The following is a 54755-nucleotide window of genomic DNA, read 5'->3' on the forward strand; positions in this document are numbered from 1 at the left end:
CGAGGAGGTGGTGGAACTGGTGCGCGACCGTCTGCGCGCCGCCGGCTTCTCGGCCCAGGCCGGGCGCCGGGTGGTGCTGACGGGGGGCGCGAGCCAGCTCGTCGGCCTGCCGGAGGTCGCCCGCCGGGTGATGGAGGGCCAGGTCCGCATCGGCCGGCCCCTCGGCATCCGCGGCCTGCCGGAGGCCGCCAAGGGACCCGCCTTCTCCGCCGCGGTGGGCCTCCTGGTCTACCCGCAGGTGGCGCATGCGGAGCATTTCGAGCCGCGGGGCCACGGGGCCTTCGCCGGTACGGGAACGGACGGCTACCTCTCGCGCGTCGGTCGCTGGATCCGCGAGAGCTTCTGAGACGACCGCCGGCACGCCCGAAACCCCGCGGGGTGGGCGTGCATGGCCAGACCCAAATCGGCGCCCTGACTTCAAGGCGGGCGTCAAACGAAACGTGAAAGGCACGAGAGGCTCGACACCATGGCCATCAGTCTGCAGGCGCCGGATATCCGGGAACTCAAGCCCCGCATCACCGTCTTCGGTGTCGGCGGAGCCGGCGGCAACGCCGTCAACAACATGATCGAATCCGGCCTGCTGGGCTGCGAATTCGTGGTCGCCAACACCGACGCCCAGGCGCTGACCTCCTCGAAGGCCGAGCGCGTGATCCAGATGGGTCTCGGCGTGACGCAGGGCCTCGGCGCCGGCTCGCACCCCGAGGTCGGCTCTGCCGCCGCCGACGAGGTCATCGACGAGATCCGTGACCAGCTCTCCGGCGCCCACATGTGCTTCATCACCGCCGGCATGGGCGGCGGCACCGGCACCGGCGCGGCGCCCGTCATCGCCCGCGCCGCCCGCGACATGGGGATCCTCACCGTCGGTGTGGTCACGAAGCCGTTCCAGTTCGAGGGCGTGCGCCGGATGCGCACGGCCGAGGCCGGCATCCAGGAGCTCCAGGCCGCAGTCGACACCCTGATCGTGATCCCGAACCAGAACCTGTTCCGGGTCGCCAACGAGAAGACCACCTTCGCCGACGCCTTCGCGATGGCCGACCAGGTGCTCTACTCGGGCGTCGCCTGCATCACCGACCTGATGGTCAAGGAAGGCCTGATCAACCTCGACTTCGCCGACGTCCGCGCGATCATGCGCGGCATGGGCAAGGCCATGATGGGGACCGGCGAGGCCTCGGGCGAGAACCGCGCCAACCGCGCCGCGGAAGCCGCCATCGCCAATCCGCTCCTCGACGACGTCTCGATGAAGGGCGCCCGCGGCCTGCTGATCTCGATCACCGGCGGCAACGACCTTACCCTCTACGAGCTCGACGAGGCTGCCACCCGCATCCGCGAGGAGGTCGACTCGGACGCCAACATCATCCTGGGCGCCACCTTCGACGAGAGCCTCGACGGCATCATCCGGGTTTCCGTGGTCGCCACCGGCATCGAGCCGGCGCTGATCGCCGCCAACTCCCAGAACAACCCCGACATCGTCCAGACCGAGCAGCGCATCGCCGAGGTCGCCGAGCGTCTCCGTGCGGAAGCGAGGGCGCGGGCCGCACAGCCCGCGTCGACCTTTCGCCCCCTCGGACAGGACGGAGCCGTAGCGACCCCGGCCGCGCAGCCCGCTGCTCCGGCGTCGCTGCAGGCCGCCCCGATCCAGGCCGCTCCGGTCCAGGCTCCGGTGCAGCAGATCCTGCGCGCCCCCGAGCCGGTGGCCCTCGCCCCCGAGCCCATGCGGGTCGAGCTGCCCCAGTCCCCGGTGATGCGCGACGAGGTGATGCTGACGCAGACCCAGCCGCGCGCCGCCATGTCCTACGAGCCCGCGCCGATGCCGGCGCCCGAGCCTGCGCCCCAGCATGCCGCCGGCCCCTTCGTGCCGCCCCGGCCGGCCGTGGCCGTGGCCCGCGCCCCCCGCATGCCGCAGATCCAGGACCTGCCGCTTCCCGCCCAGGCCCAGCTCCGGGCCCGCGAGGAGCAGCCGGCCGAGCCGGCGGGCGATTCCAAGCGCATGACGCTGCTGCGCCGTCTCGCGACGGTGGGCTTCGGCGGACGCCGTGAGGACGTCGAGGCTGCGTCGCCTGCGCCGATGCGGGCGCCCGCCGCACCGATCTCGCAGGCCGCCGCGCCCGCGGACTACGCCAAGCGCGCTCCCGTGCAGGCTCCCCCGGCCTACCGTCCGGCCCAGGGCAACCTCGATCCCCAGGGTCGCGTCGCCCCCCAGGCCCGCATGATGGACGACGACCAGCTCGAGATCCCGGCCTTCCTGCGCCGCCAGGCGAACTGAACCCGGGGTCCGGCGGACCCTCAACGCCCAGGCTGAGATATTTCAGCCACAGGCCCGGAGCCTCGCGGCTCCGGGCTATGCCTATTGTTAAACCGTTGTTCCAAAACGAGATTCAGATTCGCTGGTGGAAACCGCGGCTGTAACACAGCGTAAGAATCCGTGATTTGGCCTGCCTTTGAGGCGCGGCTATACGAATTTTGGAACGACAAGGCGCGGTGGTTTCGACCATCAGACGCCGGCAGGGGCTTCAAGCAGCGGACGGATCGCAAGGGGCGCAGGGCCCATCCCGACGGGATGGGCGCGCCCGATCACGGCCGAGGGCTATGGAATGCGAACGAACCAACAGACGACACTCAAAGCCCCCGCCACCCTGAGCGGCATCGGCGTCCACTCCGGGAACCCGGTCGCGATCACGCTGCATCCGGCGCCCGCCAATCACGGCATCGCCTTCCTCCGCACCGGAATGCCCACCGGCAACGACCGGCTCATCAAGGCCCATCACGCCTGCGTCTCCGCCACCGAGCTCTGCACCGTCATCGGTGACGTTGAGAGCGGCGCGGTCGCCACCATCGAGCACCTGATGTCGGCGCTCTACGGTCTCGGGATCGACAACGTCCTCGTCGAAATCGACGGCCCCGAGATGCCCATCCTCGACGGCAGCGCGCTCCCCTACGTACAGGCCATCGACGCCGTCGGTACCGCGAGCTGCGGCGCCGCCAAGCGCTGGATCAAGGTCCTTCGCTCCGTCCGCATCGAGGTCGGCCGGGCCTTCGCCGAACTCCGCCCCATCGACCGGGGCTTCCGCCTCGACGTCGAGATCGATTTCGAAAACCCGGTGATCGGCCGCAGCCGCAAGGCGATGGACCTCACCCCCTCCGCCTACCGCCGCGAGATCGCCGGAGCCCGCACCTTCGGCATGATGCGGGACGTGGAGCGCTACTGGAAGGCGGGCTTCGCCCTGGGCGCCTCCCTCGAGAACACCGTCGCGGTCGGCGAGACCGCCGTCGTGAACCCCGAAGGCCTGCGCTACGCCGACGAGTTCGTCCGGCACAAGTTTCTCGACGCCGTGGGCGACCTCGCCCTCGCAGGTCTCCCGATTCAGGGCGGCTACCGCTCCTACTGCGGCGGACACCGCATGAATGTCGGCGTCCTCACCGCACTGTTCTCCGATCGCGCCAACTACGCCATCGTCGAGGGGCCCAGCGCCCGCCGCGAGACCAGCCTGACCGAGTTCGGCGCCAGCCTCGGCATCGCCGCCTTCGTGGGCGATCTGTAGCGCCACCGACACACAGCCTTCGTTTCTGTCCAGGGCGTGGCCCGCCCGCCGCTTTCGCGCCCAAATCGCGCTCCACGGTGAATCGAGCGTGAAACGGGACGTCCGTCCGGTGTGCAGCGCACCCGGATCGTGGCATGAGGCCGTCAGCCACGCGACCGACCTTTGTGATGGCTTGACGACGCGAGTCCGGGAACGGACCCGTCTGTTGGGGGAACACCGGAATGCGCCTTACTCATCCCAACCGCGGTGCGATGGCGGCCGTGCTGGTGTCCGTTATCGGCTTCGGCCTCGGCGGATGCGACGCCCTCGACTCGATCAATCCCTTCGCCGAGAAGTACAAGCCGGAAGTCGTTCCGGATGTTCCCGCCGACAAGCTCTACAGCGAGGGCTTGGCGCGCATGGAGGACAAGGACTACGAGGGCGCCTCGAAGAAGTTCGGCGAGCTCGACAAGGCCTACAGCTATTCCGACTGGTCGCGCAAAGCGCTGCTGATGACGGCCTACGCGAATTACGAGGGTGCGAAGTACGACGACGCGATCAACGCCTCGAAGCGCTACCTGCAGCGCCATCCGGCGAGCAAGGATGCGGCCTACGCCCAGTACCTGATGGCGATGTCGCACTATAAGCAGATCCCGGACGTGACCCGCGACCAGGACCGCTCTGAGAAGGCGCTCGCCGGCCTGCAGGAGCTTGTCCAGAAGTATCCGACCTCCGAATACGCGGCCGACGCCAAGGCCAAGATCCAGATCACCCGCGACCAGCTCGCCGGTAAGGAGATGGAGGTCGGGCGCTTCTACCTCGAGCGCCGGAACTTTCCGGCCGCGATCAACCGGTTCCGTGACGTGGTCAGCAAGTACCAGACGACCCGTCACGCCGAGGAGGCCCTGGAGCGCCTGACCGAGGCCTACATGGCTCTCGGCCTGACCCAGGAAGCCCAGACCTCCGCCGCCGTGCTCGGCCACAACTTCCCCGACAGCCCCTGGTACAAGGATGCGCACGCGCTCCTGCAGAACGGGGGCCTCGAGCCGCGCGAGGAGAAGACCTCCTGGCTCAGCAAGGTCTATCGCGGCGTCATCGGACGCACCGCCGAGGCCCAGTAGGCCCCGGGCCCGCCCCCGCATCGAGGGCCGCTTTGCCGCTCCCCCAGGGGGGCGGCATCTTTTTGCGTGAAGCCGGCGGCACTTCGCCGTAAACACAGCGCCAGCATCCACAACGGGACCCCAGACGCGGCATGCTGAGCCAGCTCGCGATCCGCGACATCGTTCTCATCGACAAGCTCGTCCTGACCTTTCGCGAGGGCCTCAGCGTCCTCACCGGCGAGACGGGCGCGGGCAAGTCGATCCTGCTCGATGCCTTTGCCCTGGCGCTCGGCGGCCGCGGCGACGGCCGGCTCGTGCGCCACGGGGAAGGGCAGGGCGCCGTCACGGCCGTCTTCGACGTGCCCCTCGATCATCCGGCCCGGGCGCTCGCCGCCGAGGCGGAGATCGACACCGAGGGCGATCTCATCCTCCGTCGCGTGCAGATGGCGGACGGACGCACGCGCGCCTTCGTCAACGACCAGGCCGTGGGCGTCCAGGTCCTGCGTGCCATCGGCGCGGCGCTTGTGGAGATCCACGGGCAGCACGACGACCGGGCGCTGGCCGATCCCACTACCCACCGCGCCATCCTGGACGCCTTCGGGGGCCTGCAGGGCCCGCTGGTCCAGGTCGCCGAGGCCGCCAAGCGCGTGAAGGGCGCCCGCTCCGCCCTGTCCGAGCACCGGGCCCGGGTGGAGGCCGCCGCCAAGGAATCCGACTTCCTGCGCCATGCCGTGGCGGAGCTCGAAACTCTCGCGCCGGAACCGGGCGAGGAGACCACCCTGGCCGAGCGCCGCACGGTGATGCAGCAGAGCGAGAAGGTCGCGCGCGAGCTGAACGAGGCGATCGAGGCCTCGGGCGGCCCCATCGTGTCCCATCTCTCCTCCGCCCTGCGCAAACTGGAGCGCCGGGCGGCGCAGCTGCCGGCCCTGGTCGAACCCTGCGTCGCCGCCCTCGACACGGCCCTGACCGCTCTCGACGAGGCCCACAGCATCCTCGACGTGGCCCTGCGCGAGGCGGAGTTCGATCCGCGCGAGCTGGAGCGGGTGGAGGAGCGACTGTTCGCCCTTCGGGCCGCCGCGCGGAAATACCAGGTGCCGGTCGACGATCTTGCCGCCCTGCGCGTACGCTATGCCGCGGACGTCGCGGCGATCGACGCCGGCGAGGAAGCCCTCGGCGGTCTGGAGGCAACGCTGGCTGCGGCGGAGGCCGCCTACGCGAAGGCCGCCGCCAAGCTCACCGACGGGCGCAAGCGTGCGGCCAAGGCCCTCGACGCGGCGGTGAAGGCCGAGCTGCCGCCACTCAAGCTGGAGCGCGCCCGCTTCATCACCGAGATCGCCACCGATCCGGACTCCCGCGATCCGTCCGGCTACGACCGCGTGGAGTTCTGGGCCCAGACCAATCCGGGTACGCGCCCGGGGCCGATGATGAAGGTGGCCTCGGGCGGCGAGCTCTCGCGCTTCATGCTGGCCCTGAAGGTGGTGCTCGCCGACAAGGGCTCCGCGCCGACCCTGATCTTCGACGAGATCGACACCGGCGTCGGCGGGGCGGTGGCCGATGCCATCGGCGCCCGGCTCGGGCGCCTGGCCACGCGGGTCCAGGTGGTGGCCGTGACCCACGCGCCCCAGGTGGCGGCGCGGGCGGAGACGCATTTCCTGATCGCCAAGGACCCCGTGAAGGGCAGCGACCGGGTCGCCACGCGGGTCGCCTCCCTGGAAGCGCCGGCGCGCCGGGAGGAAATCGCCCGGATGCTGGCCGGTGCCACGGTGACCGACGAGGCCCGGGCCGCGGCGGCACGCCTGCTTCAGGCGGCCGACGCCTGAGCGCTGTGGGACGGCTCGGCCTTTAACGCTTTCTTAACCATGTTGGACGACACTCGTTAAACGGCGAGTGCGCTCCATTTCGGCGCCGGCGTTGGATCGCTCGAACGAGGGACTGAGACGTTGGACCAGAGAGTTTGCGACGGCGAGATGCGGGAGGACGCGACGCATGCGTGTCAGCCCAACCTGCCCGACGACACGCGGTACCGTCTCGGAACCGCGCTGCGTTCGATCTACGAAGAGACCTGCGACACCCTGCCGATCCCGGACAGCCAGATCGATCTCCTGCTGCGCCTGCGGCACAAGGAGCGGGATCTACGGCGGCTCGACTAGGACCCGCTACCAGCGCCGCGCATTCGGCTGTCGCTTGTACTCGGCGGCGCGGATCTGGGTCATGACCCGGTCGAGGCTGAGAAGCAGCGCCTTCTCGTCGTCGGCGGCCTGGTCCACGGCCTCCTGGCCGGGGCCGAACTGCCGGCGCAACTGCACCAGCGACAATTGACGTTCCAGATCCTCGCGCTGCGCATGCAGGTCGAGGAACGCGGCCTCGTCGCCGTCGATCGTGGTCGTTCGCTCCGTCACGGCTCGTCACCTTTTCTCGCCGGTCCGAAACCGGCGACGGTGATCAACGCGCGAAGTCTCCAAACCGTGCCGCGCCCGTGCGCGGCGGATCAGCGAAAGCCGCCGACGCGTCGGTCCCGCTTGCGCTCGGCCGCCGGCTGGTAGGCAATCTGCGCGTGGGCGGTGCAGTAGGGCAGGCCCGTGATCGACCGGTCGCCGCAATAGTGGAAGTCGGGCGAAGTCGGATCGCCGATGGGCCAGCGGCACATCGATTCCCGGAGGTCCATGATCGTCACGCGGCGCGAGAGCGTCAGAGCGACCGGGGCCACCACGACCGGTGCGGCTGCGGGAGCCTCGAAAGCAACCGCGGCGTCGTCGAGGTCAGGGGCCACGATCACGGGCGCCACGACCTCGAGTTCCGGCTCGCGCACGACCTTGCGCGGCGACACGCCGGGCGTCTCGGCCGACTTGACGCGGCCCGAGAGGCCGAGCCGATGGACCTTGCCGATGACTGCGTTGCGCGTCACGCCGCCGAGCTGCGTCGCGATCTGGCTGGCGCTCAGGCCATCCTCCCACAGCCGGCGCAGGAGATCGACCCGCTCGTCCGACCAACCCGGGACCGTTTCCGCCATAGCCCCCTCCGAAATCGCCCGCTTCCGTCCGTTCGACTCACGTGACGCCCCTGCACCGGGCCTGCGGCGCTGAGATCAAGACCGTCATCGGGTGAAGGACAGCGGCCCCCCGGCCGTCGATGTGCGAACCGTACAGGACGCCGAGACGCCGAGGCAAGTGCGGCCGGGATGATGCCGCGGCACCCCTGTCACCTGTCCACCGGCAAAGGCCGGGCGGCCCCGTGTCCAACGATCTCGCCCGTGCGGCCCGGATGGGCTAGAGCGGCGGCTCCGTGCCCTCCCGTCCGCCCCCGATCCTGCGAGTGTCCATGACCGCCCTGCCGCCCATCGCCGTCTTCGATCTCGACGGGACCCTGGCCGAGACCGCCGGCGACCTGATCGGCACCCTGAACGTGATCCTGCGTCGCGAGGGCCTCCAGGCCCTGCCCCTCGAGCAGGCCCGCGACATGATCGGCGCGGGGGCCAAGGCGCTGATCCAGCGCGGCTTCACGACGGCCGGCGAGCCGTTGTCGACCGAACGGCTGGAGGCGCTGTTCTCTGACTTCATCGCCCATTACAGCGATCATCTCTGCGAGCAGTCGCACCTGTTCCCCGGCGTCGTCGAGGCCCTGGACGCCCTGCGGGGCCGCGGCTTCCTCCTCGCCGTCTGCACCAACAAGTACGAGGGCCAGGCCGTGCGCCTGCTCGAACTCCTGGGCGTGGCCGACCGCTTCGCGACGATCTGCGGCCGCGAGACCTTCCCGTACTTCAAGCCGGATCCGCGCCACATCACCCTGACCATCGAGCGCGCCGGTGGCGACCCGGCCCGCGCCGTGATGGTGGGGGATTCCCGCGCCGACATCGATGCCGCCAAGGCCGCCGGCATTCCAGTCGTGGCGGTGCCCTTCGGCTACACCGACCTGCCCGTGACCGCGCTCGGACCGGACCGGGTCATCGCCCATTTCGACGAGCTCGGCGCTGCCGTGGCGGCGCTCGTCCCGAACGCGTGAAACGGGCGACGGGACTGGGCCACGAAAAAAGGGCCGCCCCGCGGGACGACCCTTTCGCATTTCAATCGAGGACGACCGCTCAGTTGATGCGGTCGGCGAGGTTGGCCGAGTGGGCGTGCTCGCCGGCGATGTAGGGCAGCGCCTGGTTGGCGAACTCACGACCCTGCACGCTGTCGCCGTTGCGGGCGTAGGAGGCGTAGAGGCCGAGGGTGCGGGCGTCCGAGTTGGCCTGCTGGTCGACGTAGGTGCGGTCGAAGTCACGGCCTGCGCGGGCGGACTTCAGGCGATCGAGCCGGCCCTGGCCCTCGGCCCCGATGGCGACGCGGCGGCCCGGCTCGGCGGGGCTGTTGTCTACGAGGCCGACACCGCCGAGGACGCCACCGACGACGCGCTGGGCGATGGTGGCCGAGATCGTCACCGGGGCGAGGACGACGCCGACCGGGTTGTCGAGGCGGGTTTCGAAGGGCTGAGTGTCGGAAACCACGGTGCCGCCAGCGGTCAGCGAGGTGCCCTCGGGCAGCAGGGCCTGGGTGGTGGCCTTACGCTCGACCAGGACGTTGTGGGCGTACTGACGGACGCGCGGGTTGCGCGAGCGCTCCAGGGCGATGCGGCTCGACTCGATGCTAACGGCGTCCGAGCGAAGGGCAGCGGCGCGGAAGTCAGAGGTGTCGGTCACGGTCGGCTGGTTGCCGTCGAACTGCGGGGCGACGCGGAAGGACAGCGGCTCCTGGGCCAGGGCCGGGGTGGCGAGGGTCGCGACCGACAGGCCGAGGGCGGCGAGGAGGGACTTGGTCATGGCGAGTTCTCTTTCCAGGGCGCCTGAACGGCGCCGTTCTTGATGATCGTTTGCGGTGCGGCAACACGTGGCCCGACCGGGCGTTCCACCCTGCGTCGCATTGGAGCATTGCGTTCGGGGGGGTGTTATTCGGCGCCTTCGACTCCAGAGCGGGTCGGTTCCCGGGAGGGGATTCCGGCGTCAGGATCGGATGTCGGATCAGCAAGCGCGCGGGTCCCTGCGCGAAGTGCGGCCGCTCCTCGACAGCCTGACCCGCTTGCCCGCGCACGCCCGAAGTCGGACGCCGTACCTCATCTCTCAGGGCCGGTGAGGCCGGCGCGGTACAACGCGTCGCCCTCCGCAATCGTGAGCGGAATCCCGGCCGCACGGCTTCGCCACCGGTGCGGGGAGCCGACCGTTGCACCGCTGTTCCGGCGGGACGGGTGGGCCGGCCCGGCGCGCGAGGCGCTTCTCAGTGCGCCTCTTCCCAGTTCAGGGCGGCGCGGGCCTCGACCACCAGCGGGACCTTCAAGGTCAGTGCGGGGGCGGGGGCGTCGACCATGATGCGGGTGATCACCGGCAGGGCCTTCTCGACCTCGTCCTCGGGCGCCTCGAACACGAGTTCGTCGTGCACCTGCAGGAGCATGCGCACGTTCAGGCGCTCGGCCCGCAGCGCTTCCTCCATGCGGATCATCGCCCGGCGGATGATGTCGGCGGCCGAGCCCTGGATCGGTGCGTTGATGGCCTGACGCTCGACGGAGGCGCGCTCGTTGGGATTGTTCGAGCGGATCTGCGGATAATGGCAGACCCGGCCGAACAGGGTGGTGACGTAGCCGAGATCCCGGCAGCGCCGCTTGGTGTCGTCGATATAGGCGCGGATGCCGGGAAAGCGCTCGAAATACTGCTTGATGAAGGCGCCCGCCTCCTCGCGGCCGATGCCGAGGCGGTCGGCGAGGCCGAAAGCCGAGATGCCGTAGATGATGCCGAAGTTGATGGTCTTGGCCCGCCGGCGCAGGTCCGGCGTCATCTCGGCGAGCGGCACGCCGAACATCGCGCTGGCGGTGGCCGCGTGGATGTCGATGCCGTCCGCGAAAGCCTGGCGCAGCTGCGGGATGTCGGCGATGTGGGCGAGGAGGCGCAGTTCGATCTGGCTGTAATCGGCCGAGATCAGGCGGTTGCCCTCCGCCGCCACGAAGGCCCGGCGGATGCGGCGGCCTTCCTCGGTGCGGATCGGGATGTTCTGCAGGTTCGGCTCGGAGGAGGAGAGCCGGCCGGTGGTGGTGGCGGCCAGCGAGAACGAGGTGTGGACCCGGTCGGTCTCCCGGTCCGCGTGCTGCTGCAGCGAATCCGTGTAGGTGGATTTCAGCTTGGCGAGCTGGCGCCATTCGAGGATCTTCTTCGGCAGCGGATGCCCGGCCTGGGCGAGCTCCTCCAGCAGGGTCGCGGGCGTCGCCCACTGGCCCGAGGGCGTCTTTTTGGCGCCGGGCAGGCCCATCTTGCCGAACAGGATGTCGCCGATCTGCTTCGGCGAGGAGACCTGGAATTTCTCGCCCGCATCCTCCTGGATCTCCTCTTCCAGGCGCACCAGGATCTGCGAGAAGTCGCCGGACAGCCGGCTGAGCATGTTGCGGTCGACGCGGATGCCCTCCGCCTCCATCCGGGCGATCACCGGCACCAGCGGACGCTCCAGGGTCTCGTAGACGGCGACGCGCTTCTCGGCCACGAGCCGAGGCTTCATCATCCGCCACAGGCGCAGGGTGACGTCGGCATCCTCGGCCGCGTAGGCGGTGGCCTTGTCCAGCGCGACCCGGTCGAAGGTGACCTTGGCCCGGCCCGTGCCGGCCACGTCCGAGAAGGTGATGGGCTGGTGCCCGAGATGGCGGCGGGCGAGCTCGTCCATGCCGTGCCCGCCCTTGCCGGCATCGAGCACGTAGGAGATCAGCATGGTGTCGTCGAAGGGCGCCACCCGGATGCCGTAGCGCGACAGGACGGCAAAATCGTATTTCAGGTTCTGGCCGACCTTCAGGACGCCCGGGTTCTCAAGAAGCGGCTTCAGCCGCGCGATCGCCGCCGCGAGGGGAATCTGGCCGGGCAGCAGGCCATCGCCGAACAGGTCGTCGCCCCCGCTATGCGTGAGGGGGATGTAGGCCGCCCGGCCCGGCGCCACGCAGAGGGAGACGCCCACGAGATTGGCGTGGTTGGAATCCAGCGAATCCGTCTCGGTGTCGACGGCGATGACACCGGCCTCCTCGGCCTCGGCGATCCAGGCGTCGAGCTGCTCGACGGACCCGATCGTCTCGTAGGCGGCCGTGTCGAAGGGCTTCACCGACTCCGCCGCCCGCGCCGCCACGAGGCCGGCGGGCGTCGGCTCGGAGGGGCCGCGGGGCTTGGGCGCGACATCGGGCAGGCCGAGGTCGGCGAAGGGATCGACCTCGCCGCTCGGGGCGCCGGACGCGGTCTCGGGATCGACGGGCACCGGGTCGCCGTGGGCGTCCGGGAAGAATGGGGCGTCGGGCGCGGGTTCGCGGTTCGGCAGCAGTGACGGGTCGGGCTGCACCGCCTCCGGGTCGACGTGGAGCATCTGGGCGATGCGCCGGGTCAGGGTGTTGAACTCCATCGCCTTGAGGAAGCCGACGAGTTTCTGCGGATCGGGCTTGGGCAGGCGCAGGTCGTCCAGCGGCACCGGAAGGGGCACGTTCTCCTCAAGCGCCACCAGCCTTCGCGAGAGGCGGGCCTGGTCGATGCTGGCGAGCAGGGTCTCGCGGCGCTTGGGCTGCTTGATCTCGGCGGCGCGCTCCAGAAGCGCGTCGAGGCTGCCGTATTCCTTGATCAGGGCCGCGGCGGTCTTCAGGCCGATGCCGGGCACGCCCGGCACGTTGTCCGAGGTGTCGCCGATCAGCGCCAGGGCGTCTCCGATCTGCTCAGGCTGCAGGCCTTCCCACTTGGCGATGATCGCTTCGCGGTCGAGGTTGCGCTCGGGCCGGTAGCCGGGCTTGCCCTTGGCGCCGGACTCGAAGTCGTAGAACCGCACCAGGGGGCCGACGAGCTGCATCAGGTCCTTGTCGGACGAGACGATGATGACGCCGGCCCCGCGCGCCTCGGCCTGGCGCGAATAGGTGGCGATGAGGTCGTCGGCCTCGTAGCGGATCAACTCGATCGGCTGCAGCCCGAAGGCCCGCACGGCGTCGCGCATCAGCGGCATCTGCCGCTTGAGGTCGTCCGGCGCGTCCGGACGGTGGCCCTTGTAGTCGGGGAAGAGCTCCTTGCGGAACGAGCCCTCCGACTTGTCGAACACGATGGCGAGGTGCGTCGGCATCACCCCGGCCGCACCCTCCTGCACGAACTGGGCGATCTTGGTGCAGAACAGCCGCACCGCGCCGGTGGGCAGGCCATCCGACGGCCGCGTGTTGTACTTCTGGTCCTGGTTGATCGACTGGAAATACGCGCGAAAGATGAACGACGACCCGTCGACCAGGATGATCTGATCGCCGGGGCCGACGGGAGCGGAAGCGGGAGACGTCATCGGGCGCGGGATCTCGTGAAGGGGATCGGGACGGCCGCGCTCAGGGAGCCGGCGGTCGGCTTAGTTCGGCACGGCAGACCGCGATGATCGAGGTCAGAGGGTCGTGGACGGTCTTCCAAACGATGTCCAGCACCACCCGCTGATCGGCGTGACGGTCGAAATTTCCGACATCCGCGATGTCGCGCCAGGGAATCTCGGGGTGGCGCGCCTGCCTGTCGGGCCCGAGATGCCGGCTCGCTTCCGGGATGATCTCGAGGCCGCGCACGACGGCACCATCGGTGCGCTGGTCGGACTCGAAGGTCGCGGAGGTCATGCCGGCGACGACTTGCAGGGCCGCCTCAGCGTTGACGATGATGTTCTTACAGGCATTGGGCTCGCGTTCAGACGGCAGGAACGGCATCACGCTCGATCCGTGTCCTGATCCGCTCCTTCAAGCTCTGCCGATCGGCCACATCGACCGCCACGGGGAACAAATCCCCGATGACGTGGCAGGGACCGACGGAGCCGTCGACGTCGCGCTTCAGGTCCTTGCCCAGGTCGATCAGGGTATCGACGTCACGTCGGGCCTGCACTTCCCCGAGCGCCGTCGAGTCGAACCGCGTGGCATGCCGGATGCCACGCTGCTGCAAGGCGCGCTCATGCGTTCGCAGGATCTCGATGGTGGCGTCGCGTTCCATGGAGGGAGCCTACCGCAACGCGGGCGGTGGCCGGAAGACCCCTCACGTCGCAGCCCCCACCGTATCGGCCATCCGGGCGTCGCGGGTTCCGAGCGGCTGCTCCGGGCCGCGCGTGGTGTCGGCCTCGGTCTGATGCTCCATCTCGGCGTTGACCTCGGCGCCGATGAGCACGATTGTGGTGGAGATCCAGATCCAGGTCATGAAGCCGATCACGGCGCCCAGCGAGCCGTAAGTCTCGTTGTACTTGCCGAAATTGGAGACGTACCAGGAGAAGCCCAGCGAGGTGACGAGCCAGGCCACGGCGGCCAGGGCGCTGCCCCAGGTCACCCAGCGCCAGCGTGGGGCGTCGCGGCTCGGACCGTAGCGGTAGAGCAGGGCAAGACCGCCGAGCACGGCGGCGAGGAGCACCGGCCAGCGCAGCAGGGCGATGTACCAGGCCTCCGAACTCAGCCCGACGATGTTGATCGCCGCCGGAACCACCACGATCCCGACCAGTGCCAGAATGATGAACAGCAGCGCGCCGGCGGTGAACGCCAGCGAGCGCAGGTTGAGCCAGATGAAGCTCCGCGTCTCGCGCTCCTCGTAGACGATGTTCAGGGCGGAAAAGACCGCCTTCATGCCGCCGTTCGCGCTCCACAGCGACAGGACGATGCCGGTGAAGAAGGTCAGGCCGAGGGTGGTGTCCCCCTTGGCGGCGATGCGCTTGACCTGCTCGCCGATGATGTCGAGGGCCCCGGAGGGGATGACGCCCTGCAGGCTCTGCAGGTGCTCGTTGATGGTGGCCACGTCCGCCACGAGCCCGTAGCACGAGACCAGGGCGGCGATGGCGGGGAAGATCGCCAGGAGCACGTAGAAGGTCACGCCGGCGGCGACCGAGACGATGTTGTTCTCCGAAACGTCGTGGAACACCCGCATCCCGATATCCTTCTAGCCCTTCGCCGGAATCTCGGAGGGCGTGCGCGCCCCGCGGCCGCGCTCGGGCTCGGCGCTGGCCACCCGACGGGCGTCGGCGCCGGCATGCGAGGGGGAGGGCCGGCGGGTCGGATCCTTCGGCATCGCCCGGGCTGGTGCCGTTCCGCCGGTCCTACGCGGAAGGGCGACGAAGCCGAGAAGCGCGGTGGCAAGGGCGACGGTCCAGAGGGTCGAGTTTTGGGTTTCGACTGCATTGGGCGCAGTCGAATGCTCGTTCGGTGAGGTCATCGATCGTCCGTTCCGCCGAAGGGATCGTCATTGCAAGGTGATGCTGGCGTTGCTCGACGCAACAAACGTTGCTTCGACAACGGGATGCGACGGCCAAGAGTTTCCTTGCGGCTCACGGAAAAGCGAGCAGGGGCGATGCGGCGGCCCGTCCGGATTTATTCCGCGAAACACCGGTCCGAGGGCCGACATTGTGCGTCGGGGCACGTGAAGGGACGCGGCGCGCGGAATTTCGGGCGCAGCCTGCACGTGGGGGCCGTTCGCGGCTTGCTCTCGCGGGCGCCACGCGGCACGGCCCCAGGAGCCCCAGACCTCGACCCGGAGACGTCCGCCCCGTGCCGCACGCGACAGAGCTGATCGCCATCATCGCCCTCGGCCTCGTCCTGGCCTTCGTGTGCGGAATGCTGGCGCAGCGCCTGCGCCTGCCGCCCCTCGTGGGCTACCTCCTCGCGGGCGTCCTCGTCGGCCCCTATACGCCGGGCTTCGTGGGCAACAGCCAGCTCGCCGGGCAGCTGGCCGAGATCGGCGTGATCCTGCTGATGTTCGGCGTCGGCCTGCACTTCTCGATCAAGGACCTGATGGCGGTGCGTGCCATCGCCCTGCCGGGCGCCATCGTGCAGATCCTGGCGGCCACCGCGATGGGCGGCGCCCTGGCGCTGGCCTGGGGCTGGGGCTTCGGCGCGGGTCTCGTCTTCGGTCTCGCCCTGTCGGTGGCGAGTACGGTGGTGCTGCTGCGGGCGCTGGAGGAGCGCCGGCTGCTCGACAGCGACAAGGGCCGCATCGCGGTGGGCTGGCTCATCGTCGAGGACCTGGCGATGGTGCTGGCCCTCGTGCTGCTTCCGGCGCTGGCCCCCTCCCTCGGGGGCGACGGAGCGGGCGCCGCGCACCATGCCGGGGACGGCAACCTCTGGCTGACCCTCGGACTGACGCTGGCCAAGGTCGCGGTCTTCGCCGCCGTGATGCTGGTCGGCGGCCGGCGCTTCGTGCCCTGGCTCCTCGACCAGGCGGCCCGCACGGGCTCGCGCGAACTCTTCACCCTGGCGGTGCTGGCCCTGGCGCTCGGCATCGCCTTCGGCTCCGCGGAGCTCTTCGGCGTCTCGTTCGCCCTGGGGGCGTTCTTCGCCGGCATGGTGCTTGCCGAATCCGACCTCAGCCATCAGGCCGCGGCCGATTCCCTGCCGCTGCAGGACGCCTTCGCGGTGCTGTTCTTCGTCTCGGTCGGCATGCTGTTCGACCCCGGCATCCTGGTCCGCGAGCCGCTCTCGGTGCTGGCGGTGCTCGGCGTCATCCTCATCGGCAAGTCCCTGGCGGCGGTGGCGATCGTGCTGGCCTTCCGGCATCCCCTCGGCACCGCGCTCACCATCGCGGCGAGCCTTGCCCAGATCGGCGAGTTCTCGTTCATCCTCGTCAGCCTCGGCCTGTCCCTGAAGCTCCTGCCGGAGGAGGGGCGCGACCTCATCCTCGGGGGCGCCATCCTTTCCATCACCCTGAACCCGCTGTTCTTCGCGCTCACCGACTGGATCGGACGCAAGGTCGCCGAGCGCCCGACCCTCGCCGCCCGCTTCGAGCGCAAGGGCGCCGCAGCCCTGGCGGTCACCGGCGAGAGCCCGCCGCATCGGGGCCACGCGATCATCATCGGCTATGGTCGGGTCGGCAGCACCATCGGCAAGGCGCTGAAGGCCTGGGACCTGCCCTACATCGTCCTCGACCGCGACCGCCGCCGGGTGCTGGAGCTGCGGCAGGAGGGCATCGAGGCGGTCTTCGGCGACGCCACGGCGCCCGGCATCCTGCAGGCCGCCGACATCGCCCAGGCCCGCCTGATCGTGGTCGCGACACCGGAGGCCCACACGACGCGGCGCATCGTCGAGCTTGCCCGCGAGATCCATCCGGGCATCGACACCCTGGTGCGCACCCACAACGACGGCGAGCGCCGCCACTTCGAGGAGCAGGGCGTCGGCCTCGTGCTGATGGCCGAGCGCGAACTGGCCTTCGGCATGACCCTGTATGCCCTGCGCAGCCTCGGCCTGAAGGAGGGCGAGGCCCGGATCTTCGTCGACAGCACCCGGGTCGAGAGCCGCTCGGCGCCCATCGAGACCGCGGTCGATCAGGTCACGCCGGAGCTGCGTCCCCACAAGGAGGAGGGGACATAGCCCTCAGGCCGCCAGCGACTGTCCGAGCGCGTGGACCCGGCGCAGGTCGGAGACGAAAGCCGCGTAGGCTTCCGCCTTCGCCTCGTCCGGCAGGCGCAGCAGGTAGGATGGGTGCACGGTGATGAAGCCCGCATAGGGCTTCTCGAACTGCGCCGGCCCCCGGGCCCGGGTGATCGGGATGGCCTTGCCCGTCAGGGCCAGGACGGCGGTGGCGCCGAGCGCCACCACGAGCTTCGGCGCGACGAAATCGAGCTCCCGGTCGAGCCACCAACGGTAGTGGCTGACCTCGCCGGCGGTGGGTTTCTGGTGGATGCGGCGCTTGCCCCGCTCCTCGAACTTGAAGTGCTTGACCGCATTGGTGAGGTAGGCCTCGCCCCGGTCGATTCCGGCCTCGGCCATCGCCCGCGAGAGCAGTTGCCCGGCGGGGCCGATGAAGGGGCGCCCCTGGCGGTCCTCCTGGTCACCCGGCTGCTCGCCCACGAAGGCGATGGCGGCGCCCACCGGCCCCTCGCCGAGGACCGCCTGGGTCGCGCCGGGGACCAGCGGCTCCAAGCGCCGGATGATGGCGTTGAGCGCCTCCAGCGAATCCGGGGCCTGATCCGCCATGGCCGCGACGGCCCGGGCGGGATTGCGCTTGACCGGCATCTGCGGCTCCCTCTCGATCATGGCGCCGGTCCGCGCCGCCGCCTGCCGGACGAGGCCCGGAATGGCGGCGGTCTCGGGCATGTTGCGCCAGTACTTCTTCGGCATCTCCGCCCGCATCGCGGCGAGGTTCGTCCGGGCGGGGTTGAACGTGCTCTCGTAGTAATCGCGCCAGCCGGACTCGAAGCCATCCTGGGCCGGTGCGTCCTCGCGTCGCCCCGGCGGCCCGAACGCCAGGGTCTCGCGGTCCCAGCGGGCGGAACCCTCCGGCGTCAGGATCGTCCAGTCGAGCCCGCGGAAGCGATCGACGAAGAACGGAGCGGCCGCACCGAGGATGTGGTGGTCCGGCTCGAACCAGGCGACGAAGCGCTCGGGCCCATCCCCCGCGACGCGGCGGAAACGCAGGAAGGCGTGCATCTTGTGCAGGTCGCGGGCGATGGCCTTGCGCATCCGCTCCAGGCGGTGGACCAGCGGGTCGCTGGAGATCTCCAGCAAGCGGCGCTCGCCCTGCAGGATGCGCCAGATCAGGTCGTACAGCAGGGCGTAGCGCTCGGGATCGCGGTGGGGCACCACCCGGGCGACCATCTCACCCACCCCCCGCGGCAGGCTCAAGGGAGCCTCGCTGGAGGGCGCAGGCGCCGGCGCCCCAAACAGCCCGGACGCCTCGCCGATGGACCACAGCACCCGCTCCGGGGGGATGCCCCGGCCGGCGAGGCGACGGGCCGCAGCCCGGAATCCGTCGAGGTCCGCGCCGGGCGAGAGGGCGACGGCTTCGAGCGCGCCGCGCCCGAACCCTTCCCCCTCCGCCGGGGAGGGCGGGGCGGATCGGTGCGCGCCCGCCATCCTAGAACAGGCTCAGTTGCTTGGGCGGATCGGCGAGGCGCGCCCGCAGGTCGAGGCGGTCGGTGAGCCCGCCCGCCGGGTGGTAATCGGCGGCGATGAGGAAGGGCCGGGCCCGCTTCAGGGCCGAGGTCAGCCGCGCGACGTCGTCGAGGCGCAGGCGGGTGTGCCGGCGGGCCCGGATGATCTTGTCCACCGCCCGGGCGCCGAGGCCCGGCACCCGCAGCAGCATCTCGCGGTCGGCGGCGTTCACGTCGACCGGGAAGCGCGCCCGATGCTTCAGGGCCCAGGCCAGCTTCGGGTCGATGTCGAGGGAGAGCATCCCGTCCTCGGTGGCGTCGGCCACGTCGTCGGGCGTGAACGCGTAGTACCGCAGGAGCCAGTCGCCCTGGTACAGGCGGTGCTCGCGCTGGAGCGGCGGCGCTGTCAGCGGCAGGATGGTCGAGCCGTCGGGAATGGGGCTGAAGGCCGAGTAGTAGACCCGCTTGAGGTTGTACGAGCCGTACAGGAGCGCGCTCTTCCGGATCAGCGCCTCGTCCGTGGTGGCGTCGGCCCCGACGATGACCTGCGTCGACTGGCCGGCCGGGGAGAACCGGCGCTTCTCGGCCTTGGCCTCGACGATGCGTTCGCCGATCTGCGCGATGGCATGCTGGATGACCGCGCCATCCTTCTCGGGAGCCAAGCGCTCCAGGCTCGCCTCGGTGGGCAACTCGACGTTGATCGAGAGTCGGTCGGCGTAGAGGCCCGCCTCCTCGATCAGCCAGGGGCTCGCTTCCGGGATGGACTTCAGGTGGATGTAGCCGCGAAAGCCGTGGTCGCGTCGCAGCGACTTGGCCACCCGGGTCAGCAACTCCATGGTGTGGTCCGGCGACTTGATGATGCCGGAAGAGAGGAACAGCCCCTCAATGTAGTTGCGCTTGTAGAATTCCACCGTGAGGGTGACGACCTCCTCGACGGAGAACTTTGCGCGCTGCACGTTGGAGGAACGCCGGTTCACGCAGTAGGCGCAGTCGAACAGGCAGTAGTTCGTCAGCAGGATCTTCAGCAGCGAGATGCAGCGCCCGTCCGGCGTATAGGCATGGCAGATGCCGGCGCCGGTGGTCGAGCCGAGCTCGCCCTTGCCGGCCGTGCGCTTGGGCGCCCCGGAGGACGAGCACGAGGCGTCGTACTTGGCGGCATCGGCGAGGATGCGCAGCTTCTTCGCGAGCGTTTCGTCCATCGAAGAGAGATGCGCCTCGTTCGTGGTTCGTTCAAGTTTTCGCGGGGGAATTCGCGCTTTCTCCGCCGCCGCGATGTCGCAGCGCGCTTCGTGGAACTCAAGCGCGGACGCGGGTTCCGCTGTTAAGCTTCGGGGTCGGCGATTTCGGCGTCGAGATCCGCCTCGATCACTTGTCGGCCGAGGCCGTACGGGAAGCCGGCACGCGCCATGGCGGCGAGGTCCCGGTCGCGGTGGGCCTCGCGGGTCCCGGGACGGCGCCAGGGCCCGAGGCGCCGCCGCTTGGCATAGGCCCGGGCCGCTTCCGCCTCGAGATCGACATCCGCGTCCGCCGTCTCCCGCTCCGCCTCCATCGCGCTGGCCACCTGCTCGCGCGACACGCCCTTGGCGGCGAGCTTGGCGGACAAGGCCCGGGCGGAAGCGCCGCGCCGGCGCAGGGCCGCCAAGCGCCCGGCGGTGAAGCGGGCGTCGTCGACGAGGCCGGCGCTGACGGCCCGGGCCACCGTGGCCTCGATCGCCTCCGCGAAGGCGCCCGCCTCCTCGCCGCGCAGGCGGCAGCGCTTGTCCACCCGCCGCTTCAGCGTCTGCCGCAGCATTGCCACGGAGGCGCTGTAGCGCTCGAGGTAATGCAGGGCCGCCCGCTCGAGATAGGCGGGGGTGACGGGCGGGGGCGGTTTGACCTCGGCCCGGCCATCCGGTGCGGCTCCGGTGGGGCGGCGGGACGCAACGTTTCGCGCTGTCATCGGTTCTTCACGATCCGGACGGGTTTCGGGTGTCGGTCTCGCAGATATGGTGATCACGCTGGACAAAGGCTCGTTCCTGCCATGCCGGCATTTCTCGTGAGACGCGAGTGGCTTCTCGTCCTCCTGGCGCTCGGCTTCGCCGTGGTGGCGGGGATGCTGGTCTACCTGTCGCGCCCCACCACCCTGACCGTGGCGGTCGGCCCCCGGGACGGCGCCGAGGCGACCCTGCTGCAGACCTACGCCCAGGCCCTGGCCCGTGGCCGCGAGGATGTCCGCCTCAAGCTGAACTTCTACGATGACGTGCGCGACAGCGCCGAGGCGCTCCAGAACAACAAGGCCGACCTCGCCGTGGTCCGGCCGGACGTACTCCTGCCCGAGAACGGCCTCACCCTGGCGATCCTGCACGACGAGGCGCTGCTGATCGCCGCCCCCGAGGCGGCCGGCATCGAGAACTTCCCCGACCTCGCGCGCAAGCGCCTCGGCGTGGTCGAGCGGCACGCCGCCGACATGCCGTTCGTGACGAACCTCCTCGCCTTCTACGACTTCTCGGCCCAGCCGGCCTCCGAGCCGGTTCCCGAGGGTGGCCTCGGCCCGACCCGGGTCGCCCTTGTGCCGCTCACGCCCCAGGAAGTCACCAGCGCCATCGCGGAGGGGCGCGTCGACGCGGTGGCGGTCATCGCCGCCCCCGCCTCGAAGGCGGCGATCTCGACGGTGCGCGCCGTCGAGGCGGCCTCGGCCGAGAAGAAGATCAACTTCGTCTCCGTCCCGGACGGCGGGGCGATCATCCAGCGGATGCCCGAGCTGCAATCCGTGACGATCCCGGCCGGCACCTTCGGCGGCCGTCCCAAGCGCCCGGACGAGGAAGTGAAGACGGTGGGCGCCTCCTACCGGCTGATGGCCCGCGGCGGCGTCAGCCGTTTCACGGTCGCCTCGGTGACCCAGCACCTGTTCGAGTGGCGCTCCAAGCTGGCGCCCCTGGCACCCATCGCTAACCTGATGAAGGCGCCGGACTTCGATTCCACCGTCGCGGCCACGAGCGCGCGCCTGCCGAACCATCCCGGCGCGGTGGATTACTTCGAGCGCGAACAGCAGACGGTGTTCGAGCGCTACGAGGACTACATCTACCTGCTGGCGTTCTTCGGCGGCACCGTCGGATCGGGCGTCGCCTGGATCGCCCAGCGCCTCGCCCGCAAGCGCCGCGAGCGCATCGACATCGTCCTCGACCGGCTCCTCGACATCCTGCGCGAGGTGCGCGCCGCCACCTGCAAGGCCGACCTCGACGGCCTCGTGCGCGAGACCGACGACCTCGTGGCCGACGTCGTCCAGCACGCCCGCGAGCGCAACATCGACAACCGCACCGTGAGCGCCCTCATCCTGGCCATCGATGCCGTCCACGCGGCGATCAACGACGAGCGGCGCAATCTCGGCGCAGGCGGTATCGAGAGCGGGCGCGCGGTGGATCATGCCCGCACGGCCCGTCTGCTCTCGCTCCACGCGCCGGCGGCAGAGTAGCCGGCGGGACGCGATCGCGCCCTGGCGGCAGCCCGGGGGGCGGGATCACCCGGCCGTGTCGAGTTCCGGTCCGCGGGTGACGTCCAGTCCGCTCGGTGCGCCCTGCGGCGGGCCGACCGTGACGGGCCGGCCGGTGCGCGCCGCCTCGTAGATCGCCTCCATCAGAACCTGGTCCTGCAGGCCCTCCTCGCCGGGGGTGCGGGGGCGCCGATCCTCCTGGATGCAGCGGGCCATGTGGTCGATCTCCAGGGCGAACTGGTTCTTCTGCGTCAGGATGCGGGTGTCCTGCGATTCCGCCTGCCCGTCCGGCCGCGCGATGACGAGGCGCTGTCCGCGATACGCGAAGGCGTTCTGCAGATCGATGGCGGCTCGGTCGGTGTGAACCTGGAGCCGGCGCGCCTCGTGCACCCCGTAGCTCGTCATGCACTGCGCGATGACCTGCGAGGGGAAGCGCAAGGTGAAGGAGACCGTTTCCTCGACCTCGGCGAATTTCGGATCCCCCTCGGGCGCGTGGATCTGCGCCTCGACGGAGATCGGCTCCTCGCCGGTGAGCGCGCGCACGCCGTTCAGGCAATAGAGCCCGATATCCGGCAGGGCGCCGCCGCCGGCCAGAGCCTTCTTCAGGCGCCATTGCTGGGGCAGACCGGTGGTCTGGCCGTTGAAGGCCTGGATCAATCGGGTCCGGCCGACTTCGCCGGACCGGGCGAGGCGCACCACCTCGCGGTTGTAGGGCTCGTACTGGCAGCGATAGGCGATCATCAGCTTGACCTTGGCCGCCGCGCAGGCCGCGATCATGTCCCGGGCCTCGGCCGAGGAGGCCGCCATCGGCTTTTCGCAGAGCACGTGCTTGCCGGCCTTGGCCGCGGCCAGCACGTCGCCGCGATGCACAGCGTTCGGCGTCACCACGTAGACCGCCTGGATCGCGGGGTTCTGCGCTAGGCGATCCCACTCGTCGTAGCCGTAGACCGCTTCCGGTGCGATCCCGTACTGCTCGGCCACGAGCTTCGCCTTGGCGGGGGTGCCCGACATCAGCGCGACCACGCGGGAGCGCTTCGTCTCGCCGAAGGCCGGCAGGATCTCCTCCAGGCTGAGGCGTCCGAGGCCCACGATGGCGAAGCCCACGCGCTTGCCCGGCGGCATCGGGGCCGGCGGCGGCGGGGGCGCCCGGTCTCCGGGGCCGCGCCAGTTCGGGAACATCACCTTGCCGCCCTGCACCGCGCCGGTATCGGCCGGGACCGAGGGGGCCGGCGGGCCCGATTGCGCGCTGGCGCCCGTCGCCCCGAGGGCGAGGCCGGTTAGCGTCGCACTGCCCGCGCGGAGGACGTTGCGGCGGGAGAGGGGGATTTCATCCGTCATGAAGCTCGCTGTCGGTTCCGGCGGGACAGGGGCCGCGGCGGGGGAACCGGCGGCCTACTCCCTCGGGAACGTCACGGCGAGAAACGCGGTTCCGGCGATCCGCAGGCCTGCGCCACCGGAGCGCTGCCGCTCTCAGGCCTCGTCGCCCCGCGCGGCCAGGCGGGCCTGCAGGGACGCGATCTCCGCGCGCGCGGCCCGAAGGTCGCGCATCAGGCCAATGGGGATCGGCACCGCGGCGGGCGGGTCCGGGACGAACTGGACGCCGACGCAATCGTCGCCGCGCCAGATCAGGCGCACCGGCCGCGTCTGCCGGGTCTTGCGAATGTGGAGGTCGAAGATCTCCGGCAGGGGCACGCCGTCGCTGAGCGCGAGGCGCAGGCCGTCCGGACCGCAGTCGCGGACCAGGCAGGCCGTGTCGGAGGCATGCGGGGCGATGCGGATATCGGCGCCGAGGAGGCTCCGCAGCCGGTTTCCGTGTCGACGCTCGCCGGTGATCGGACCCATGTGACCCTCTCCAGAAGTGGCATCCGGGATAACGGGATCGTGAGGTCTTCGTGCCGGTAAACACAAGCGCCGGGGTGGTTTATCATCCGGTAGGGTTAAGGCGTGCGCTCGGGCTCCCCGTGCTGGGTCGGGGCTTCGACCTCGCCGCGCTGTTGCAGAACCAGGGCGACGAACCAGCAGAGGGCCGCCCAGGCCGCCCCGACGCACCAGCCGGCGACCACGTCGCTCGGCCAGTGCACCCCGAGATAGATCCGGCTGAGGCCCACCAGCAGCGTCATCGACACGCCGACGATCAGCACCAGGATCTTCACCCCGCGCTGCCGGTCCACCCGGGCGATCAGACTCGCCAGGGTCAGGTAGGCGATGGCCGACATCATCGCGTGGCCGCTGGGAAAGCTCGCGGTGAACACCTCCATCCCGTGGGGCACGAGGTCCGGACGGGGGCGGTGGTAGAACAGCTTGAGCACCGTCGAGGCGATCTCGCCGCCGCCGATCGCCGCGATCACGAAGACGGCGATGCGCCGGCGCCCGGTTATCGCCAGGTAGGCGCAGGCCGCTGCCGTCACGAACACGATGGTGAAGACGCTGCCGAGCCCGGTGATGTCGCGCATGGTCTCTTCGAGCCAGCGCGGCCCGATCGGGTCGGAGAGATCGGCCGGATTGCGCAGGGCAAGGAGGACCTTGCGGTCGAGGGCGGCGGTCGAGCCCTCGCCGACCTCGTTGGCCAGGGCGAAGAAGCCGTAGCCGAGCAGGCTCACCGCCAGCAGCGCCAGGACCGGGCCGACCTCGTTCAGGCGCAGGGCCAGGCGCAGGGCGTTCGCCCGGGTGAGGAGCGGATTGTTGCGGTAGCCGGAGGGCAAGGCTTTCATGCGGGCGTCTTCGCGAACTCGTCGATGAGGGGCTGGAGCTCCCGGCATAGCGGATCGGCGGCCTGGCCTCCATCCGGGCGGATGCGGCGCTATCTGAACGTGAAGGTGCCGCGACGCTCCCAGGGACCGCCGAGGTAGCGCCAGAGCAGAAGGCCCGGCGCGGTGAAGTGGAACGGCTTGAACTCCGCCTCCAGTTCCGCGTGCAGCGCCCGGGCGGTGCCGGGATCGACCTTGTTCTGGACCGTGACGTGCGGGCGCCAGCCCTGCCGGTCCTGCGCGGTCAGGCCCTCGCTCAAGCTCTCGAACTGATCGGCGAGCCGCGCTCGGAAGGCCGACAGGGCGTCCGAGGCCAGCACGTAGGCGACGCCGCGCCCGGTGAAGCGCAGGCCGGTCACCGACATCTCGGGCGGCGCCTGGGTTCGGGTCATCGCCGCCAGGGTCTCGACGATGCCTGGCTCGCTCGGACCTGGCAGGTGGTGGAACAGGGTCGCGTGGGCGGGAATGTGGTTGAGCGCCTGCGGGAAGTGCCGGCGGCGCAGGCCGTCGAACCGCGCGAAGGTGTCGGGATCCATCCCCAGGGTGAGAATCAGCGGGTCGGGCGTGGGCGTGCGGTCTGTCATGGTCCGATCCGGCGTGAGGCAGGGAGATGGCGCGGGCAGGGGTCGCGTCCAGGGGCAGGGTCACGGGGCGGCCCGAGGCGCCGCCACCGCCGCGCGGCCTGTTCAGGGCGGTCCGGGCCGGCTAGAGAGCCCGGATGCGGCGCAAACACCGGGAAATCGTCCATGTGGGGCGCGAGGGCTGGCTCTTCCTGATCGGAGGCACGAACGGTGTCCTCGAGCAGTATCGCGCCACCCTGTCCCGGTGGTGGCGCCTGCGCGGCTGGGTCAAGCTCATCGAGGCGCGGGCTGCCCGGGCCCGGGCGCTGGGCATCCGCTACGTGCACGTCGTCGTGCCCGAGAAGCTGTCGGTCTACGACGACCGGACCCAGGATCTGCGCTTCGATCCACGCCAGGCGCCCACCCGCCTGCTGGCCCGGCGCCTGATCAACAATCCCCACTACGTCGACCTCCTGGCGCCGATGCGAGCGGCGCGGGACGGCGCGGTGCCCCTCTACTACCGCACTGACACGCACTGGAACTACGAGGGCTGCCGGCTGGCCTACGGGGTGCTGATGCGGGCCTGCGGCGCCGTGCCCCCGGCCGATCTCGACGCCCGCGAGCGCTACGAGACCACCCGGGTGCGCGATCTGGGCGAGAAGATCCTGGAGCAGCCGATCGAGACCGCGAGCCATGCGGTGCTCGACCGGGACGCCCACCGGACCTACGCGAGCCCGCTCGTGGCCGCCTACGAGGCCGCCGGTCGCGCCCCGGACCTCCACGTCGGCGCCCATGTCTGCTTCCGGAACGACCGGCCGGACGTCGATCCCCGCACCCTGGTGCTGTTCGGCGATTCCTACGCGCATTTCGCGCCGATCATGCTCACCGGCATCCTGGCGGAGAGCTTTCGCGAGGTGCACTTCGTCTGGTCGTCGAGCATCGACTGGGGCTACGTGGCGCGGGTGCGGCCCGATCTCCTGGTGTTCGAGATGGCCGAGCGCTTCGTCACCCGCCTGCCCGACGACACCTTCGACATCGCGACCTACCAGAAAGGCGAGCACCTCGCGGCCGCCACGCCCGCCGTCGCACCGCCCCCAGCCGCGGCCTCCGCGTCGGAGGGGCTGTCCGCCGAGGCCTGAGCGCCCATCTTTCCGCGAACACGCAAGCGCGGGAAGGACGGATCATGGGGCTGCTCGTCGACGGCGTCTGGCAGGATACCTGGTACGACACCAAGGAGACCGGCGGCCGCTTCAAGCGCACCGACGCCAAGTTCCGGAACTGGATCACCGCCGACGGATCCCCCGGTCCCAGCGGGGAGGGCGGGTTCCCGGCGGAGGCGGGGCGCTACCACCTCTACGTCTCCCTCGCCTGCCCCTGGGCCCACCGCACCCTGATCGTGCGGGCCCTGAAGGGTCTGGAGGCGGCGATCTCGGTCTCGGTGGTCGACCCGCATATGGGCCGGGAGGGCTGGGTCTTCGGCGACTCGCCCGGCGCCACGCCCGACACCGTCACCGGCGCCACCCGCCTCTACGAGGTCTACCTGAGGAACGATCCCGGCTTCACCGGCCGCGTCACCGTGCCGGTGCTGTGGGACAAGCAGCGTGCCGCCATCGTGTCGAACGAATCGGCCGAGATCATCCGGATGCTGAACGGCGCCTTCGCGGGCACCGGGCCAGACCTCTACCCAGCCGACCTCGCGGAGGCGATCGACGCGGTCAACGCCCGGGTCTACGACGCCGTGAACAACGGGGTCTACAAGGCGGGCTTCGCCACCGAACACGCTGCCTACGCGGAGGCCTTCACCGCGCTGTTTGCCGAACTCGACGCCCTGGAGGCCCGCCTCGATACGGCGCGCTACCTCTGCGGCGGCCGGCTGACCGAGGCGGATATCCGCCTGTTCACGACCCTGGTGCGGTTCGACGCGGTCTATGTCGGGCACTTCAAGTGCAACCGGCAGCGCATCGCCGATTATCCCAACCTGTCGAACTACCTGCGCGATCTCTACGCCCTGCCGGGGGTCGCCGGCACGGTGAACCTCACCCATATCAAGCGGCACTATTACGAGAGCCACCCGACCATCAATCCGACCCGGATCGTGCCCCTCGGACCGGCCCTCCACTTCGACGCCCCGAACGACCGCGCCGCCCGCTTTCCCACCTGAGCCCGGAGCCCTGCGCGCCCGCAGCCCCTCGACGAACCGACCCGCAGCCTTACATCGGACCCATGATGCGCCTCTCGACCACCTGCCTCGTCCTTCTCGCTGCGCCGCTGCTCACGGCCGCACCCGCGTTCGCCCAGGCGGCCGTCAAGCTCGAGGGCCGCTGCGAGAAGCTCGTGATCGCCGGACAGGACGTCTCGGCCACCTGCAAGAACACCCTCATGAACACGGTCTCGCGCAACCGCACGAGCTTCGACTTCGCTGCCGAAGGGCGGTCCCTGAGCTTCAGCGGCAACGGCGCCCAGCAGGAGCGGACGGAGGAGACCGATCCGCTCCAGCCGATCAACCTCGTGATCCCGAGCGAGACGACCAAGGACGGCGTGGTCCAGGGGCCCCTGGTCGCCGTCGGCTCCTGCACCTTCAGCACCCCGGAGCCGGGCAAGACCGCGATCACCTGCGAGGCGAACGCTGCCAAGGGCACCTACCAGGGCGTCTTCGTGACCGATGCCAAGGCACCGGAGGCGGGCAAGACTGGCGGGAGCGCCCCCCGCTAGGCGGGCGGGTCTTCATCCGGAGGGAGATCTTGCCGAGAGCGGATCGTGGCGAGACGGGATCCGGGGACATTGCGTGTGGACGTCCGCTCTGGTCCGAGCGCGCGGAGTTCCCATCTCTTGACGCAGGGCGGACCGGGCGGACAGACCCGGACCCTCTGACGGATCCAAACGAAGGCCTCGAGGACGTTATGCTGAACGATGCGCCGGTGCCGGGCGGCCCCACCCCCACCAAGGATGTGACCACGGCGAGCTTCCGCCAGGATGTCATCGCCGAGTCGATGCAGCAGCCCGTGCTCGTCGACTTCTGGGCCCCGTGGTGCGGCCCGTGCAAGCAACTCGCCCCCGTGTTGGAGAAGGTGGTCGCGGGCTCCGCCGGCGCGGTGAAGCTCGTCAAGATGAACATCGACGAGCATCCCTCCATCGCGGGCCAGCTCGGCATCCAGTCGATCCCCGCCGTGATCGCCTTCGACAAGGGGCAGCCGGTGGACGGGTTCATGGGCGCCGTGCCCGAGGCCCAGATCAAGGACTTCATCGCACGCCTCGCCGGCCCCGCCGGCCCGACGCCGATCGAGGAGGCCATGTCGGAGGCCGAGGCCCTCCTCGGGGTCGGCGACGTGGCGCAGGCCGCGCAGCTCTACGCCGCCGTGCTCGCCGAAGAGCCGGAGAACGTCGACGCGATCGCGGCCCTGGCCAAGATCCAGCTCGACCTCGGCGATCTCGAGAACGCCAAGCAGCTCGTCGCGATGGCGCCGCCCGAGAAGGCGTCCCATGCGGGCCTCGCCAGCGTACGCGCGGCGATCGAGCTCGCCGAGCAGGCGGCGGCCCTGGGGGACCTCGGCACCTTCCAGGCCCGCATCGAGGCCGACCCGAGCGATTTCCAGGCCCGCTTCGACCTCGCGCTCGGCCTCAACGGCCGCAACATGCGCGACGAGGCCGTGGACCAGCTGATCGAGATCGAGCGGCGGGACCGGACCTGGAACGAGGGCGCGGCGCGCAAGCAGCTCCTCACCTTCTTCGAGGCCTGGGGCCTGATGGACAAGGCCTCGATCCGCGGGCGGCGACGCCTGTCGACGCTGGTCTTCGCGTGAGGCCGCGAACGAACCGCAGGGGAACACGATGAGCACGCATGCGGGCTACAAGGGACCGGCCGACTGCCCCGGAGTGATTCCGGTCTTCCCGCTGCCCGGTGCGCTGCTGTTGCCGCGCGGACAGATGCCGCTGAACATCTTCGAGCCGCGCTACCTCGCCATGATCGACGATGCCCTGCGCACGGACCGGATCATCGGCATGATCCAGCCCGACGTGGAAGCGGGGTCGTCGCCGATGACACCGAAGCTCTTCCGCGTCGGATGCGCCGGGCGGATCACCCAGTTCGCCGAGACCGGTGACGGGCGCTACCTCATCTCGCTCACCGGCATCGCCCGATTCCGGGTGGAGAGCGAACTCGCCACCACCACCCGCTACCGCCGCTGCCAGGTCTCCTACGACGACTTCGCCTCGGATTTCGAGGCGCGGGCGGGTGAGGAGGCGGTGGACCGCGAGGGCGTGCTCAAGGCCCTGCGCGACTTCGTCGAGGTCAACGACCTGAAGGTCGACTGGGCCGGCATCGAAGAGGCGCCCAACGAAGCGCTGGTCAACGCCCTCTGCATGATGAGTCCCTTCGGCGCCCGCGAGAAGCAGGCCATGCTGGAGGCGACGGACCTCAAGACGCGGGCCGAGGTCTTGATTGCGGTGACCGAAATGGAGTTGGTGCGCGGGTCGGGCTCCGAGCCCACGCTGCAGTAGTTTTCTCCCGCGAAGGATACGCCCCAGATGGCCGATGACACCCCGAGCCCCGTCGAGGCCACCCGCGTCGACCCCAAGCTCCTCGAGCTCCTCGTCTGCCCGCTGACGAAGAACACCCTCGAGTACGATGCCGGCCGCCAGGAGCTGGTGAGCCGGTCCGCCCGGCTCGCCTACCCGATCCGCGACGGCATCCCGATCATGCTGCCCGAAGAGGCGCGCGCGCTCACCGACTGATCGGCCCCGCCGGCATGACCGACCGCCCGACCGTCGCCATCGTCGCCACCGGCGGCACCATCGCGATGACGCACGATCCCGTCACGGGGGCCCCGGTCCCCGCCCTGACGGGGGCCGACCTCGCCGCCGCGGTGCCGCGGCTGTCGGACCTCGCGCGGATCGAGGTCGTGGAATTCGCCAACCTGCCGAGCGCCTATATGGGCCCCGACCTCTGGCCCGGCCTCAGCCGTACGGTCGCGGACCTGCTGGCGCGCTCGGACATCGCGGGCGCCATCGTCCTGCACGGCACCGACACCCTCGATCAGACCGCCTATTTCCTCGACCTGACGCTGGTGAGCGACAAGCCTGTGGTGATGGTGGGCGCCCAGCGCAACGCCTCCGAGGCGGATGCCGACGGTGCGCGCAACCTCCTGAACGCGGTCCGGCAGATCCTGGCCCAGGGCGCGCGCGAAGATCTGCAGGGGCTGGGCGTGACGGTGACGCTCAACCACAACATCAACGCCGCCCGCGAGGTGCGGAAGTCCCACACCAACAACGTCGAGACCTTCAATTCCGGCGAGGCCGGCTTCCTCGGCCAGGTGGACGAGGACCGGGTCGTGTTCGCCCGCAAGTCCCTGCGCCGCCAGACCCTGCCGCTCCCCGCGCGGCTCGCCCGGGTCGAGCTCGTGGCGATGGCGGCCGGCACCGACGGGCGCCAGCTCCGTCACGCGGTGGCGGACGGGGCCGAGGGCGTGGTGATCGCCGCCTACGGCTTCGGCAACGTCAATGAGGCCCTCTACGACGCGGTGGTCGAGGCGATCGCCGCCGGCGTCACCATCGTGGTGGCGAGCCAGGTCCCGCATGGCCGGGCGCTGCCCGTCTACGGCTTCAAGGGCGGCGGCAGCACGCTGCGAGCGGCCGGAGCGGTCTTCGCCGACGACCTCTCGCCGGACAAGGCCCGGGTCCTGGCGCTGCTCGCCCTGCCGATCACGCGGGACCGCCAAGCACTGCAGGCGTATTACGATCGGTAAAGCCAAGCTCCGGCATGGTCGTTCCCCATGGTCAGGGCCTGTTCAGACACGCTCGGCAATAAGTCTCAACAGTCGATTGCGGCGCTTGTCACAATCCTGCCGCTTCGGTGGGTATGCTCAGCGCACTCTCACTTGATCGTCTGCTTGAAAAGTCGGTGCGCCATCCTGTGGCCGCGGCGCGGGCGGACGCGATTTTGCCGAAGGATGATGCATGTCCAAACTTGCGGTGGTTCTGGCGCTCGGAGCCGGCCTGTCCTCGCCCGCGATGATCCCGGCCGCCGCCCGTGACGGCGGAAACTTCAACGGGACCTGGTCGGTGGAACTCGTGACCGAGAGCGGCATGGTCTGCGACAGCCGCTACACCTACGGGGTCTCGGTGCAGGAGGGGCAGGTGCGCCTCACCTCCGCGGCGGCCGGCGCCACCCTGAACGGCCGCGTCGGGCCGGATGGCACGGTGGGCCTCAACGTCTCGAACGGCACGGCCTCGGGTGCGGTCTCGGGTCGCCTCCAGGCCCAGAGCGGCGGCGGCACCTGGAAGGTGTCCTCGCTGTGCTCGGGCCGCTGGACGGCCCGGCGTCACACCACCCGGACCGCCCAGGCCGACTAGCTTCCACAGGGCTGGACGGCCCCCGGGCTCGGAAACCCCAGGGGTACGCAACCACGCTGCCACGCCTCACCCCTCCCCGCAGGGGGAGAGGGCCGAGCCGGCCGGATGCGTGTTCCGGCCGCCGGTTCAAGGCCTCAGGCGGCCGCGAGCCACTGGCGCGCTTCCTCGATATGGGCCCGGTCGAAGGTCTTGATCTGGGCCGGCGAGACCTTGCCGAAGGTGTCGGCGATCATCCGCAGCCAGGAGGCGTCGGTCACCAGGGCGACGTGGCTGACGCCCTTCATCATGGCGAGGCCGAAGCGCGGGTCCTTGAAGAATGCGGCCGGCTCCATGCCCTTGAAGTCGCGTACGTCTTCCAGGAGCTTGATCTTGCCGCCCTTGTCGAGGTCGGCCTGCATGGCGGAGATCACGGTGTTCATGTCGGCATCGGTGATCTGGCCGTCGACCACGATCTCGGCGACGCTCGAATCCGGCTTCTTGGTGTAGGTCAGCACGTGTGGCACTCCTCAGGGGGTCGAACGCTACCCAAGCGAACGTCGAGCCAGCGTTATAGGAAACTCTGCGGGTCCACGTCGATGGCGACCTTCACGTTGCCGCGAACCTTCGGGCCGCGCGCCAGCCAAGCGCGCAGGTAGGTCTGCAGGTCGACGGTGCGCTCGGTCTTCACCAGCAGCCGGAAGCGGTAGCGACCGCGGATCAGCGCGAGCGGCGCCTCGGCCGGGCCGAGCACCATCACGCCCTCCGGCGGCTCGGCGGCCCGGGCCAGCGCCTGCCCGTGGGCCTCGGCCACCTCGCGTTCGTTCGCCGAGACGATGAGGGCGGCCAGGCGCCCGAACGGCGGCAGGCCGGCGGCCTCGCGGGCGCCGATCTCCTCCTCGTAGAAGCGCTCGGAATCCCCCGAGAGCAGGGCCGCGATCACCGGGTGCTCCGGCTGGTAGGTCTGCAGCAGGGCGCGGCCCGGCTTCTCGCCGCGGCCGGCACGGCCGGTGACCTGCTGCAGCAGCTGGAAGGTGCGCTCGGCCGCCCGCGGGTCGCCGGAGGTCAGGCCGATATCGGCGTCGAGGACGCCCACCAGGGTGAGGTGCGGGAAGTTGTGCCCCTTGGCCACGAGCTGCGTGCCGATGACGATGTCGCAGCCGCCCTCCGCCACGGTCTGGAGCTCGGCCCGCAGGCGCTCGGCCCCGCCGGGGAAGTCGCTCGACAGGACGATGACGCGCTTCTCCGGGAAGAGCTCGGCCACCTCCTCGGCGATGCGCTCCACCCCGGGGCCGCAGGGGGTGAGGTTGTCGAAGGTGCCGCATTCCGAGCAGGAATCCGGGCGCCGCTCGGCATAGCCGCACTGGTGGCAGACCAGCGCCCGGCGGAAGCGGTGCTCCACCAGCCAGGTCGAGCAGTTGCGGCACTGGTAGCGGTGGCCGCAGGCCCGGCACAGGGTCAGGGGCGCGTAGCCCCGCCGGTTGAGGAAGAGCAGGGCCTGGTCGCCCGAATCCACGGTCTCCCGCACGGCCGCGACCAGGGCCGGGGCGATGAAGCGCCCGCGCTCGGGCTTGTCGGCGCGCATGTCGATGGCGGCGATGTCGGGCAGGCGCCGGCCGCCGAAGCGCTCGGGCAGGGCGATGCGGCGGTAGCGGCCGCGCTCGGCATTGACCCGGGTCTCGATGGAGGGCGTCGCGGAGGCCAGCACCACCGGGCAGTTCTCGATCCGCCCGCGCACCACCGCCATGTCGCGGGCGTGGTAGTGCACCCCGTCCTCCTGCTTGTAGGCGGCCTCGTGCTCCTCATCGACGACGATGAGGCCGAGATCGGCGAACGGCAGGAACAGGGCCGAGCGCGCGCCCACCACCACGGCGATCGCGCCGGCCGTGACCCCGGCCCGGATGCGCTCGCGGCGCTTGCCGCCCACCCCCGAGTGCCAGGCCGCCGGGCGGGCGCCGAAGCGCTCGGCGAAGCGATCCAGGAACTGCGCCGTGAGCGCGATTTCCGGCATCAGGATCAGGGCCTGGTGGCCGCGGCGGACGCAATCGGCCACCGCCTCGAAATACACCTCCGTCTTGCCCGAGCCGGTGACGCCCTCCAGCAACACGGTGGGGGCCTTCGCCTCGGCGCCCGGCGGCGCCACCTTGCCGTCCGCGCCGGCGGGCGTCGGCAGGGGATCGCCGATGGCGTCCGTGGCCGGTGGCGCGTCGGGCGCGGGGTTCATCAGGGCGACGAGTTCCCGCACTGCCGCCTCCTGCGCCTCCGAGAGGGGCACGCGGGCGTGGTCCGGGTCCGGCGGTACGGCGACGGGCTCGGGGGCCAGGGCCATCGCCTCGAGGGCACCGTCGTCGATGAGGCCGTCGACGACGCTCAGGGAGACGCCGGCCTCCTTGGCCAGCGCGCTCTTGCCCCGCATCGCCCCGTCGGCCGCCACCGCCAGCACCTTGGTGCGCGCCGCGGTCGGCCGGGAGGGGGCCTTGCCGGAGGCCCGGACACCGACCCGCACCGTCTCGGTCAGCGCCGCCTCGTCGGGCAGCCGCAGGGCCATGGCCAGTGCCGAGCCCTTCGGCGCCAGGGTGTAGCGGGCGAGCCAGTCGACGAGTTCGCGCAGCGCGTCCGGCAGGGCCGGCACGTCGATCCGGCCCGTCACCGGTCGCAGGTTCGAGCCGCCGGGGCTCTGGCGCACGCCCCAGACCACCCCCACGGTCTCGCGCGGCCCGAGGGGGATCTGCACGACCTCGCCGACCGCGAGGTCGAGCCCGGCCGGCACGGCGTAGCTGTAGGCGCTGTCCAGCGCCAGCGGGATCAGGATCTCGGCGACGCAGGGCATCGGGCGGGGCTTTGACGGAACATAACCGGAATATAAGCATGCCGGAGGCAATGCGCGACCGCCGCGCAGTCGATCGTCGCCCGGAGGCGCTCCAGCATGGACCGACCCGAACCCCAGGCCTCCGGCATGGCCGGCGATCCGGCCCCCGAGGGCGTCCTGCTCCTGCACGGCCTCGCCCGGCGGGCCGCCTCCCTGGCCCGGATGGAGCATGCCCTCCGGGCCGGCGGGTTCGCGACGCTCAACCTCGATTATCCCTCCCGCAAGGCGGGACTCGGCGAACTGGCGGGCATCATCGGACCGCTCGCCGCCGCCTTCGCCGCCCGGACGCGGACCCTCCACGTGGTACCCACGCGATGGGCGGGCTCCTCGCCCGGGCCTGGCTCAACGGAGGCCGGCCGGCCAATCTCGGACGGGTGGTGATGTTGGGGCCGCCGAACGGGGGCAGCGAGGTCGCCGACCGGCTCCACGCCCTGCGCGCCTACCGGCGCATCTTCGGCCCGGCCGGCGCCCAGTTGACCACCCGGCCGGACGAAAGCCTGCGCGGCCTCCTCGGCCCCGTCGACTATCCCCTCGGGATCATCGCGGGCGACCGCACGCTCTATCCCCTGGAATCCTGGCTGATGCTGCCGGGACCCGATGACGGCCGGGTCACCGTCGCACGCACGCGGGTCGCCGGGATGGCCGACCACATCACCTTGCACACCAGCCACGGCCTGATGATGCGCAACCCCGCCGTCATCGGCGAGACCCTGCGCTTCCTGCGCACCGGAGGGTTTTCGCCGCCCGATCGCGGTGACACAAGGCGCGCATGAGCCTCGACGCGCCCCAGCCCGATCCCGTGCCCCCGCGCCTCGACCTGCGCGGGATCGGCCTGCGCTTCGGCGCGGTGCAGGCCCTCGCCGACGTCTCGCTCCAGGTCCGGCCCGGCGAGATCCTGGCCCTTCTCGGCGGTTCCGGCTGTGGCAAGAGCACGCTCCTGCGGGCCATCGCCGGGCTGGAGCAGCCGGAGACGGGCACGATCCGCCTCGACGGGACCCTGGTGAGCGAGGGCGGACGCGGCGTCGCCCCCGAGGCGCGGGGCGTCGGGCTGATGTTCCAGGACTACGCCCTGTTCCCCCATCTCACCGTGGCGGAGAACGTCCGCTTCGGCCTGCACGGCAGGCCCGCCGCCGAGGCCCGAACCCTGGCGCAGGCCCGGCTGGAGCAGGTCGGCCTCGCCGACCGGGCCGAGAGCTATCCCGGCACCCTCTCGGGCGGCGAGAGCCAGCGCGTCGCCCTGGCCCGTGCCCTGGCCCCGGGGCCGCGCGTCCTCCTCCTCGACGAGCCGTTCTCGAACCTCGACCGCCGCACCCGCGACCGGGTCCGCGACGACACCCTCGCGGTCCTGCGTGCCAGCGGCGCCACCGCGCTCCTCGTCACCCACGACCCCGAGGAGGCCTTGGGCTTCGCCGACCGCATCGCCCTGATGCGGCGGGGGCGCATCGTGCAGGTCGGCACCGGGCCGGACCTGTATGACCGCCCCGCGACGCGCTTTGCCGCCCGCTTCTTCGGCGACCTCGTCGAGATCGGCGGGACCTGCCGCGGCGGCAGCGTGGCGACCCCGTTCGGCCCGGTCCCCGCACCGGGCCACGCCGAGGGCGCCGCCGTCACCCTGTGCCTGCGCCCCCAGGCCATCCGCCTCGGCGCACCGGAAGCGTCCCTCTGGGCCGTCGTGCGTGAGCGCCGCTTCCTCGGAGCGAGCGCCCTCCTGACCCTGTCGGCGGAGGGGCTGCCCGAGCCCCTGCGCCTGCCCGTAACGGCGGACGACCCGCACGGGCCGGGGGATTCGGTCGGTCTGAGCCTGGACCGGGATCGCGGCTTTATTTTTGCCGACGAGACGGATTAAAACACAGGGCCGGGTCGAACCTGAGTTCGGTTCAGGGCAATAGTTTCGAATTGTTTTAAGTCCAAAACATCGTGCTTGTCTTTTTCGCGCCGATGCTTCTGAACACCCGCCACGTTTCGACGGAAGGGGTTCGACTATGGCGGGTGGGATCAAGGCAATCGGATTCGCGGGCTTCGCGCTGGCGGCCCTGATCGGCACGGCGTCAGCGGCGGAGGTCAACCTCTACACCACCCGCGAGCCCGGCCTGATCCGGCCCCTGCTCGACGCCTTCACGGCCAAGAGCGGCGTCACCGTCAACACGGTGTTCGTCGAGAAGGGTCTTGCCGAGCGCGTGGCGGCCGAGGGCGCCCGCGCCAAGGCCGACGTGCTGATGACCGTGGATGTCGGCAACCTCATCGACCTCGTCGACCGCGACCTCGCCCAGCCGGTGCGCTCGGGCGCGCTGGAGGCGGCGGTGCCCGCCACCCTGCGCGACGCCGAGGGGCGCTGGTTCGCCCTCTCCATGCGGGCCCGGGTGCTCTACGCCGACAAGGACCTCGCCGACCTCAAGGCCATCACCTACGAGGGGCTGGCCGACCCGACCTGGAAGGGCGGTCTCTGCCTGCGCTCGGGCCAGCACCCCTACAACACGGCCCTCGTCGCCCATTATCTCGTCAAGCACGGCCCGGAGAAGACCGAGGCCTGGCTGCGGGCGCTGAAGGCCAACCTCGCCCGCAAGCCCGCCGGCGGCGACCGGGACGTCGCCCGCGACATCCTGGCCGAGACCTGCAAGATCGGCCTCGGCAATTCCTACTATGTCGGCCTGATGCGCTCCGGCCGCGGCGGCCCCGAGCAGCAGAAGTGGGGCGAGGGCATCAAGGTGGTGATGCCGACCTTCGCGGGCGGCGGCACCCACGTGAACATCTCCGGCGCGGTGGTGGCCAGGAACGCCCCCAACCGCGACGCGGCGGTCAAGCTCCTCGAGTACCTCGTCTCCGACGAGGCCCAGGCACTCTACGCCAAGGCCGATTACGAGTACCCGGTGAAGGCCGGCGCGCCGATCGACCCGCTTCTCACCGCCCTCGGGCCCCTGACCCTCGATTCCGTGCCGCTCGTCGAGATCGCCCGCAACCGCAAGGCGGCGAGCCTGCTCCTCGACACCGTCGGCTTCGACAACTGAGGGGAAGGCTCTCTTCTCCGCAGCCCGTGCGCCACCGCCTGGCCTCCTTGCAGAGGTCAGGGTGGCGTCGGGGGGGCGCCGGGAGGTCCGCCGCACTCCCATCGAGCCGGACGAAGCCCGAGGCCACAGGATCCGCATGACCGGGGCCGCCCCCGCCCTCCCGCTCACCGGCCGACCCCGCGGTCTCGCCTGGGGCGCCGCCGCCCTGGTGCTCTGCGCCGTGGTGCTGAGCCCGGTCCTCGCCCTCGTGATCGCGGCGGGCGAAGGGACCGGAGCGGGGGCGGGCGGGGCGGCGCTCTGGCCGCACCTCGTCGCCCACGTGCTGCCCCAGGCCCTGCGCGACACCGCCCTGCTGCTCGCCGGGGTCGGCGTCCTGGTGGTGGTGCTCGGGGCAGGCTCCGCCTGGCTCGTGGCGGCCTACGACTTTCCCGGCCGGCGCCTGCTGGAGGCCGGGCTGCTCCTGCCGATGGCGGTGCCGACCTACATCGTCGCCTTCGCGTATCTCGACCTGATGCACCCGATCGGCCCGGTGCAGACGACCCTGCGTGACCTCCTCGGCTATGCCCGCCCGCGCGATTTCGTGCTGCCGGAGATCCGCTCTCTGCCCGGCTGCATCCTGCTCCTCGGCTTCGTGCTCTATCCCTACGTCTACCTGCCGACCCGGGCGCTGTTCCTGATGCAGGCCGCCAACCTGATCGAGGCGGCGCGGATGCTGGGGCGCCGGCCCTCCGCCACCTTCCTGCGGGTCGCCCTGCCGATGGCGCGCCCGGCCATCGCCCTGGGCGCGAGCCTCGCCCTGATGGAGGCCCTGAACGACATCGGCGCGGCGGAATTCCTCGGGGTGCGCACCCTCACGGTCCAGGTCTACGCCACCTGGGTGAACCGCTCGGATCTCGCCGGCGCGGCCCAGATCGCCCTTGTCATGCTGGTGGCCGTCGTCGCCCTGGTGGCCCTGGAGCGCTGGGCCCGGGCCGGGCGCGGGTTCTCGAGCGGCGCTCAGCGCCCGCGCCACCTCGCCCGGCAGCGGCTGAGAGGCCTGCGTGCCGCGGCTGCCCTGACCCTCGGCCTCGTGCCCGTGGCCGTCGGCTTCGCGATTCCCGCGACCTACCTCGTGCAAGCCGCCCTGCGTCGGGTGTGGCGCAGCGGCCTGCCGGAGACGATCCTGCCGGAGATCGGCCATACCCTGCTGTATGCCGGCGCCGCGACCGTGATCGCCGCCGCCCTCGGCTTCGTGGTGGCGGCGGGGCCGCGCCTCGTCGCCCGCCGCTGGGGCGAGGCGCTGATCCGCGTGGCGAGCCTCGGCTACGCGCTCCCCGGCGCGATCCTGGCCATCGGCCTCCTCGGCCCCCTGGCCTGGGCCGACGCCGCCCTGTCGGCGGGGACGATGCAGCTCTTCGGGGTCGCCCCGGCCCTGATCGGCCTCGGCACCGGCGGCGCGCTCGTCACCGCCTACCTCGTGCGTTTCCTGGCGGTCAGCATCGGCACCTGCGAGGCCGGGCTCGGCCGGGTGCCCCGCAGCCTGCCGGATGCCGGGCGGATGCTGGGGCGGGGACCGGGCGCGACCCTGTGGCAGGTCCAGCTGCCCCTGGCCTGGCCGGCGGTGCTCAGCGGCGCGCTGCTGGTCTTCGTGGACTGCGTCAAGGAACTGCCCGCGACCCTGCTGCTGCGTCCCCTCAACGTCGAGACCCTGGCGACCCACCTCTACGGCGAGGCCGCGCGCGGAACCTACGAAGACGGGACGGTGGCGGCCCTCCTCATCGTCGCCGTCGGGCTCGTGCCGGTGGTGATCCTGCTCCGGCTCGGAACCCCGCGCAGCGAAGCCGGCGCAGAACCTGCCGATCAGCGCTTGACGGGGCCGCGCCCCTCGCCCTAGAAGGCCCTCGGTCCGGGTGCGTAGCTCAGCGGGAGAGCATTCGCTTCACACGCGAAGGGTCACAGGTTCGATCCCTGTCGCGCCCACCATTTCCCTCGAAGCCGCCCCGCCGCTTCGACGACCTTCCTCGAGACAGCACGACGAGCACGAGGCCGCCGACCATCGGGAGGCAGCCGACGATGCGCCCGCGTCCCGCCCTGTGCCGGGCGAAGCCGAGCCATCCCTGATGGTCGAGCAGCGTCGAGGTCACGATGGCCCCGGCAGGTCGAGTGCCGGGTTGGCGCCCGTCACCGCGCAAGCTGCGAGTGTCGTGGCGCGACAGGCCGCGGATCGGCCCTCGTCCGGGGACGACAACCGGGGCGGGGAACGACGCTTTCAGCGCCCGCGACGGTCCTGCGCAGGCACGCGGTCCGGGTCTGCTCCGGGCCTCTCAGGCGATCGCGGCGGCCTCGGCCTTCGGAGCCCCCACCGGGCGGCGGGGCGCGACCAGCAGGACGAGGGCGCCGGCCGCCATGCAGACGATCGATCCGGCCAGCACGCCGACCTTGGTCTCGGCCTCGAGTTCGGGGCTGCTGGCAAAGGCCAGGAGGCCGATGAACAGGCTCATGGTGAAGCCGATGCCGCAGAGCAGCGAGACGCCGTAGACCTGCATCCAGCCGGCCCCTGCCGGCCGTTGGGCGAGCCCGAGCTTCACCGCCGCCAGGACGAAGCCGAACACGCCGAGTTGCTTGCCGACGACCAGACCGAGGGCGACCCCGAGGGTCACGGGGTCGAGCAGCATCGTGGGCGTGAAGCCCGCCAGCGACACGCCCGCATTGGCGAAACCGAAGATCGGCAGGATCAGGTAGGCCGACCAGGGATGGAGCGCGTGTTCCAGCCGGTGCAGGGGCGAGGTCGGATCGTCCGGCCGGCCGATGCTGAGCCGCAGGGGAATCGTCAGCGCCAGGAGTACGCCCGCCACCGTGGCGTGCACCCCGGATTTCAGGACGAAGACCCACAGCACCACGCCGAGGACGAGGTAGGGGGCGAGGCGGCTGATGCCGGCGCGGTTCAGGCCGTAGAGCACCGCCAGGGTCGCGGCCGCTCCGGCCAGCATCGGCAGGGACAGGTCCGCGGTGTAGAACAACGCGATGATGAGCACGGCGCCGAGGTCGTCGATGATCGCCAGGGCGGTGAGGAACACCTTGAGGGAGACCGGCACCCGGGAGCCCAGCAGGGCCAGGATGCCGAGGGCGAAGGCAATGTCGGTGGCGGCGGGAATCGCCCAGCCACGGACGGTCTCCGGCGAGTGCCGGTTCACCGCCACGTAGACCAGGGCCGGCGCCGCCATGCCGCCGAGGGCCGCGAGGCCGGGCAGGATCCGGTCCGGCCAGGTCCGCAGGCGCCCATCCAGCATCTCGCGCTTGATCTCGAGACCGACGAGCAGGAAGAACAGCGCCATCAGGGCGTCGTTGATCCAGTGCAGCACGCTCAAGCCCCCGACCTTGGTCTGCAGAACCGCGAAGTAGCGCTCCGCCAGGGGAGAATTCGCCACCACGAGGGCGAGCACCGCGCTCGCCATCAGGACGAGGCCGCCGCCGGCCTCGGAGGTGAGCATCGACCGGAAGGCCGAGAGCGGCCGGCGGAGCGGGGCAGGGGCTTGCATGGGCCTTCCCTTACAAGACCTGCGCGGGGACACAACTTTTGGGTGGAAACCCAGCGCGCGGGGCGTGTCACGCCTTCCCAGCAGGGATGCATCGGCGCCCCGGTCCCATGCGTCGGGGTTTCATGCCGCGCGGACACGCCGGATTCCCGAAGAGTTGCTCGTGCCACGTTCCTCCGCGCCAGGCGTCTCGGGCCACGTCTCCGGGGAAACGGGTATCGACATGTCGATCCCCGGCGCCTGTCCTGGTCCCGGTGCGCGAAGACAGGTCCGCTCGGAACGCGCGTCGCTGGTCCGCAATCCTTCGGGATGTGGAACCCTGCCAAGTCGCGCCACGGCGTTTACCACGGGGCGCGAAGAACCTTGTCGAACCGGGTGTCACCTGCAATCCCTGCAGGGCCCTCGATGGTCGGGGCGCAACACCGACTGTCGCCATGCGCCGCCTGCACAGCATCGACTCGATCCGTGGTCTGGCCGCCCTGGCGGTCATCTACGCCCATACGGTCGAGTTCGGCCTGAAGACGCAGCTCGGTCCGTTTCCCCTCGAGCGCGCCGTCCTGTCGGGGCTGACCGAGTACGTCGATGTCGGCAAGATCGCCGTGACGTTGTTCTTCGCGGTGTCGGGCTTCGTGGTGCCCTTCTCGCTGTTCAAGGCCGGAGACCGGCCGATCCTGGCCTTCGCCGTGTCGCGGTTCTTCCGCCTGTATCCCGCCTACTGGCTCTCGATCCCCTGCGGGCTGCTGGTCCTGTTCGTCTGGGCGGGCCGTGACATTCCCGCCGTCCTCGTGCCCGCCAACATCACGATGCTGCAGCAGTTCCTCGGCGTGGAGAACATCATCGCCCTGTACTGGACCCTGCAGATCGAGCTGATCTTCTACGGCCTCTGCGTCGGGCTCTTCGTCCTCGGGCGTCTCGACGATGCCGTCGGCGTGGTGCTGTCGGCCCTGGCCCTGATCGCGGCCGCCCTCGGCCTTGCCGCCCTGCGCTTCGGTCTCGAGCGGAAATTCCCGGTGGCCGTTCCCCTGTCCCTGGCGGTGATGTTCTGGGGACTGTGCCTGCGCTACCACGTCCTCGAGCGCCGGCCGGGCTGGGGCGTCGCGCTCACCGTCGTCACCGGGGCGCTCGTCTGTGCGATCCCGCTGGTGTCCGTGCTCGCCTATGGGCGCGACATGGGCTTTCACGAGAACTGGCTGAAGTACCTCGTCACCTATTGGGCCGCGATGGCGCTGTTCGCCCTGCTGTCCCAGTGGCTGTGCATCGAGGGGCGGCTGTTCACCTACCTGGGCGCTATCAGTTACTCGATCTACCTGTTCGGGCCGGTGGTCCAGGGGGTACTCGAGCACGCGCTGGCCGGGTACGCGTCGGTCGTTCCGATCCACCTGTTCGCGGCTGCCACGGCGCTCGCGACCGTCGCGGTCGCGGCGCTGGTCTATCGCTGGATCGAGGCGCCGGCCATCGCGCTGGGCCGCCACGTCATCCGTCGCCACCTCCCGCCGGTCTCCGGCGCGGGGCGGGACGCGCACGCACCGGCCGCCTCGATGGTCGGCCGCTCCGAGATCTGAGCCGGCCGCCGGGGCGACGCGGCACGGCCCTCGGCCCTGTCCGCTAGAGGGGCGATCCCTCAGCCTTCGGGGAAACGTTCGCGTCGGGGAACCATGCCCTTCGCCATGGCGTCCGGCCGGTCCGATGCGCCATCTCAGGCATGCGAATAGGACAGGTCGTAGATATCCGCGACCTCCGCGTTCCACGCGACCTCGGCAGGACCCGTTCGCCGGACGATGCATCCGCTGAGGAGGTAGGTCGGCCCGAGGCTCATCTGCTGGAAGTTCGAATCGTTGATGTAGTCCGGTACGATGGAGGCAGGATAGCGATACTGTGCATCCACGACCTCGAACCCGGTATGGGCGTTGAAGATTCCCCGCCAACTCTCCTTCGAGAATCGGAAGAAGTCCCAGGGCTCCTCGTGCAGGGGCCACGCGGCGTGCGAGATGATGAGCCCCAGGGCACCCTGACGAAGCACCTTGTTCATCTCCAACGCCACTTTCCACGGCATGAGGAGATGTTCGAACACCGCCATCGAGAACGCGAAATCGAAGGTTCGATCGACGCGCCGACTGAGATGATGCGCATCGCAGACGGCGTCGACATTCGGCCCGTCCGTGATGTCGATTCCGAGGTGCTCGATGTCGGCCGGGAACCAGGAACGATAGCTGACGCCGCTGCGCGCTCGACTGCCGATTTCCAGCATGCTTCCCCGACGCTCGGCAACTTCCCCGCGGAAGCGATCAACCATCACTTGGAAAAGCCTGTCCCCAGGATTGGAGAACCCTCCCGATGGGTCTTTCAAGATGAAGCCTTCGCTGAACCGCAGCGTGAACTTCGACCGGTCGACGTGCAGGTGGGGAACGATCGCCACGAGGACGAAGCCCCAATTGACTGCGTCGGGTCCGAATACCGTTGTAAGGTCTGGCCGCGGGACGGTCTGATGCTCTGTCCTCAGTCGCTCGCCGTCGTAATACAGTTCCGGTTCAAAGCGATTGGCCCAGCCCTCGGCATAGAGGCATCGTCCGACGACCGCGAATTTGTCCAGGTAGCCGTGATAGTTCATGGTGCTTCAGTCCACTTGGCAGAATCACGATACCGCCACGGCGGCTTGATCCCGGGCGACCATGAACCCGTCCGCGAGCTTGTACAACCTGTGCCGGGTACTCGATCATCGTACAATCCCAAGGGTTGCGTGACCGATGGGTACCTTGGCTCGAAAACCGGGTCCCCACATGCGTCCGGTCGAGGACGTGCGGAGCATCAGGGGCCCGTCACCGTCGATCGATGCTGTTTTGCCCGATCGGCGTGGGCCGCAGAGAGAGGCTTCCGGATCTTGTCCGTCCGCTCCGGTCCTGTCATGGACCCCCGCGACCGCATGACGGGCGGTCTCCCGTCCATCCCGCCGCCGTCAGGACCGAATCGCCATGCCGCACGTGACCGTGAAGATGTACCCGGGCAAGACCGACGCGCAGAAGGCGGAGATGGCCGAGGCCATCGCGGCGGCCCTGATGGCCAGTGCCGGCACCGCCGAGCGGGCGATCTCGGTGTCGATCGAGGACGTGGCCCAGGCGGACTGGGAGGCGCAGGTCTACCGGCCCGAGATCGTCGGCCGGCCGGAGACCCTGTTCAAGAAGCCGGGCTATACCCTGCCCTGAGCCCCGGTCCTCAGCCCTTCAATCCCTGGAAGGGGCGCAGCAGCCAGGCGAGGCGGCCGGCATCGTCGTCCTGGACGTCCGGCGCAGGCCGGTCGTCCGACGGCTCGGGCGCCTTCGGCGCGCTGGCATCCTGCATGATCTGATCGAGGGGGGAGGGCAGCTCGGCGCCGTACTCGTTCAGGAGCAGGGCCGCGTCGAGCAGGAAGCGGATCTGGTCGTCCGGGACGGGACGGCCCTGGATCTGGGCGTCGAGCACGGTCCGCGCGAAGAGGGCGGCCAGCCGCGACAGCTCGGGCAGCCGGTCGGTGGGCGCCGCGGCCCGGATCGATGACGCTGAAGCGGCACTCACCCGCAATCTCCCTGTCTGGATCGCGCGACCTCGGCGCGCATCGCGTATGTCGGACCCTGTATACCGCGCGTTTCTCACCAGTTCGTTGAGTTCCGACGGCGGCATTGCCGCGGGTTCCGGCGACGACGCTCCGAGCGCGGACCGGTGCCGAGGCCGAGGCCGAGACCCAGTTGAAACGGGGGCGGGCCGTGTCAGGTCTCGCCGATCATCTCGCGCAAAGTTGCACCGAGACTGGCCGGCACGTTCGGCTTGAGCACGAATGCCGCGCCCTCCGGCAGCGGGCCGGAGCTGGGATCCGAATGGCCCGACATCAGGATCACCGCGAGGCCGGGTCTCCGCGCGCGGGCGCGCTGCGCCAGTTCCCAGCCGTCGATCCCGCCGGGCACGTGCGCGTCGGTGACGAGTCCGGCCGCGTCCGGGGTCGCCTCCAGCAGGCGGAGGGCCTCGTCGGTCGTCTCAGTCGCCCTGACGGCGAAGCCCGCCGCGTCGAGGAGCCCCGCGATGACCCGGCGCTGGTCCTGCTCCTCCTCCACCAGGATGATGATGGCGCGATGATCGCCGGTGTGCATCGTCGAGTCTCCAGGCCGCGGGTCCTGGCTCAACGCCGGGGGCGCGGGCCTTGTTCAGGGCCGTGCAGCGCTCGGGCCGGGCCCGCGACCGGAGACGCCTTCTAGCCGCCGCCGGGATCGGTCTCGCCGTCCGGCTGGGCACCGCCCTTCGGACCCTGGCCGGGCTTGCCGTCGGTCTTCTCGTTGGGATCCATCACCGCGTCGGGCGCCGTGTTGGCTGGCTTGTCCTTGGGCGGATCCTTGTCGTCGGAGCCTGTCATCGCATCATTCCTTGGGATTGGCCTTGGGGCTGGCCTTGGGGTTGGCTTGGGGCGAACGGGGCCGGTCGGACTGTCCGTCGGAGGAGCCGCCGGCCGGGGTGGGATTACGTCCCTTCGGCGCGCCGTCCCAGGCGGCGTTGCGGGCCGTATCCGTCTCGCCGCCGGGACCTTGCCGGGTGATCGCGGCCTGATCGGCCGACTGACCCCCGCCGGCGACGGCCGGGTCGCCCGGCTTGCCGACATCGGAATCGGGCTTGCGCGTGCCTACGATGGGAATGTGATCGTTCGGCATGTCTATTCCCCCGCATCCTGGCCGTTGGGCGCGGTGGCGCGGTCGAGGGCTTCCCGGGTCGCACCCGAAGCTTCGGTCTTCCGCGCGGCCGCGCCGATTGCCTCCAGGCTCGCGGGCTGCGTTTCCCCGCCCTGCACCACCTGTCCGGATCCGGAGGCCGCGCCCTGCGCGGGCGTCCCGCCGTTGCGGTCGGCGTCGCTCTCCTTCGGCGCACTGGCGGCGCGCGGCTCGTCGGTCATGATGTCCTCCTGATGTTGGAGGCTCAACCCGGCGCCGGCCCCGAGGTTGCTTCGCTCCAGGTGGCCCGGGCCTCGCGAAGGCGAGCCCGATCGGTGGCGAGGGGCAGCGCCGCCTCGGCGCGCAGGAGCGCCAAGTCGGCCTGGGCGCCGGCGGCCGCCCGGACGGCTGGACTTCCGAGATCCGCGAGGACGGCGAGGGCCTTCTGCAGCCGCAGGCCGATCGTCACGTCCGACGCGCCGTCGCGGGCAATGGGATCGAAGGCATCCGCCAGAAGGTCGTCGGCGCTGAGGCCGGGCACGCGCAGGTGCGGATAGATCCGCGCCTCGGGCGCGGCGGCGCGGCGCGCGTCCCAGAGGCCGAGCACGCGGACCAGGGTGCCGATGACATCGACGGCGGTTCCGGGATCGTTCACCGCCGGAGACAGCGCGCGCTGGGCCACCTCGGCGAGGACGATGAGGCCGAAGCGCGGATCGTCGTCGAAGCTGCGCCGGTCGCCGACGACGAAAGCCGCGGCGATCCGGTCCCGCAGGGCGGCGTCGACGGCTCCGTCGACCTCCACCAGGAGTCGCTTGGGGTGGACGAACGTGCCCGGCAGGGCCGCAAGGTGGAGGGTGAGGCCGTGCGCCTCGGCCAGGGCGTCGAGGCGGGCGGCGTCGACGTGCTGGACGTAGCCCGTCCCCGCGGCGGCGATCCGGGCCGCGCCGGGCGGCGCCGGCTGCCAGGGCAGACCGCCGAGATAGGGGGCCTCGGCGCGCCGCCGCACGGCCTCGCCGGCCGCCGCCGCGATGGCGTCGATGGTCTCGCCGACCCGGCCGAGATGCGACAGGGTGTCGATCCAGCGAACCAGCGTCGCCACCACGCTGACGAGAACCAGCAGGGTCAGGCCGAACAGGATCACCCGTCCCTGGCTGCCGTAGAAATGGGTCTTGAGGGCGATCAGGCCGACGACGCTGTAGACGAAGGCGCCGATGAAGCTGGCGACGGCCGTCTGCGCACGGGTGTCGCGCATCAGCAGGGTCACGGCGCGGGGCGTGACGGTGTTGGTGGCCCCGCCATAGGCCTGCACGATGGTGGAGAGCGAAAACGTCGCCACCGGCAGCATGCTGGTCGCCAGGACGGAGAGGATCTGGTCGACGGCGTCGGCCCCGATCGAGGCGCCGAGGTCCGCCGGCACCATTGGCGCCAGGACGGCCGAAACCAGGGCGGCCGCGACGCCGCCGACGCTGAAGGCGCCGACGCGGATGGCGGGGCGCCGCCCCCAGCGGCGGAGGGCGTAGAGGGCGGTGGACATGATGGCGGCTCTCGGGCCGAGCCTCGCGGGTCAGGGCTCGCGAGCCGGATACGCGACGTTCGGGCGATCCGGGAGCGAGGCCCGGACCGCCCGCGCGGGTCTCAGAGGCCGTCGAAGAGGGCCGAGGAGATGTAGCGCTCGGCGAAGGAGCAGGCGACGGTGACGATGCGCTTGCCGCGGAAATCGGGGCGTGCGGCGAGCTTCAGGGCTGCGGCCACGTTGCCGCCGGTGGAGATGCCGCCCGGAATGCCCTCGAGGCGCGAGAGCTGACGCGAGGTGTCGAAGGCCTCCTGGTTCGAGACCGTGATGACCTCGTCGATGATCGCCTTGTCGAGGTTGTCGGGGATGAAGCCGGCACCGATGCCCTGGATCTTGTGGGGGCCGGGCTGGCCGCCGGAGATGACCGGCGAGTCGGTCGGCTCGACGGCGACGATCTTCAGGCCGGGCAGGCGCGGCTTCAGCACCGAGCCGACACCCGTGATGGTGCCGCCCGTGCCGACGCCGGCCACGAAGGCGTCGAGGTGGCCCTGGGTGTCGTTCCAGATCTCCTCGGCCGTCGTCCTGCGGTGGATCTCGGGGTTGGCGGGGTTCGAGAACTGCTGGGGCATGATCGCGCCCGGGATCTCGTTGAGGAGTTCCTCGGCCTTGGCGATCGCGCCCTTCATGCCCTGCGGGCCGGGGGTCAGGGCGAGCTCGGCGCCGAGGAAGGCCAGCATCTTGCGGCGCTCCAGGGACATGGTCTCGGGCATCACCAGGATGAGGCGGTAGCCGCGCGCGGCCGCCACGAAGGCGAGGGCGATGCCGGTGTTGCCGGAGGTCGGCTCCACCAGCGTGCCGCCGGGCTTCAGCTTGCCGGAGGCCTCGAGGGCGTCGATCATGTTGACGCCGATGCGGTCCTTCACGCTCGCGATCGGGTTGAAGAACTCGAGCTTGAGCAGGATCTCGGCGTCGACGCCGTGTTCCTTGGTGATCCGGTTGAGACGGACCAGGGGCGTGTTGCCGATGGTCTCGGTGATCGAGCCGAAGATGTGGCCGTGGCCCGGCGTGCGGGTCGAGGCGGGGCTCTGGGACTCGGCCATAGGTCTCTCCTGAACAGCGTGAGGATTGCGTTCCGGAGGCCGGCGCAACGGCGCGCCGAAGTTTGCCTGGAACGAACTCAGGGCCGGGAGATATCGTGTCGTTTCTGTCGAGGCAATCGACAAAGACCGAGGTCAAAGACAATCCTTCTCCGTCGGCAACGAAGCTGCCGACTTGGAGTAGTCTTCACCTGCGGCGGTGCGGAAATGGAGAACTTATTTCTTCCGCCGACGGTCCAGCGGCCTCTGCCGGGATCAGTGCGTCAACAGGGCGGCGCAGAGCATCACCATGGTGGCGACGACCGGGCTGGCGGTGGCGATCATCGCGGCGCCCGCATGGAGCCCCTGGGGCCACGTGTAGCGGGTCTCCTCGCGCAGGCCGGGCCGGAGGCCGTTGCTGCCGGTGGTCCATTCCACCCTGGTGCCCATCGCGTTCTCCCCATCCGCCGAAACGCTCGGCGGCCGGGATCAGGAGGCACGGTGCGGCTTGAAGGGCGGGTAAATCCGCGGTCGCGACCGCGGATCGTCGTCAATGGAAGCTTAAAACCGACGGAGGGGTCACCGTGGCAGGGCTCAGAGCGCGCGGTCGAAGCGCAGCTCGCCCTTCTGGCTCTTGATCACCAGCTGGGACCCGACCAGGTCCCACTGCCCGGCGGTGCGCAGGGCGATGAAGAAGTCCTGCTCGCTGGCGCCGAGGCCCTTGTCGCAGGGCTTCTTGGTCAGGGCGAGCGGGCCGACCGCGAGGTGCTGCTCCTTGAGCGGGAAGGCGGTGGCCGCGAAGGTGTTGCAGCCGCCGTAGCCGCGCGCCCGGTACTGCTTGTCGATGGTGAAGCTCGGCCGGTCGTTGCCGCCGAAGGGCTTGCCGTTCAGGCTCACCGCCGTCCAGGTGGCATCGAGGGGAAAGATCTTTTCCTGGGGCTTGGCCGCCGGAACGTACTGTTTCTTCTCGGGCTTCTCGCGGCCCTCGCGGCCGAAGCCCGTGACGTTGTTCCCCATCTGGGCGGTCGCCGCCGTGGTCATGGCTCCCGTCACGGTCCCGGCCGCGATGGCGCCGGCCACCATGGCGATTCGGATCGCTCTCATCGTCTGGCCCCCTTTCAAGCGCGCTTCGCGTCGCGTCGAACGTTGCAACCCGGCCGGCCCGTCTCGGCGCTCGGCGCGGGTGATGCGCACGGAACCGCTCGGAACAGGACGGGCCCTGCGGCCAATCGGATAAGATTCCAGCACAAATATGGTCAAGACCGCCTGTACGGGATTCGACGGGATGCGGCCGCGATCCCCCGTTAACCGTCCCCGGACCGGTTTCCATTGAACGAACCGCCCGTGTTCCCGTTGTCCGGCAGAGCGTAGAGCAGGGAGTTGATGCGGTGACGGGATCGGACGAGGGAACCCCAAGCGGCCTGCAGCCCGAGGCCACGGGCCCGAACACCATCACCCCGGCGCAGTCGCGGGCGGCCCGCGCCCTCCTGAACTGGTCGGAGGCCGATCTCGCGGGCCGGCTCGGGCTCGGGGCGGATTTCGTGCGCGACTTCGAATCGGGTGGCCGGGAGCAGCCGTCCGGACAGATCGAGGCCCTGCGCAGCGCGCTGATGACCCACGGCGTGGTGTTCAGCCGGGAAGGCGGGTCGGACGGGGTCCGCCTGAGCGGGCAGGGGCGCGACGAGGGCACGCGGCTGGGCGCTCTCAACACCGAGAACGACCGCTAGGCCTGAGCCCGCTGCGGTCGCCGGGCCGGAGGCTAGGCGCCCTTGGCGAGCGCCTTCAGGTCCCGGGCCGGATCGGCGGCGGCCTCCGGCGTCAGCGGCAGCCCGAGGCTCAGGATGCGCCGGGCCGCCATGTGGTCGGCCGGCCGGTCCACCGTCTCGACGCCGCTCAGGCGGCCGTCGCGGAAGCGGAACACGGACAGGCCGCCCGCGGTGGGACGGACGACGCTGGCATCGTCGGGCCGGGTCAGGCCGGCGATCTGCAGCTTGTGCGGGCCCTGGTCGCTCCAGAACCAGGGCACGGCCGCGTAGGCGGTTGGGCGCCCGGTGAGCCGGGCGGCGAGGCACCGGCCCTGATCCACGGCGTTCTGCACCGATTCGATGCGTAGCGCCTGCCCGTCCGCGAAGCGGCTCGGCACGCGGGCGCAGTCGCCCAGGGCAGAGATCGCCGGATCGGAGGTCGCCAGGAAGGGGTCGGCGTGGATGCCGTCGCCGACGGCGAGGCCCGCCGCCTCGGCGAGGTCCTGGTTCGGAACGACGCCGATGCCGACGAGGACGAGATCGGCGTCGATCGCCGATCCGTCGGCGAGCCGGACCCGCGCCACGCGGCCCGCCTCGCCCTCCAGCGCCTGCACCCCGGCCCCGAACGCGAAGCGGACACCGGCGCCTTGGTGCGCCTGCGTGAAGAAGGCGGCGGTCTCGGCCGAGACCGCCCGCGCCATGGGCCGGTCCGCGGCCTCGATCACCGTCACGGGGAGGCCGGACCCGGCACAGATGCCGGCAAATTCCAGCCCGATGAAGCCGGCGCCCACGATGGCGATGGCGCGCGCCGCCCCGCGGGCCGCCTTCAGCGCGTCGGCGTCGGTCAGCGAGCGCAGCTGGTACACCCCTGCGAGGTCGTGGCCCGGCACCGGCAGCGTCCGGTTGCGCGCGCCGGTGGCCAGGACGAGATGGTCGTAGGCGAGGCTGCCGCCGTCGCTGAGGCGCACCTGCCGGGCCGCCCGGTCGATCGCCGTGGCGGCGACGCCGGATCGCCGCGCGATGCGATGTTCGTCGAAGTAGGAAGCGGGCCGCAGGCAGAGGCCGACCGCATCGGTCTTGCCGGCGAGGTAGGCCTTCGACAGGGGCGGCCGCTGATAGGGCAGGCCCTCGTCGCCCAGGAGCGTGACGGGATCGGCGAAGCCCGCCTCGCGCAGGGAGGCCGCGACCTGGAAGCCGGCCTGGCCGGCGCCAACGATGACGACACCGGCCGCGCTCATGCCTCGAACTCCGCGGTGACGGGGGAGGGGTTCGGCGACAGCCGGAGCTGGGGCAGCCAGCGCCCGCCATCCTTGGCGATGTAGTCCCAGAACGCCGCGGCCGCCGGCCCCAGCACCTTGTCGGCCCGGCGCACCGCGTACCAGTCGCGCCGGATCGGCAGGCCCTGGACGTCGAGGACCGCGAGGCGCCCGCTCTCGAGCTCGGCCGCCACCGTGTGAGCGGAGATCAGGGCGATGCCGAGCCCGGCCATCACCGCCTGCTTGATGGTCTCGTTCGAGCCGGAATCGATGCCGAGCCGCGCGCGCTTGATCATGACTCCCGCCATGAATTCCTCGAACACCGTGCGCGTGCCCGAGCCCTCCTCGCGGACCAGGAAGGATTCCTGGGCGAGCTCGGCCCGGGTCAGGCCGGTGCGGCCCACGAGGGGGTGATGCGGGCCGGCGATGATCACGATGGGGTGCGGACCGAAGATTTCGGCCTCGATCGCGAAATCGCGGGGCGGACGTCCCATGATGGCGAAATCGATCTCGTAGTTGCGCAGCGCCTCGACCATGTTGCCCCGGTTTCCCACCGTGAGGTTGATCTCCACCGCCGGGTGCAGCCCGACGAAGCCGGCGATCACGCCCGGGGCGAAGTACTTGGCCGTGGAGACCACGCCCATCGCCACGCGGCCGCTGCTGCCGCCCTTCAGGGTTTCCAGGCGGTCGGCACAGGTCTCCAGCACCGTGTTGATGCTGTTGATCGCCCAGAGCATTTCGCGGCCCGCATCCGTGGGTTTCAACCCGGTGGGCGTCCGGTCGAACAGCATGAGGCCCGCCTCCTCCTCCAATTGGCGGATCCGGGCGTAGAGCGCGGCCGAGGTGACGTTGAGCTCCTGCGCGGCGCGCGTCATGGTGCCGAGGCGGGCGACGGCGGCGACCGCCTGGAGCTGCTTGAGAGAGAGGTTGCGCATCAGGCTTTTCTAGTTTTTTTGGAATCGCTCGCAAGTTTTTTCAGAATTCTTTCGGTGATACCATAGGGACCTGCGCGGCATGGATGCGCCGGGGGCACTGGTGCCCGCGGGGGCACTCGTGCCAAGGGCAGGAAGCGATGGCGCGCCGATCCTGCACGGCGCCCTGACCCGAGCCGTCGAGGTCGGGCAGGGCGAACCGTCGGGACGGCAAGGCAGCCGGGGCGGCCGGCGGCCGAGACAACCGAGCCGGCCGGGCAACCAAGTTGGCCGGGCAACCGAGTCGGCCGGATTCCCGGCCAGGAATGGAAGAAGGACGGACATTCATGTCGACGGTGTCTCTGGAGTTCGGGTCCACCCTCGCGGACTGCCTCGCGAAGACGGTCGCGGCCGATGGGCGGCTCGCCGACGCGGCGGCCGTGATCGCGGCCTGCGCCGAGGCGGCGGTCGATGTCAGCGAGGTGATCGGCCGGGGCATGCTCGGCGGTGCCGACCTCGCCGCCACCGGCGACCACAACAGCGACGGCGACGTCCAGAAGGCCCTCGACGTCCTCGCGCACGAGCGCTTCACGGAAGCCCTGCGCGGCGCGCCCGTGGCGGTGGTGGCCTCCGAGGAGGCCGAGGGCATGATGCAGCTCAATCCGGGCGCGCCCCTGGCCGTGGCGATCGATCCCCTCGACGGCTCGTCGAACATCGGCGTGAACATGGCGGTGGGCTCGATCTTCGGCATCCGTCCCGTCGTGGCCGGCGCGGCGGACTCGATCGCCTCCTTCACCAGCCCGGGCTCCGAGCAGATCGCCGCCGGCTTCGTCACCTACGGGCCCGCCACCTCCCTGGTGGTCACCCTCGGCCACGGCACCCAGATCTACACCCTGGACCGGGCCGAGCGGACCTTCCGCCTCACGCATCCGCGCATCGAGGTGGTGGCCACGGCCAAGGAATACGCGATCAACGCCTCGAATGCCCGGAACTGGGACGGCCCGGTGAAGGCCTATATCGAGGATTGCCTGCGCGGCTCGGAGGGGCCCCTCGACAAGGACTTCAACATGCGCTGGCTCGGCTCGCTGGTGGCGGACGCCCAGCGCGTGCTCCTGCGCGGCGGCGTGTTCCTCTATCCCGGCGACAACCGGAAGGGCTACGCGCAGGGCCGCCTGCGCCTGCTCTACGAGGCCGCGCCCATCGCCATGCTGATGGAGCAGGCAGGGGCCGGGGCCATCGACGGCGAGCGTCGGATCCTCGACATCGGCGCCACCGGCATCCACGAGCGCGTACCGCTGATCTTCGGCTCGCTCGACGAGGTCGCCTGCGTGGCCAAGTACTACGATGGCCGCAACGCCGCCGCCGGCCGCTCGCCCCTGTTCGGGCAGCGCGGCCTGATGCGCAGCTAGCGCGCCCGCACGGGACAGCACGCACACAGATGTCGGCGCGTCACCCCATCATCTCGGTCACCGGCTCCTCGGGGGCCGGGACCACCTCGGTCCGCAACACCTTCGAGCAGATCTTCCGCCGCGAGGATGTCAGCGCGGTCTACATCGAGGGCGATGCGTTTCACGCCTACGATCGCGACACCATGCGCCGCATGATGGTCGAGGAGCCGAATCTCAGCCACTTCGCGCCGCGTGCCAATCTCCTGCCGGAGCTGGAGGAGGTCTTCCGCACCTACGGCGAGTCCGGGGGCGGGCGCACCCGGCACTACGCCCACGATGCGGCGGACGCGGCGCTCTACGGCACCGAGCCGGGCACCTTCACGCCCTGGGAGGCGTTCCCGCCGGGATCCGACCTGCTGTTCTACGAGGGCCTGCACGGCTGCGTCGTCGACGACAACGTCGACATGGCCCGCTACGCCGACCTGAAGATCGGCGTGGTGCCGGTGATCAACCTCGAGTGGATCCAGAAGCTGCACCGGGACCGCTCGTTCCGGGGCTACTCCACCGAGGCCGTGACCGATGTGATCCTGCGGCGGATGCCCGACTACGTGCAGACCATCTGCCCGCAATTCACCTGGACCGACATCAACTTCCAGCGCGTGCCGACGGTGGACACCTCGAATCCCTTCATCGCCCGCTGGATCCCGACGGCCGACGAATCGATGGTGGTGATCCGGTTCAAGGACCCCAAGGGCATCGACTTCTCCTACCTGATCTCGATGATCCAGGGCTCCTTCATGAGCCGCGCCAACTCCATCGTCATCCCGGGGGGCAAGCTCGACCTTGCCATGCAGCTCATCCTGACCCCGATCATCATGCAACTCGTCGAGCGCAAGCGCCGCATGGCCTGAGCGCGGCCACGAGGCTCCAGAGGAACTCCCTATGAACGGCCCGATCATCTCGCCCTCGATCCTCTCGGCGGATTTCGCCAAGCTCGGCGAGGAGGTGCGCGCGGTGTCCGAGGCCGGGGCCGACTGGATCCACCTCGACGTGATGGACGGACACTTCGTGCCGAACCTCACCTTCGGCCCGGCGGTGATCAAGGCCCTGCGGCCGCACTCGACCAAGCCCTTCGACGTGCACCTGATGATCGCCCCGGCCGACCCCTACCTCGCGGCCTTCGCGGAGGCCGGCGCCGATGCGATCTCGGTCCATGTCGAGGCCGGCCCGCACATCCACCGCTCGCTCCAGGCGATCCGCGACCTCGGC

The 54755-nt window shown here is 70.6% G+C and carries 56 protein-coding genes, 1 tRNA gene and 1 pseudogene (2 of these 58 cut by a window edge); 29 read left to right on the plus strand and 29 right to left on the minus strand.

The genetic code is table 11. The features are described 5' to 3' along the window. The 6 genes from ftsA to CRT23_RS01290 all read left to right on the plus strand — a co-directional run. Positions 1-346, plus strand: the 3' portion of a protein-coding gene (ftsA, locus tag CRT23_RS01265; protein ID WP_103708269.1) for a cell division protein FtsA. The gene continues 977 nt to the left of window position 1, outside the view; only the last 346 of its 1323 coding nucleotides appear in the window; its start codon lies beyond the left edge, outside the window; its stop codon occupies positions 344-346. A 120-nt stretch (positions 347-466) separates the two neighbouring features. Continuing rightward, entirely contained in the window at positions 467-2263 is a 1797-nt protein-coding gene (ftsZ, locus tag CRT23_RS01270) for a cell division protein FtsZ (protein WP_103708270.1), read from the plus strand. A gap of 328 nt (positions 2264-2591) precedes the next feature. Next, positions 2592-3539, plus strand: coding sequence for a UDP-3-O-acyl-N-acetylglucosamine deacetylase (gene lpxC, locus CRT23_RS01275; RefSeq protein ID WP_103708271.1), 948 nt, complete (start codon positions 2592-2594; stop codon positions 3537-3539). 221 nt (positions 3540-3760) lie between these two features. After that, the gene (locus CRT23_RS01280) at positions 3761-4639 is read left to right on the plus strand and encodes an outer membrane protein assembly factor BamD (protein WP_055947152.1); all 879 of its coding nucleotides are present in this window, start codon (positions 3761-3763) and stop codon (positions 4637-4639) included. Positions 4640-4770: 131 nt separating this feature from the next. After that, on the plus strand, positions 4771-6438 hold the full coding sequence (gene recN / locus CRT23_RS01285; RefSeq protein ID WP_103708272.1) for a DNA repair protein RecN: 1668 nt from the start codon (positions 4771-4773) through the stop codon (positions 6436-6438). 120 nt (positions 6439-6558) lie between these two features. Then, a complete protein-coding gene (locus CRT23_RS01290; protein WP_146056308.1) occupies positions 6559-6768 on the plus strand; it encodes a hypothetical protein in 210 nt (69 codons plus the stop codon). A gap of 6 nt (positions 6769-6774) precedes the next feature. Here CRT23_RS01290 and CRT23_RS01295 read toward each other — a convergent pair whose 3' ends face one another. Together CRT23_RS01295 and CRT23_RS01300 are read right to left on the minus strand one after the other, a co-directional pair. Further along, on the minus strand, positions 6775-7017 hold the full coding sequence (locus CRT23_RS01295; RefSeq protein ID WP_103708273.1) for a hypothetical protein: 243 nt from the start codon (positions 7015-7017) through the stop codon (positions 6775-6777). Positions 7018-7106: 89 nt separating this feature from the next. Next, a complete protein-coding gene (locus CRT23_RS01300; RefSeq protein WP_103708274.1) occupies positions 7107-7628 on the minus strand; it encodes a GcrA family cell cycle regulator in 522 nt (173 codons plus the stop codon). A 308-nt stretch (positions 7629-7936) separates the two neighbouring features. On the opposite strand from CRT23_RS01300, the gene CRT23_RS01305 reads away from it, so the two are divergent. Then, complete coding sequence (locus CRT23_RS01305; protein ID WP_103708275.1) at positions 7937-8617, plus strand: HAD family hydrolase; 681 nt, start codon at positions 7937-7939, stop codon at positions 8615-8617. Between the two features lie 79 nt (positions 8618-8696). On the opposite strand, the gene CRT23_RS01310 is transcribed toward CRT23_RS01305, so the two are convergent. From CRT23_RS01310 to CRT23_RS01330, 5 genes and pseudogenes are all read right to left on the minus strand, one after another. Continuing rightward, positions 8697-9413 carry a DUF4142 domain-containing protein gene (locus CRT23_RS01310; protein ID WP_103708276.1) on the minus strand — a complete coding sequence of 239 codons (717 nt, stop codon included), beginning with the start codon at positions 9411-9413 and terminating at the stop codon, positions 8697-8699. Positions 9414-9864: 451 nt separating this feature from the next. Beyond that, entirely contained in the window at positions 9865-12915 is a 3051-nt protein-coding gene (gene polA / locus CRT23_RS01315; protein ID WP_103708277.1) for a DNA polymerase I, read from the minus strand. Between the two features lie 40 nt (positions 12916-12955). Next, complete coding sequence (locus tag CRT23_RS01320; protein WP_103708278.1) at positions 12956-13315, minus strand: HepT-like ribonuclease domain-containing protein; 360 nt, start codon at positions 13313-13315, stop codon at positions 12956-12958. After that, positions 13296-13592 carry a nucleotidyltransferase gene (locus tag CRT23_RS01325; RefSeq protein WP_103708279.1) on the minus strand — a complete coding sequence of 99 codons (297 nt, stop codon included), beginning with the start codon at positions 13590-13592 and terminating at the stop codon, positions 13296-13298. The genes CRT23_RS01320 and CRT23_RS01325 overlap by 20 nt, the downstream gene beginning before the upstream one ends. A 42-nt stretch (positions 13593-13634) precedes the next feature. After that, positions 13635-14792: pseudogene (locus tag CRT23_RS01330) on the minus strand (YihY/virulence factor BrkB family protein). A gap of 332 nt (positions 14793-15124) precedes the next feature. On the opposite strand from CRT23_RS01330, the gene ybaL reads away from it, so the two are divergent. Continuing rightward, positions 15125-16939 carry a YbaL family putative K(+) efflux transporter gene (gene ybaL, locus CRT23_RS01335; RefSeq protein WP_103708280.1) on the plus strand — a complete coding sequence of 605 codons (1815 nt, stop codon included), beginning with the start codon at positions 15125-15127 and terminating at the stop codon, positions 16937-16939. A gap of 3 nt (positions 16940-16942) precedes the next feature. On the opposite strand, the gene CRT23_RS01340 is transcribed toward ybaL, so the two are convergent. The 3 genes from CRT23_RS01340 to CRT23_RS01350 all read right to left on the minus strand — a co-directional run bounded on the left by CRT23_RS01340 (position 16943) and on the right by CRT23_RS01350 (position 20380). Next, positions 16943-18424 (minus strand): UdgX family uracil-DNA binding protein, encoded by a 1482-nt coding sequence (locus tag CRT23_RS01340; protein WP_103708281.1) that lies wholly within the window; start codon positions 18422-18424, stop codon positions 16943-16945. A 1-nt stretch (position 18425) separates the two neighbouring features. Beyond that, positions 18426-19640 (minus strand): putative DNA modification/repair radical SAM protein, encoded by a 1215-nt coding sequence (locus tag CRT23_RS01345; RefSeq protein WP_055947176.1) that lies wholly within the window; start codon positions 19638-19640, stop codon positions 18426-18428. Between the two features lie 122 nt (positions 19641-19762). Continuing rightward, positions 19763-20380 carry a RecX family transcriptional regulator gene (locus CRT23_RS01350; protein ID WP_103708282.1) on the minus strand — a complete coding sequence of 206 codons (618 nt, stop codon included), beginning with the start codon at positions 20378-20380 and terminating at the stop codon, positions 19763-19765. Between the two features lie 81 nt (positions 20381-20461). Between CRT23_RS01350 and CRT23_RS01355 the strand changes: the two genes are divergently transcribed. Beyond that, a complete protein-coding gene (locus CRT23_RS01355) occupies positions 20462-21892 on the plus strand; it encodes a TAXI family TRAP transporter solute-binding subunit (protein ID WP_103708283.1) in 1431 nt (476 codons plus the stop codon). Between the two features lie 45 nt (positions 21893-21937). On the opposite strand, the gene CRT23_RS01360 is transcribed toward CRT23_RS01355, so the two are convergent. The 4 genes from CRT23_RS01360 to CRT23_RS01375 form a co-directional block, all read right to left on the minus strand. Next, positions 21938-23248, minus strand: coding sequence for a Gfo/Idh/MocA family oxidoreductase (locus CRT23_RS01360; protein WP_103708284.1), 1311 nt, complete (start codon positions 23246-23248; stop codon positions 21938-21940). Between the two features lie 132 nt (positions 23249-23380). After that, positions 23381-23752: a hypothetical protein gene (locus CRT23_RS01365; RefSeq protein ID WP_103708285.1), complete on the minus strand. Its 372-nt coding sequence runs from the start codon at positions 23750-23752 to the stop codon at positions 23381-23383. Positions 23753-23847: 95 nt separating this feature from the next. Next, positions 23848-24621 carry a phosphatase PAP2 family protein gene (locus tag CRT23_RS01370; RefSeq protein ID WP_103708286.1) on the minus strand — a complete coding sequence of 258 codons (774 nt, stop codon included), beginning with the start codon at positions 24619-24621 and terminating at the stop codon, positions 23848-23850. An 89-nt stretch (positions 24622-24710) separates the two neighbouring features. After that, entirely contained in the window at positions 24711-25241 is a 531-nt protein-coding gene (locus CRT23_RS01375; protein ID WP_103708287.1) for a 2'-5' RNA ligase family protein, read from the minus strand. A gap of 134 nt (positions 25242-25375) precedes the next feature. Here CRT23_RS01375 and CRT23_RS01380 point away from each other — a divergent pair, with 134 nt between their 5' ends. The 8 genes from CRT23_RS01380 (at position 25376) to CRT23_RS01415 (ending at position 31565) form a co-directional block, all read left to right on the plus strand. Beyond that, a complete protein-coding gene (locus CRT23_RS01380) occupies positions 25376-26356 on the plus strand; it encodes a hypothetical protein (protein WP_103708288.1) in 981 nt (326 codons plus the stop codon). 44 nt (positions 26357-26400) lie between these two features. Further along, a complete protein-coding gene (locus CRT23_RS01385; protein ID WP_103708289.1) occupies positions 26401-27378 on the plus strand; it encodes a glutathione S-transferase family protein in 978 nt (325 codons plus the stop codon). 65 nt (positions 27379-27443) lie between these two features. Continuing rightward, entirely contained in the window at positions 27444-27929 is a 486-nt protein-coding gene (locus CRT23_RS01390) for a hypothetical protein (protein WP_103708545.1), read from the plus strand. 188 nt (positions 27930-28117) lie between these two features. Then, positions 28118-29017: a thioredoxin gene (trxA, locus tag CRT23_RS01395; protein WP_055947191.1), complete on the plus strand. Its 900-nt coding sequence runs from the start codon at positions 28118-28120 to the stop codon at positions 29015-29017. A 28-nt stretch (positions 29018-29045) separates the two neighbouring features. Next, positions 29046-29714, plus strand: coding sequence for an LON peptidase substrate-binding domain-containing protein (locus tag CRT23_RS01400; protein ID WP_103708290.1), 669 nt, complete (start codon positions 29046-29048; stop codon positions 29712-29714). Between the two features lie 27 nt (positions 29715-29741). Continuing rightward, positions 29742-29948, plus strand: coding sequence for a Trm112 family protein (locus CRT23_RS01405; protein WP_055947195.1), 207 nt, complete (start codon positions 29742-29744; stop codon positions 29946-29948). A gap of 14 nt (positions 29949-29962) precedes the next feature. Then, positions 29963-30958 carry an asparaginase gene (locus tag CRT23_RS01410; protein WP_103708291.1) on the plus strand — a complete coding sequence of 332 codons (996 nt, stop codon included), beginning with the start codon at positions 29963-29965 and terminating at the stop codon, positions 30956-30958. Between the two features lie 211 nt (positions 30959-31169). Beyond that, a complete protein-coding gene (locus CRT23_RS01415; protein WP_103708292.1) occupies positions 31170-31565 on the plus strand; it encodes a hypothetical protein in 396 nt (131 codons plus the stop codon). A 134-nt stretch (positions 31566-31699) separates the two neighbouring features. Here CRT23_RS01415 and CRT23_RS01420 read toward each other — a convergent pair whose 3' ends face one another. Together CRT23_RS01420 and CRT23_RS01425 are read right to left on the minus strand one after the other, a co-directional pair. After that, positions 31700-32059 carry an STAS/SEC14 domain-containing protein gene (locus CRT23_RS01420; protein WP_055947200.1) on the minus strand — a complete coding sequence of 120 codons (360 nt, stop codon included), beginning with the start codon at positions 32057-32059 and terminating at the stop codon, positions 31700-31702. 53 nt (positions 32060-32112) lie between these two features. Next, positions 32113-34371 carry a primosomal protein N' gene (locus CRT23_RS01425; RefSeq protein ID WP_103708293.1) on the minus strand — a complete coding sequence of 753 codons (2259 nt, stop codon included), beginning with the start codon at positions 34369-34371 and terminating at the stop codon, positions 32113-32115. Between the two features lie 96 nt (positions 34372-34467). Between CRT23_RS01425 and CRT23_RS29730 the strand changes: the two genes are divergently transcribed. The 6 genes from CRT23_RS29730 (at position 34468) to CRT23_RS01450 (ending at position 39377) form a co-directional block, all read left to right on the plus strand. Next, positions 34468-34791 (plus strand): hypothetical protein, encoded by a 324-nt coding sequence (locus tag CRT23_RS29730; protein WP_348628828.1) that lies wholly within the window; start codon positions 34468-34470, stop codon positions 34789-34791. Further along, a complete protein-coding gene (locus tag CRT23_RS01430; protein WP_348628829.1) occupies positions 34725-35183 on the plus strand; it encodes a hypothetical protein in 459 nt (152 codons plus the stop codon). Before CRT23_RS29730 ends, CRT23_RS01430 begins: the two co-directional genes overlap by 67 nt. Further along, a complete protein-coding gene (locus tag CRT23_RS01435; protein ID WP_103708294.1) occupies positions 35180-36256 on the plus strand; it encodes an ABC transporter ATP-binding protein in 1077 nt (358 codons plus the stop codon). The genes CRT23_RS01430 and CRT23_RS01435 overlap by 4 nt, the downstream gene beginning before the upstream one ends. A 136-nt stretch (positions 36257-36392) precedes the next feature. After that, on the plus strand, positions 36393-37415 hold the full coding sequence (locus CRT23_RS01440; protein ID WP_103708295.1) for an extracellular solute-binding protein: 1023 nt from the start codon (positions 36393-36395) through the stop codon (positions 37413-37415). Positions 37416-37551: 136 nt separating this feature from the next. Continuing rightward, positions 37552-39288 carry an iron ABC transporter permease gene (locus tag CRT23_RS01445; protein WP_103708296.1) on the plus strand — a complete coding sequence of 579 codons (1737 nt, stop codon included), beginning with the start codon at positions 37552-37554 and terminating at the stop codon, positions 39286-39288. 14 nt (positions 39289-39302) lie between these two features. Continuing rightward, positions 39303-39377: transfer RNA gene (locus tag CRT23_RS01450), tRNA-Val, on the plus strand. A gap of 341 nt (positions 39378-39718) precedes the next feature. Here the strand turns inward: CRT23_RS01450 and nhaA are convergent. Then, positions 39719-40933, minus strand: coding sequence for a Na+/H+ antiporter NhaA (gene nhaA, locus CRT23_RS01455; RefSeq protein ID WP_103708297.1), 1215 nt, complete (start codon positions 40931-40933; stop codon positions 39719-39721). 431 nt (positions 40934-41364) lie between these two features. Here nhaA and CRT23_RS01460 point away from each other — a divergent pair, with 431 nt between their 5' ends. Next, positions 41365-42492, plus strand: coding sequence for an acyltransferase (locus CRT23_RS01460; protein ID WP_181017224.1), 1128 nt, complete (start codon positions 41365-41367; stop codon positions 42490-42492). A 134-nt stretch (positions 42493-42626) separates the two neighbouring features. On the opposite strand, the gene CRT23_RS01465 is transcribed toward CRT23_RS01460, so the two are convergent. Continuing rightward, positions 42627-43538: a methyltransferase domain-containing protein gene (locus CRT23_RS01465; RefSeq protein ID WP_103708299.1), complete on the minus strand. Its 912-nt coding sequence runs from the start codon at positions 43536-43538 to the stop codon at positions 42627-42629. 361 nt (positions 43539-43899) lie between these two features. On the opposite strand from CRT23_RS01465, the gene CRT23_RS01470 reads away from it, so the two are divergent. Next, positions 43900-44130, plus strand: coding sequence for a tautomerase family protein (locus CRT23_RS01470; protein ID WP_055947216.1), 231 nt, complete (start codon positions 43900-43902; stop codon positions 44128-44130). Between the two features lie 10 nt (positions 44131-44140). Here the strand turns inward: CRT23_RS01470 and CRT23_RS01475 are convergent, their stop codons facing one another. From CRT23_RS01475 to CRT23_RS01505, 9 genes are all read right to left on the minus strand, one after another. Beyond that, a complete protein-coding gene (locus tag CRT23_RS01475; RefSeq protein WP_244477172.1) occupies positions 44141-44479 on the minus strand; it encodes a hypothetical protein in 339 nt (112 codons plus the stop codon). A gap of 191 nt (positions 44480-44670) precedes the next feature. Further along, positions 44671-45048: a response regulator gene (locus CRT23_RS01480; protein ID WP_103708300.1), complete on the minus strand. Its 378-nt coding sequence runs from the start codon at positions 45046-45048 to the stop codon at positions 44671-44673. 101 nt (positions 45049-45149) lie between these two features. After that, entirely contained in the window at positions 45150-45308 is a 159-nt protein-coding gene (locus CRT23_RS28320) for a hypothetical protein (RefSeq protein WP_181017225.1), read from the minus strand. Between the two features lie 4 nt (positions 45309-45312). Next, positions 45313-45600 carry a hypothetical protein gene (locus tag CRT23_RS01485; protein WP_103708301.1) on the minus strand — a complete coding sequence of 96 codons (288 nt, stop codon included), beginning with the start codon at positions 45598-45600 and terminating at the stop codon, positions 45313-45315. Between the two features lie 2 nt (positions 45601-45602). Beyond that, positions 45603-45839 carry a hypothetical protein gene (locus CRT23_RS01490; protein ID WP_103708302.1) on the minus strand — a complete coding sequence of 79 codons (237 nt, stop codon included), beginning with the start codon at positions 45837-45839 and terminating at the stop codon, positions 45603-45605. 23 nt (positions 45840-45862) lie between these two features. Then, the gene (locus CRT23_RS01495; RefSeq protein ID WP_245435897.1) at positions 45863-47131 is read right to left on the minus strand and encodes a DUF2254 domain-containing protein; all 1269 of its coding nucleotides are present in this window, start codon (positions 47129-47131) and stop codon (positions 45863-45865) included. A gap of 101 nt (positions 47132-47232) precedes the next feature. Further along, complete coding sequence (gene cysK / locus CRT23_RS01500) at positions 47233-48210, minus strand: cysteine synthase A (protein ID WP_055947225.1); 978 nt, start codon at positions 48208-48210, stop codon at positions 47233-47235. 252 nt (positions 48211-48462) lie between these two features. After that, positions 48463-48636, minus strand: coding sequence for a hypothetical protein (locus tag CRT23_RS28325; RefSeq protein ID WP_156375514.1), 174 nt, complete (start codon positions 48634-48636; stop codon positions 48463-48465). Between the two features lie 144 nt (positions 48637-48780). Continuing rightward, the gene (locus CRT23_RS01505; RefSeq protein WP_055947227.1) at positions 48781-49290 is read right to left on the minus strand and encodes an META domain-containing protein; all 510 of its coding nucleotides are present in this window, start codon (positions 49288-49290) and stop codon (positions 48781-48783) included. Between the two features lie 284 nt (positions 49291-49574). On the opposite strand from CRT23_RS01505, the gene CRT23_RS01510 reads away from it, so the two are divergent. Further along, positions 49575-49913, plus strand: coding sequence for an XRE family transcriptional regulator (locus CRT23_RS01510; RefSeq protein ID WP_245435899.1), 339 nt, complete (start codon positions 49575-49577; stop codon positions 49911-49913). Positions 49914-49945: 32 nt separating this feature from the next. On the opposite strand, the gene CRT23_RS01515 is transcribed toward CRT23_RS01510, so the two are convergent. Together CRT23_RS01515 and CRT23_RS01520 are read right to left on the minus strand one after the other, a co-directional pair. After that, entirely contained in the window at positions 49946-51169 is a 1224-nt protein-coding gene (locus CRT23_RS01515; protein WP_103708304.1) for an FAD-dependent oxidoreductase, read from the minus strand. Next, the gene (locus tag CRT23_RS01520; RefSeq protein ID WP_055947232.1) at positions 51166-52122 is read right to left on the minus strand and encodes a LysR family transcriptional regulator; all 957 of its coding nucleotides are present in this window, start codon (positions 52120-52122) and stop codon (positions 51166-51168) included. Before CRT23_RS01520 ends, CRT23_RS01515 begins: the two co-directional genes overlap by 4 nt. A 323-nt stretch (positions 52123-52445) precedes the next feature. Between CRT23_RS01520 and CRT23_RS01525 the strand changes: the two genes are divergently transcribed. The 3 genes in view from CRT23_RS01525 to rpe are tightly spaced (at most 31 nt apart) and all read left to right on the plus strand, a layout consistent with a single transcriptional unit that may run on beyond the window. After that, positions 52446-53507 (plus strand): class 1 fructose-bisphosphatase, encoded by a 1062-nt coding sequence (locus CRT23_RS01525; protein ID WP_181017226.1) that lies wholly within the window; start codon positions 52446-52448, stop codon positions 53505-53507. Between the two features lie 29 nt (positions 53508-53536). Beyond that, a complete protein-coding gene (locus CRT23_RS01530) occupies positions 53537-54397 on the plus strand; it encodes a phosphoribulokinase (RefSeq protein ID WP_055947234.1) in 861 nt (286 codons plus the stop codon). 31 nt (positions 54398-54428) lie between these two features. Next, a protein-coding gene (rpe, locus tag CRT23_RS01535; RefSeq protein ID WP_055947237.1) for a ribulose-phosphate 3-epimerase crosses the window boundary here: on the plus strand, positions 54429-54755 show its 5' portion. Its footprint extends 360 nt past the window's final position; the window shows 327 of its 687 coding nt (coding positions 1-327); its start codon is at positions 54429-54431; its stop codon lies beyond the right edge, outside the window.

The sequence above is a fragment of the Methylobacterium sp. V23 genome (assembly GCF_002917135.1).
GTDB lineage: Bacteria > Pseudomonadota > Alphaproteobacteria > Rhizobiales > Beijerinckiaceae > Methylobacterium.

Excerpts from the sequence above, each read along its gene's own strand:
- ftsZ (WP_103708270.1), top strand. The coding sequence starts at position 467 with ATGGCCATCAGTCTGCAGGCGCCGGATATCCGGGAACTCAAGCCCCGC.
- lpxC (WP_103708271.1), top strand. The coding sequence starts at position 2,592 with ATGCGAACGAACCAACAGACGACACTCAAAGCCCCCGCCACCCTGAGC.
- CRT23_RS01280 (WP_055947152.1), top strand. The coding sequence starts at position 3,761 with ATGCGCCTTACTCATCCCAACCGCGGTGCGATGGCGGCCGTGCTGGTG.
- recN (WP_103708272.1), top strand. The coding sequence starts at position 4,771 with ATGCTGAGCCAGCTCGCGATCCGCGACATCGTTCTCATCGACAAGCTC.
- CRT23_RS01300 (WP_103708274.1), bottom strand. The coding sequence starts at position 7,628 with ATGGCGGAAACGGTCCCGGGTTGGTCGGACGAGCGGGTCGATCTCCTG.
- CRT23_RS01305 (WP_103708275.1), top strand. The coding sequence starts at position 7,937 with ATGACCGCCCTGCCGCCCATCGCCGTCTTCGATCTCGACGGGACCCTG.
- CRT23_RS01310 (WP_103708276.1), bottom strand. The coding sequence starts at position 9,413 with ATGACCAAGTCCCTCCTCGCCGCCCTCGGCCTGTCGGTCGCGACCCTC.
- polA (WP_103708277.1), bottom strand. The coding sequence starts at position 12,915 with ATGACGTCTCCCGCTTCCGCTCCCGTCGGCCCCGGCGATCAGATCATC.
- CRT23_RS01320 (WP_103708278.1), bottom strand. The coding sequence starts at position 13,315 with ATGCCGTTCCTGCCGTCTGAACGCGAGCCCAATGCCTGTAAGAACATC.
- CRT23_RS01325 (WP_103708279.1), bottom strand. The coding sequence starts at position 13,592 with ATGGAACGCGACGCCACCATCGAGATCCTGCGAACGCATGAGCGCGCC.
- CRT23_RS01340 (WP_103708281.1), bottom strand. The coding sequence starts at position 18,424 with ATGGCGGGCGCGCACCGATCCGCCCCGCCCTCCCCGGCGGAGGGGGAA.
- CRT23_RS01345 (WP_055947176.1), bottom strand. The coding sequence starts at position 19,640 with ATGGACGAAACGCTCGCGAAGAAGCTGCGCATCCTCGCCGATGCCGCC.
- CRT23_RS01350 (WP_103708282.1), bottom strand. The coding sequence starts at position 20,380 with ATGACAGCGCGAAACGTTGCGTCCCGCCGCCCCACCGGAGCCGCACCG.
- CRT23_RS01355 (WP_103708283.1), top strand. The coding sequence starts at position 20,462 with ATGCCGGCATTTCTCGTGAGACGCGAGTGGCTTCTCGTCCTCCTGGCG.
- CRT23_RS01360 (WP_103708284.1), bottom strand. The coding sequence starts at position 23,248 with ATGACGGATGAAATCCCCCTCTCCCGCCGCAACGTCCTCCGCGCGGGC.
- CRT23_RS01365 (WP_103708285.1), bottom strand. The coding sequence starts at position 23,752 with ATGGGTCCGATCACCGGCGAGCGTCGACACGGAAACCGGCTGCGGAGC.
- CRT23_RS01370 (WP_103708286.1), bottom strand. The coding sequence starts at position 24,621 with ATGAAAGCCTTGCCCTCCGGCTACCGCAACAATCCGCTCCTCACCCGG.
- CRT23_RS01375 (WP_103708287.1), bottom strand. The coding sequence starts at position 25,241 with ATGACAGACCGCACGCCCACGCCCGACCCGCTGATTCTCACCCTGGGG.
- CRT23_RS01380 (WP_103708288.1), top strand. The coding sequence starts at position 25,376 with ATGCGGCGCAAACACCGGGAAATCGTCCATGTGGGGCGCGAGGGCTGG.
- CRT23_RS01385 (WP_103708289.1), top strand. The coding sequence starts at position 26,401 with ATGGGGCTGCTCGTCGACGGCGTCTGGCAGGATACCTGGTACGACACC.
- CRT23_RS01390 (WP_103708545.1), top strand. The coding sequence starts at position 27,444 with ATGCGCCTCTCGACCACCTGCCTCGTCCTTCTCGCTGCGCCGCTGCTC.
- trxA (WP_055947191.1), top strand. The coding sequence starts at position 28,118 with ATGCTGAACGATGCGCCGGTGCCGGGCGGCCCCACCCCCACCAAGGAT.
- CRT23_RS01400 (WP_103708290.1), top strand. The coding sequence starts at position 29,046 with ATGAGCACGCATGCGGGCTACAAGGGACCGGCCGACTGCCCCGGAGTG.
- CRT23_RS01405 (WP_055947195.1), top strand. The coding sequence starts at position 29,742 with ATGGCCGATGACACCCCGAGCCCCGTCGAGGCCACCCGCGTCGACCCC.
- CRT23_RS01410 (WP_103708291.1), top strand. The coding sequence starts at position 29,963 with ATGACCGACCGCCCGACCGTCGCCATCGTCGCCACCGGCGGCACCATC.
- CRT23_RS01415 (WP_103708292.1), top strand. The coding sequence starts at position 31,170 with ATGTCCAAACTTGCGGTGGTTCTGGCGCTCGGAGCCGGCCTGTCCTCG.
- CRT23_RS01425 (WP_103708293.1), bottom strand. The coding sequence starts at position 34,371 with ATGCCCTGCGTCGCCGAGATCCTGATCCCGCTGGCGCTGGACAGCGCC.
- CRT23_RS29730 (WP_348628828.1), top strand. The coding sequence starts at position 34,468 with ATGGACCGACCCGAACCCCAGGCCTCCGGCATGGCCGGCGATCCGGCC.
- CRT23_RS01430 (WP_348628829.1), top strand. The coding sequence starts at position 34,725 with ATGGGCGGGCTCCTCGCCCGGGCCTGGCTCAACGGAGGCCGGCCGGCC.
- CRT23_RS01435 (WP_103708294.1), top strand. The coding sequence starts at position 35,180 with ATGAGCCTCGACGCGCCCCAGCCCGATCCCGTGCCCCCGCGCCTCGAC.
- CRT23_RS01440 (WP_103708295.1), top strand. The coding sequence starts at position 36,393 with ATGGCGGGTGGGATCAAGGCAATCGGATTCGCGGGCTTCGCGCTGGCG.
- CRT23_RS01445 (WP_103708296.1), top strand. The coding sequence starts at position 37,552 with ATGACCGGGGCCGCCCCCGCCCTCCCGCTCACCGGCCGACCCCGCGGT.
- nhaA (WP_103708297.1), bottom strand. The coding sequence starts at position 40,933 with ATGCAAGCCCCTGCCCCGCTCCGCCGGCCGCTCTCGGCCTTCCGGTCG.
- CRT23_RS01460 (WP_181017224.1), top strand. The coding sequence starts at position 41,365 with ATGCGCCGCCTGCACAGCATCGACTCGATCCGTGGTCTGGCCGCCCTG.
- CRT23_RS01465 (WP_103708299.1), bottom strand. The coding sequence starts at position 43,538 with ATGAACTATCACGGCTACCTGGACAAATTCGCGGTCGTCGGACGATGC.
- CRT23_RS01470 (WP_055947216.1), top strand. The coding sequence starts at position 43,900 with ATGCCGCACGTGACCGTGAAGATGTACCCGGGCAAGACCGACGCGCAG.
- CRT23_RS01480 (WP_103708300.1), bottom strand. The coding sequence starts at position 45,048 with ATGCACACCGGCGATCATCGCGCCATCATCATCCTGGTGGAGGAGGAG.
- CRT23_RS28320 (WP_181017225.1), bottom strand. The coding sequence starts at position 45,308 with ATGACAGGCTCCGACGACAAGGATCCGCCCAAGGACAAGCCAGCCAAC.
- CRT23_RS01485 (WP_103708301.1), bottom strand. The coding sequence starts at position 45,600 with ATGCCGAACGATCACATTCCCATCGTAGGCACGCGCAAGCCCGATTCC.
- CRT23_RS01490 (WP_103708302.1), bottom strand. The coding sequence starts at position 45,839 with ATGACCGACGAGCCGCGCGCCGCCAGTGCGCCGAAGGAGAGCGACGCC.
- CRT23_RS01495 (WP_245435897.1), bottom strand. The coding sequence starts at position 47,131 with ATGTCCACCGCCCTCTACGCCCTCCGCCGCTGGGGGCGGCGCCCCGCC.
- cysK (WP_055947225.1), bottom strand. The coding sequence starts at position 48,210 with ATGGCCGAGTCCCAGAGCCCCGCCTCGACCCGCACGCCGGGCCACGGC.
- CRT23_RS28325 (WP_156375514.1), bottom strand. The coding sequence starts at position 48,636 with ATGGGCACCAGGGTGGAATGGACCACCGGCAGCAACGGCCTCCGGCCC.
- CRT23_RS01505 (WP_055947227.1), bottom strand. The coding sequence starts at position 49,290 with ATGAGAGCGATCCGAATCGCCATGGTGGCCGGCGCCATCGCGGCCGGG.
- CRT23_RS01515 (WP_103708304.1), bottom strand. The coding sequence starts at position 51,169 with ATGAGCGCGGCCGGTGTCGTCATCGTTGGCGCCGGCCAGGCCGGCTTC.
- CRT23_RS01520 (WP_055947232.1), bottom strand. The coding sequence starts at position 52,122 with ATGCGCAACCTCTCTCTCAAGCAGCTCCAGGCGGTCGCCGCCGTCGCC.
- CRT23_RS01525 (WP_181017226.1), top strand. The coding sequence starts at position 52,446 with ATGTCGACGGTGTCTCTGGAGTTCGGGTCCACCCTCGCGGACTGCCTC.
- CRT23_RS01530 (WP_055947234.1), top strand. The coding sequence starts at position 53,537 with ATGTCGGCGCGTCACCCCATCATCTCGGTCACCGGCTCCTCGGGGGCC.